52 protein-coding genes, 8 tRNA genes, 1 other RNA gene and 1 pseudogene (2 of these 62 cut by a window edge) are annotated in these 57,671 nt (G+C 40.7%); 28 read left to right on the top strand and 34 right to left on the bottom strand.

What is annotated here, in order from left to right; all coding sequences use genetic code 11:
* From H3U73_RS09800 to recA, 6 genes are all read right to left on the bottom strand, one after another.
* Positions 1-24 carry the 5' portion of a YkgJ family cysteine cluster protein gene (locus tag H3U73_RS09800; protein WP_198190480.1) on the bottom strand. 399 nt of this gene lie to the left of the window's left edge, so the window shows 24 of its 423 coding nt (coding positions 1-24); the start codon lies at positions 22-24; its stop codon lies beyond the left edge, outside the window.
* Positions 21-1,592: a cobalamin adenosyltransferase gene (locus tag H3U73_RS09795; protein ID WP_084551100.1), complete on the bottom strand. Its 1,572-nt coding sequence runs from the start codon at positions 1,590-1,592 to the stop codon at positions 21-23. Before H3U73_RS09795 ends, H3U73_RS09800 begins: the two co-directional genes overlap by 4 nt.
* 46 nt (positions 1,593-1,638) lie before the next feature.
* Complete coding sequence (locus tag H3U73_RS09790; RefSeq protein WP_084551097.1) at positions 1,639-2,727, bottom strand: chemotaxis protein; 1,089 nt, start codon at positions 2,725-2,727, stop codon at positions 1,639-1,641.
* Positions 2,728-2,789: 62 nt separating this feature from the next.
* A complete protein-coding gene (locus tag H3U73_RS09785) occupies positions 2,790-2,927 on the bottom strand; it encodes a hypothetical protein (protein ID WP_172397392.1) in 138 nt (45 codons plus the stop codon).
* 302 nt (positions 2,928-3,229) lie between these two features.
* Positions 3,230-3,553: a hypothetical protein gene (locus H3U73_RS09780; protein WP_084551095.1), complete on the bottom strand. Its 324-nt coding sequence runs from the start codon at positions 3,551-3,553 to the stop codon at positions 3,230-3,232.
* Positions 3,554-3,660: 107 nt separating this feature from the next.
* Positions 3,661-4,710, bottom strand: coding sequence for a recombinase RecA (recA, locus tag H3U73_RS09775; RefSeq protein WP_025329915.1), 1,050 nt, complete (start codon positions 4,708-4,710; stop codon positions 3,661-3,663).
* 430 nt (positions 4,711-5,140) lie between these two features.
* On the opposite strand from recA, the pseudogene H3U73_RS09770 reads away from it, so the two are divergent.
* The 3 genes and pseudogenes from H3U73_RS09770 to H3U73_RS09760 all read left to right on the top strand — a co-directional run.
* Positions 5,141-6,377, top strand: a pseudogene (locus H3U73_RS09770) (DEAD/DEAH box helicase); the annotation flags it as partial.
* A gap of 295 nt (positions 6,378-6,672) precedes the next feature.
* Positions 6,673-6,770, top strand: an RNA gene (gene ffs, locus H3U73_RS09765) — signal recognition particle sRNA small type.
* A 184-nt stretch (positions 6,771-6,954) separates the two neighbouring features.
* Entirely contained in the window at positions 6,955-7,617 is a 663-nt protein-coding gene (locus H3U73_RS09760; RefSeq protein ID WP_198190478.1) for an SIMPL domain-containing protein, read from the top strand.
* Between the two features lie 105 nt (positions 7,618-7,722).
* Here the strand turns inward: H3U73_RS09760 and H3U73_RS09755 are convergent.
* Both H3U73_RS09755 and H3U73_RS09750 read right to left on the bottom strand, forming a co-directional pair.
* A tRNA-Glu gene (locus tag H3U73_RS09755) sits at positions 7,723-7,797 on the bottom strand.
* A 7-nt stretch (positions 7,798-7,804) separates the two neighbouring features.
* A tRNA-Arg gene (locus tag H3U73_RS09750) sits at positions 7,805-7,881 on the bottom strand.
* A 237-nt stretch (positions 7,882-8,118) separates the two neighbouring features.
* Between H3U73_RS09750 and H3U73_RS09745 the strand changes: the two genes are divergently transcribed.
* Positions 8,119-9,537 carry a PolC-type DNA polymerase III gene (locus H3U73_RS09745; RefSeq protein WP_198190477.1) on the top strand — a complete coding sequence of 473 codons (1,419 nt, stop codon included), beginning with the start codon at positions 8,119-8,121 and terminating at the stop codon, positions 9,535-9,537.
* A 68-nt stretch (positions 9,538-9,605) separates the two neighbouring features.
* Here H3U73_RS09745 and H3U73_RS09740 read toward each other — a convergent pair whose 3' ends face one another.
* From H3U73_RS09740 to thiL, 3 genes are all read right to left on the bottom strand, one after another.
* Positions 9,606-10,157, bottom strand: coding sequence for a ZapG family protein (locus H3U73_RS09740; RefSeq protein WP_198190476.1), 552 nt, complete (start codon positions 10,155-10,157; stop codon positions 9,606-9,608).
* 131 nt (positions 10,158-10,288) lie between these two features.
* Complete coding sequence (locus tag H3U73_RS09735; protein ID WP_370570151.1) at positions 10,289-10,840, bottom strand: phosphatidylglycerophosphatase A; 552 nt, start codon at positions 10,838-10,840, stop codon at positions 10,289-10,291.
* Positions 10,824-11,786 (bottom strand): thiamine-phosphate kinase, encoded by a 963-nt coding sequence (thiL, locus tag H3U73_RS09730; protein ID WP_198190474.1) that lies wholly within the window; start codon positions 11,784-11,786, stop codon positions 10,824-10,826. Before thiL ends, H3U73_RS09735 begins: the two co-directional genes overlap by 17 nt.
* Before the next feature lie 198 nt (positions 11,787-11,984).
* Between thiL and H3U73_RS09725 the strand changes: the two genes are divergently transcribed.
* Entirely contained in the window at positions 11,985-13,400 is a 1,416-nt protein-coding gene (locus H3U73_RS09725; RefSeq protein ID WP_198190473.1) for a pyridoxal-dependent decarboxylase, read from the top strand.
* A gap of 241 nt (positions 13,401-13,641) precedes the next feature.
* Here the strand turns inward: H3U73_RS09725 and H3U73_RS09720 are convergent, their stop codons facing one another.
* On the bottom strand, positions 13,642-14,541 hold the full coding sequence (locus tag H3U73_RS09720; RefSeq protein ID WP_198190472.1) for a LysR family transcriptional regulator: 900 nt from the start codon (positions 14,539-14,541) through the stop codon (positions 13,642-13,644).
* A gap of 22 nt (positions 14,542-14,563) precedes the next feature.
* Positions 14,564-14,887 carry an iron donor protein CyaY gene (gene cyaY, locus H3U73_RS09715; protein ID WP_198190471.1) on the bottom strand — a complete coding sequence of 108 codons (324 nt, stop codon included), beginning with the start codon at positions 14,885-14,887 and terminating at the stop codon, positions 14,564-14,566.
* A 132-nt stretch (positions 14,888-15,019) separates the two neighbouring features.
* On the opposite strand from cyaY, the gene H3U73_RS09710 reads away from it, so the two are divergent.
* The 3 genes from H3U73_RS09710 (at position 15,020) to H3U73_RS09700 (ending at position 17,868) form a co-directional block, all read left to right on the top strand.
* Positions 15,020-15,190 (top strand): lipoprotein, encoded by a 171-nt coding sequence (locus H3U73_RS09710; RefSeq protein WP_078474526.1) that lies wholly within the window; start codon positions 15,020-15,022, stop codon positions 15,188-15,190.
* Positions 15,183-16,409, top strand: a complete 1,227-nt coding sequence (gene lysA / locus H3U73_RS09705) for a diaminopimelate decarboxylase (protein ID WP_198190470.1) — start codon at positions 15,183-15,185, stop codon at positions 16,407-16,409. Before H3U73_RS09710 ends, lysA begins: the two co-directional genes overlap by 8 nt.
* 262 nt (positions 16,410-16,671) lie before the next feature.
* Positions 16,672-17,868, top strand: a complete 1,197-nt coding sequence (locus tag H3U73_RS09700; protein ID WP_198190469.1) for a PLP-dependent aminotransferase family protein — start codon at positions 16,672-16,674, stop codon at positions 17,866-17,868.
* A 294-nt stretch (positions 17,869-18,162) separates the two neighbouring features.
* Here the strand turns inward: H3U73_RS09700 and rpsJ are convergent, their stop codons facing one another.
* The 10 genes from rpsJ to dprA form a co-directional block, all read right to left on the bottom strand.
* Positions 18,163-18,474 (bottom strand): 30S ribosomal protein S10, encoded by a 312-nt coding sequence (gene rpsJ / locus H3U73_RS09695; protein ID WP_025329903.1) that lies wholly within the window; start codon positions 18,472-18,474, stop codon positions 18,163-18,165.
* A gap of 17 nt (positions 18,475-18,491) precedes the next feature.
* Positions 18,492-19,682, bottom strand: coding sequence for an elongation factor Tu (tuf, locus tag H3U73_RS09690; protein ID WP_025329891.1), 1,191 nt, complete (start codon positions 19,680-19,682; stop codon positions 18,492-18,494).
* Positions 19,683-19,724: 42 nt separating this feature from the next.
* Positions 19,725-19,799 (bottom strand) — tRNA-Thr (locus H3U73_RS09685).
* Between the two features lie 22 nt (positions 19,800-19,821).
* Positions 19,822-19,895, bottom strand: a tRNA-Gly gene (locus H3U73_RS09680).
* Between the two features lie 37 nt (positions 19,896-19,932).
* Positions 19,933-20,016 (bottom strand) — tRNA-Tyr (locus H3U73_RS09675).
* Positions 20,017-20,129: 113 nt separating this feature from the next.
* A complete protein-coding gene (locus H3U73_RS09670; RefSeq protein ID WP_037392355.1) occupies positions 20,130-20,384 on the bottom strand; it encodes a YfhL family 4Fe-4S dicluster ferredoxin in 255 nt (84 codons plus the stop codon).
* Positions 20,385-20,475: 91 nt separating this feature from the next.
* A complete protein-coding gene (gene rsmD, locus H3U73_RS09665; RefSeq protein ID WP_025329889.1) occupies positions 20,476-21,048 on the bottom strand; it encodes a 16S rRNA (guanine(966)-N(2))-methyltransferase RsmD in 573 nt (190 codons plus the stop codon).
* Between the two features lie 78 nt (positions 21,049-21,126).
* On the bottom strand, positions 21,127-23,421 hold the full coding sequence (topA, locus tag H3U73_RS09660; RefSeq protein WP_084551068.1) for a type I DNA topoisomerase: 2,295 nt from the start codon (positions 23,419-23,421) through the stop codon (positions 21,127-21,129).
* A 141-nt stretch (positions 23,422-23,562) separates the two neighbouring features.
* Positions 23,563-24,021: a DUF494 family protein gene (locus H3U73_RS09655; RefSeq protein ID WP_025329887.1), complete on the bottom strand. Its 459-nt coding sequence runs from the start codon at positions 24,019-24,021 to the stop codon at positions 23,563-23,565.
* 11 nt (positions 24,022-24,032) lie between these two features.
* Positions 24,033-25,211 (bottom strand): DNA-processing protein DprA, encoded by a 1,179-nt coding sequence (gene dprA / locus H3U73_RS09650; protein WP_198190468.1) that lies wholly within the window; start codon positions 25,209-25,211, stop codon positions 24,033-24,035.
* A gap of 907 nt (positions 25,212-26,118) precedes the next feature.
* On the opposite strand from dprA, the gene H3U73_RS09645 reads away from it, so the two are divergent.
* From H3U73_RS09645 to H3U73_RS09615, 7 genes are all read left to right on the top strand, one after another.
* On the top strand, positions 26,119-26,418 hold the full coding sequence (locus H3U73_RS09645; RefSeq protein WP_084551064.1) for a DUF6694 family lipoprotein: 300 nt from the start codon (positions 26,119-26,121) through the stop codon (positions 26,416-26,418).
* Positions 26,419-27,063: 645 nt separating this feature from the next.
* Positions 27,064-28,077, top strand: a complete 1,014-nt coding sequence (locus tag H3U73_RS09640; protein ID WP_084551062.1) for a 3-oxoacyl-[acyl-carrier-protein] synthase III C-terminal domain-containing protein — start codon at positions 27,064-27,066, stop codon at positions 28,075-28,077.
* Positions 28,074-29,081, top strand: coding sequence for an NAD(P)-dependent oxidoreductase (locus H3U73_RS09635; protein ID WP_084551060.1), 1,008 nt, complete (start codon positions 28,074-28,076; stop codon positions 29,079-29,081). The genes H3U73_RS09640 and H3U73_RS09635 overlap by 4 nt, the downstream gene beginning before the upstream one ends.
* Entirely contained in the window at positions 29,082-29,888 is an 807-nt protein-coding gene (locus tag H3U73_RS09630; RefSeq protein WP_037476172.1) for an MBL fold metallo-hydrolase, read from the top strand. It abuts the gene before it with no gap.
* Complete coding sequence (locus H3U73_RS09625; protein WP_084551058.1) at positions 29,885-31,174, top strand: F390 synthetase-related protein; 1,290 nt, start codon at positions 29,885-29,887, stop codon at positions 31,172-31,174. The genes H3U73_RS09630 and H3U73_RS09625 overlap by 4 nt, the downstream gene beginning before the upstream one ends.
* Entirely contained in the window at positions 31,171-31,773 is a 603-nt protein-coding gene (locus H3U73_RS09620; protein WP_084551056.1) for a phosphatase PAP2 family protein, read from the top strand. The genes H3U73_RS09625 and H3U73_RS09620 overlap by 4 nt, the downstream gene beginning before the upstream one ends.
* A 459-nt stretch (positions 31,774-32,232) precedes the next feature.
* A complete protein-coding gene (locus tag H3U73_RS09615; RefSeq protein ID WP_084551545.1) occupies positions 32,233-33,036 on the top strand; it encodes a DUF2071 domain-containing protein in 804 nt (267 codons plus the stop codon).
* A gap of 82 nt (positions 33,037-33,118) precedes the next feature.
* Here H3U73_RS09615 and ruvC read toward each other — a convergent pair whose 3' ends face one another.
* The 4 genes from ruvC to H3U73_RS09595 all read right to left on the bottom strand — a co-directional run bounded on the left by ruvC (position 33,119) and on the right by H3U73_RS09595 (position 37,302).
* Positions 33,119-33,670, bottom strand: coding sequence for a crossover junction endodeoxyribonuclease RuvC (ruvC, locus tag H3U73_RS09610; protein ID WP_198190467.1), 552 nt, complete (start codon positions 33,668-33,670; stop codon positions 33,119-33,121).
* A gap of 130 nt (positions 33,671-33,800) precedes the next feature.
* The gene (gene murU / locus H3U73_RS09605) at positions 33,801-34,502 is read right to left on the bottom strand and encodes an N-acetylmuramate alpha-1-phosphate uridylyltransferase MurU (RefSeq protein WP_084584953.1); all 702 of its coding nucleotides are present in this window, start codon (positions 34,500-34,502) and stop codon (positions 33,801-33,803) included.
* A gap of 131 nt (positions 34,503-34,633) precedes the next feature.
* Entirely contained in the window at positions 34,634-35,863 is a 1,230-nt protein-coding gene (locus H3U73_RS09600) for a PilT/PilU family type 4a pilus ATPase (protein ID WP_084551547.1), read from the bottom strand.
* A gap of 395 nt (positions 35,864-36,258) precedes the next feature.
* Positions 36,259-37,302 carry a type IV pilus twitching motility protein PilT gene (locus H3U73_RS09595; protein ID WP_025329881.1) on the bottom strand — a complete coding sequence of 348 codons (1,044 nt, stop codon included), beginning with the start codon at positions 37,300-37,302 and terminating at the stop codon, positions 36,259-36,261.
* A gap of 159 nt (positions 37,303-37,461) precedes the next feature.
* Between H3U73_RS09595 and H3U73_RS09590 the strand changes: the two genes are divergently transcribed.
* Entirely contained in the window at positions 37,462-38,181 is a 720-nt protein-coding gene (locus H3U73_RS09590; RefSeq protein WP_084565110.1) for a YggS family pyridoxal phosphate-dependent enzyme, read from the top strand.
* 76 nt (positions 38,182-38,257) lie between these two features.
* Here H3U73_RS09590 and pdxY read toward each other — a convergent pair whose 3' ends face one another.
* Both pdxY and H3U73_RS09580 read right to left on the bottom strand, forming a co-directional pair.
* Positions 38,258-39,124: a pyridoxal kinase PdxY gene (gene pdxY / locus H3U73_RS09585; protein WP_100125689.1), complete on the bottom strand. Its 867-nt coding sequence runs from the start codon at positions 39,122-39,124 to the stop codon at positions 38,258-38,260.
* A 645-nt stretch (positions 39,125-39,769) separates the two neighbouring features.
* Complete coding sequence (locus H3U73_RS09580) at positions 39,770-41,524, bottom strand: VWA domain-containing protein (RefSeq protein WP_198190466.1); 1,755 nt, start codon at positions 41,522-41,524, stop codon at positions 39,770-39,772.
* Positions 41,525-41,834: 310 nt separating this feature from the next.
* Here H3U73_RS09580 and proC point away from each other — a divergent pair, with 310 nt between their 5' ends.
* From proC to dksA, 3 genes are all read left to right on the top strand, one after another.
* Positions 41,835-42,632, top strand: a complete 798-nt coding sequence (gene proC / locus H3U73_RS09575; protein ID WP_078475016.1) for a pyrroline-5-carboxylate reductase — start codon at positions 41,835-41,837, stop codon at positions 42,630-42,632.
* 761 nt (positions 42,633-43,393) lie between these two features.
* Positions 43,394-43,957, top strand: a complete 564-nt coding sequence (locus H3U73_RS09570) for a YggT family protein (protein WP_025329876.1) — start codon at positions 43,394-43,396, stop codon at positions 43,955-43,957.
* Between the two features lie 162 nt (positions 43,958-44,119).
* The gene (dksA, locus tag H3U73_RS09565) at positions 44,120-44,536 is read left to right on the top strand and encodes an RNA polymerase-binding protein DksA (RefSeq protein ID WP_025329875.1); all 417 of its coding nucleotides are present in this window, start codon (positions 44,120-44,122) and stop codon (positions 44,534-44,536) included.
* Between the two features lie 217 nt (positions 44,537-44,753).
* Here the strand turns inward: dksA and rnhB are convergent, their stop codons facing one another.
* From rnhB to H3U73_RS09540, 5 genes are all read right to left on the bottom strand, one after another.
* Positions 44,754-45,386 carry a ribonuclease HII gene (gene rnhB / locus H3U73_RS09560; protein ID WP_232336261.1) on the bottom strand — a complete coding sequence of 211 codons (633 nt, stop codon included), beginning with the start codon at positions 45,384-45,386 and terminating at the stop codon, positions 44,754-44,756.
* Positions 45,367-46,539, bottom strand: coding sequence for a lipid-A-disaccharide synthase (gene lpxB / locus H3U73_RS09555; protein ID WP_110413809.1), 1,173 nt, complete (start codon positions 46,537-46,539; stop codon positions 45,367-45,369). The genes rnhB and lpxB overlap by 20 nt, the downstream gene beginning before the upstream one ends.
* 131 nt (positions 46,540-46,670) lie before the next feature.
* Positions 46,671-46,746: transfer RNA gene (locus H3U73_RS09550), tRNA-His, on the bottom strand.
* A 19-nt stretch (positions 46,747-46,765) separates the two neighbouring features.
* Positions 46,766-46,842 (bottom strand) — tRNA-Arg (locus H3U73_RS09545).
* Between the two features lie 38 nt (positions 46,843-46,880).
* Positions 46,881-46,958 (bottom strand) — tRNA-Pro (locus H3U73_RS09540).
* 212 nt (positions 46,959-47,170) lie between these two features.
* On the opposite strand from H3U73_RS09540, the gene folD reads away from it, so the two are divergent.
* From folD to H3U73_RS09495, 9 genes are all read left to right on the top strand, one after another.
* On the top strand, positions 47,171-48,034 hold the full coding sequence (folD, locus tag H3U73_RS09535; protein ID WP_198190465.1) for a bifunctional methylenetetrahydrofolate dehydrogenase/methenyltetrahydrofolate cyclohydrolase FolD: 864 nt from the start codon (positions 47,171-47,173) through the stop codon (positions 48,032-48,034).
* Positions 48,035-48,223: 189 nt separating this feature from the next.
* Entirely contained in the window at positions 48,224-48,802 is a 579-nt protein-coding gene (locus H3U73_RS09530) for a hypothetical protein (protein WP_198190464.1), read from the top strand.
* A 123-nt stretch (positions 48,803-48,925) separates the two neighbouring features.
* The gene (gene gap / locus H3U73_RS09525; RefSeq protein WP_174829711.1) at positions 48,926-49,954 is read left to right on the top strand and encodes a type I glyceraldehyde-3-phosphate dehydrogenase; all 1,029 of its coding nucleotides are present in this window, start codon (positions 48,926-48,928) and stop codon (positions 49,952-49,954) included.
* Positions 49,955-50,157: 203 nt separating this feature from the next.
* Complete coding sequence (locus tag H3U73_RS09520) at positions 50,158-51,918, top strand: M61 family metallopeptidase (protein ID WP_198190463.1); 1,761 nt, start codon at positions 50,158-50,160, stop codon at positions 51,916-51,918.
* Positions 51,897-52,499, top strand: a complete 603-nt coding sequence (locus H3U73_RS09515) for a tyrosine-protein phosphatase (protein WP_084585188.1) — start codon at positions 51,897-51,899, stop codon at positions 52,497-52,499. Before H3U73_RS09520 ends, H3U73_RS09515 begins: the two co-directional genes overlap by 22 nt.
* Before the next feature lie 103 nt (positions 52,500-52,602).
* A complete protein-coding gene (locus H3U73_RS09510; RefSeq protein ID WP_198190462.1) occupies positions 52,603-53,577 on the top strand; it encodes a hypothetical protein in 975 nt (324 codons plus the stop codon).
* Positions 53,574-55,271, top strand: coding sequence for a single-stranded-DNA-specific exonuclease RecJ (gene recJ, locus H3U73_RS09505; RefSeq protein WP_198190461.1), 1,698 nt, complete (start codon positions 53,574-53,576; stop codon positions 55,269-55,271). Before H3U73_RS09510 ends, recJ begins: the two co-directional genes overlap by 4 nt.
* Before the next feature lie 201 nt (positions 55,272-55,472).
* Positions 55,473-57,152, top strand: coding sequence for a type IV-A pilus assembly ATPase PilB (pilB, locus tag H3U73_RS09500; RefSeq protein ID WP_198190460.1), 1,680 nt, complete (start codon positions 55,473-55,475; stop codon positions 57,150-57,152).
* A gap of 48 nt (positions 57,153-57,200) precedes the next feature.
* Positions 57,201-57,671, top strand: the 5' portion of a protein-coding gene (locus H3U73_RS09495; protein WP_096765322.1) for a type II secretion system F family protein. The gene runs 762 nt beyond the window's last position; 471 of the gene's 1,233 nt are visible here — the first part of the coding sequence; it begins with the start codon at positions 57,201-57,203; the stop codon falls past the right edge of the window.

Here is a 57,671-nt window from a genome sequence, read left to right as displayed (position 1 = left end):
AGGAAAAGGTGTTAAAAAACTCATAATGAATTTAACCACGATTTTACGGAATCAGGATTTCCCTTTTCATATGGTAATTTAATATTTCGTTCCTTAATTTCCTCTTCTAGTATAAAACTTCGTTCAAGTTCATTATTGACTGAAGATAAACGTAATGAAAAGAGCTCAAGTTGTTCGGTATCAATGTTAAATTCTAATTGGTAAAGTTCTAATAGGTAACAGTCTAATTTTTCATTAACTTCACGATAAAAATTAAGTCTTTTAGTGCTGTTATCAGAGAATTTATCTAAAAATGCCCAAATCTTCTGACAAATTTCGCCATTTTCAAGATAATAAGTTACCCCTAATGTGATAACACCCGTAACTAAGGTGCTACAAAAAGCGGCTATTTCTGCACCAAAAGGGAATACACAAACTTGAGATAACATTGAGTTAACCATTACACCACAAGAAACAGCTATTCCTGCACCAACAATTTTACCGACTTCTTTAATTAATTGACCTAAAGGTAATGATTGAGGGTTAAAGAATATTAATTTAATTGCTTGTACTAAATTCCCCCAAATCTCGCGAAGCATCTTTACGATCTGTTTTTGTGTTGTAAGAAAAATATTAATCACGGTAGTACTAACGCTTGATAACACTCCACCTATTGCCGAATCTTTAAAAGCCATAAAAAAAGTATGGAACTTCTTTTTAATTCTATGCCATATATTGTTAAATGTACTCATTAAATCATTTATAAAACCATTGATGGTAAAATATTGACGATTTCGCTCATATATAGTAGGAATTGATTCCTTTAGTTCAAACCACACTTCAGCCAAAATCAGCCCCAGCATTTGCCTTGTGCCCATTTTAAAACCTGAAATAGCAGCCTGTTTAGTGATATTTTTTGCAAATTTACTACTTATATAATATTCACGATTTATCTTTTGATTATAATTTGCCCTCGCTTTTTCATCGATTTCTTTCATCTTTGCTAGATTAGCACTATCTATATTTTCTAATTTTTTTAATTCTTTTTGCTCTTGTTCGGTTAAATGAGATTTATTTTTGAGTTCAGCTATTTCTTGTTGTATTTTAGTACGCTTATTCTGCAGTTCCAGAATAAACTGCTCCATCGACTTATCTTGTTTCTTTTTATTAATATTTTCATTGGTAAAACAAAGATTTGATTCATTATTTGCTAAATCTTCCCCTATGATATCTGCTAAAACTCTACCTGCATCATCATGGATCTCTTTTGCAGATATAATGTGATCTAGATTCTTTTTATCATTAACATGAAAAGAGTTACCAGTATATTCATCATATAACTCCCCTTGTTGATGAACCATTTTACCTTGCTTATTTGTTGCAATATAATCACGGTGTGAATGATATTTATGAGAATCATATTTCCCGCGATTATCATATTGCTCTTTTTCCTTTTCAGTCGCGTAAATCCCTTTTCTCACATTATGGATAGTATCGACATTACCACCATCTTTATCTTTAAATAATAAAAAATCTAATCCAAAAGAAGTCGCTAGTGATTTAACAACAGTTTCATGAAGCTCATGACTCCAGTCTATTTCAGCTTTATACATGGACGATCCTGATAAAAAAAGCCGGAAAATATCCGGCGATATATAATTATTTTGATAAAATTTCATTATGTTTTTTAGACTGTTCAGTTAAAACTGAATCTAAAATTGTTTCATTAAGTACGCTTCCTCCGTCCTCATCAGTATCGAATTGTACTTGTCCATCTTTAATAACCGCTTTTCCATCTTCATCAACTTGGGGTTTAAAAATCGGAGTAGTAATAATCTCAGTCATAATAGCTGCCAATGCATAACCGTTATCAATTTTTTGAAGACATTCTTTAGATTCATCAATTGAGATATCTTCGCCTTGATGACGTTTCATAATAGTTTGATTCATTGCTTTTAAAGCATCGAAATATTCAATAAAAGTATTATTAATGGAAGTCAGTGATAGATTAATTCGTTGTACATAATTAGTTATTTTGTTAAGTCGTACTTCGGCCAAGTTCATTTTTTCTAAGGCTTTATTAACTTCTTCGCTTTGTTTTTCAGCATTCTCTAATGCTTTTTCTGCATGTAATGCATAAGCCAAACCAGCAACAGCTAAAATAGGGGCTGCGGCGGCAGCACCTAATACCATCGCACCACCAGCCATTCCCCAACCTCCAGCAGCAAGCGATCCGCCGCCAATTGCAGCCATTGTTGCATTGTAGGCAGCCGCACCTGACAATGCTGCAATAGGGGTACCTGTTGATGCTGCAGCAAATGCCATCACTCCACTATAAACAGCAAAACTTGCAGCGGCACCGGTGGCACCTGCAGCAGCAGTTGTTGCTAAAAATTCAGTCGTAGAAATAGCAAGATCGTTAATTTTATCCAATTGGTTTGATGGAATATTCAATTTCTGGTTTTTATAACCACTTTTTTCCATTTTTACTAATAATTCATTAGCTAATATTTCAAATTCACCAATTGATTGACCAATACTCAGTTCCAAAAGACCAAGATTATTTAATTTTTCATCGGTATCATTTTGTATTTTATCAAGTTGTTCTTTCCTGTTATTATATTTTTTAATTGCATTCTCCTGAATTTCATTGGCCTCTTGCTTGGTTTTATGTCCATCATATGCTTTTTTTCCACCAAACGCTGTTGCCACAGCAGCAGCGCCAAGAATCAATAACGGTATTGGCATGCTATTTTCCTCATCTAAAATATAAATGTTAAGTTTTTTCACTACTATTTTATCTACTGTTATTACTCAATTAAACCAGAGAACAACGCTTTTTTTCCAAAACTTCTAACCCATGCCATAAGTTTGGGTTCACTACATGTGGTAATCGTTAATGCAATATCACCATTATCTAGCTCCTCTATTTTTGTTGTTCCGCCCATGTTCGCTCTTTTATATGGTTTGTACTGGCGCCAAAGACATATAAAGCATTATTCATTGCAATAAGTTTTTTAGGAATAAAATAATGATTTTTACCATTTGGATTATTATCGGATATATAATGAAGATGGCAAAAATAATGAGAGTTGATGCAAATTAATAAATTTTCGATGATCGAATCATGTGTTGAATAATCAATCTTTCCTTTACTAAAAAAACGATGGGTTTATTTGTATACGGAATTTTTTCAGAATCCTGCTCTAACAGCAGTGTCGATAATTTTAACATAGTTTGATCTAAACGCTTAAAAAATCTCTTGTGGAATAAAAGCTTTAGAAAGCTCCTGACATAAACTTAGATAGTTTAGCTCCTGATAATCGAGTCCTAACATATTGTGGTGTTTAGCTTGCAAGCGGTACCATCGACGCCCGTTATCAAGTCCTGTTAGAAAACAGCTAGGAATTGATTGTTCTATTTCATTTGCTAATCGCATAATTGTTTGTACAGAACAATTTAGTTGTTTACTTAATTCAGACTGATAGTGGCATTTATCTTCTGAAAATAATATTTGGTACATACGTAACAACTTTTGTCCAGGGCTACTATCTGGATCATGTTTTATTGCCATATTAAAAGTCCATATACTATCCAGAATTTTCCAGTCGATTTTTAACTCATATAAGCTAATAAAAAAGCTGCTTAGCGTAGCTAAGCAGCTTTTTAAAACAGACCCGTTTAGTCTTCGGCAGGCATTTCACCATCAGTATCATCCAACTGCCCTTCGGTATTCTGAGCAGTGATGCCTACTTTATTGCGAATTTTAAGATTAATTTCGTCGGCTATTTCCTGATTATCTTTCAACCATTGACGTACATTGTCTTTACCCTGACCTATTTTGCTGCCATTGTAGCTGTACCATGCGCCTGATTTTTCAACAATGCCTAGCTTAACGCCGATATCAATCAACTCACCTTCCCAGCTGATACCTTCTCCATACAAAATATCGAACTCAGCCTGTTTAAATGGCGGAGCTACTTTGTTTTTGATTACTTTAACGCGTGTTTCATTACCAATGACATCATCACCTTTTTTAATCTGGCCGATTTTACGGATATCCAGACGTACAGATGAGTAGAATTTCAGTGCATTACCACCAGTAGTGGTTTCAGGATTACCAAACATGACACCGATTTTCATACGAATCTGATTAATGAAAATAACCAGAGTATTGGTTTTTTTGATGTTACCAGTGAGTTTACGCAAAGCCTGACTCATCAGACGGGCCTGCAAGCCGACATGACTGTCACCCATTTCGCCCTCAATTTCAGCCTTGGGTACCAGAGCTGCAACCGAGTCAACAACAACCATGTCCACCCCGCCACTGCGAACCAGCATGTCACAAATTTCCAGAGCCTGTTCGCCGGTGTCAGGTTGTGATACCAGTAATTCTTCAACTTTTACCCCAAGTTTACGGGCGTAAATCGGGTCAAAGGCATTCTCGGCATCAATAAAAGCACATACACCACCATCTTTCTGACACTGTGCTATGGCTTCCAGACACAGCGTGGTTTTACCGGAAGATTCCGGTCCGTAGATTTCTACGATACGACCACGTGGTAAACCACCCACACCCAGAGCCAGATCCAGTCCGAGTGAACCGGTAGAGATTACTTCGAGATTTTCATCGGTATGGCTGCCATCCATTTTCATGATGGAACCTTTACCAAAATTCTTTTCTATCTGCGCCAGTGCCGCAGCCAAAGCCTTGCTTTTTTCATCTGACATATTGATATGCTCGCTTGTACTGTATGATTAACTTAATAAAGTCAATTATCGCATAAGCCTATGATTAGATGTTTAGCAAAAGCTTATTTATACTATCTATTTGAATTATACGATTTTGTTATCTGTTACTTAATAGCTGAATGCCCGTCTGCAAAAGGTTATACAAAGCTGTAATGACTTCATTCAAATGCTAATTTACGAATTTTTATTTAATTTTAGCCAGATAGCAGTCAAGTTTATAACGGGTTGATAAAGATGATACACTACTGGTTTACATTAGTGACTATTTTGTCACGATAACCATAACATCAATGATTACCATCTGCCGTTATGGTGCTTTTCTAAAAATAATGATATTTGAACAGTCATCTATTCTATCCAATTCGTAACAGTTGTATGTATTTGCAGACAACAACTGGAGGTTGTCAAAATGAATGCTTTTGCCAGCCTGGGTTTATCTCAGGAAATTGTTTCTGCGCTAACAGAACAGGGTTATCACGAACCTACACCTATACAGTATGCGGCTATTCCGAAAGCACTGGCAGGTATGGACTTACTTGCTGCCGCACAAACAGGCACAGGAAAAACTGCAGCCTTTATGCTGCCCAGTCTGGAAAGACTGAAACGCTATGCCAATACCAGTACATCTCCGGCAATGCATCCTGTGCGTATGCTGGTACTGACACCAACCCGTGAGCTGGCTGACCAGATTGATCAGAATGTACAGGGTTATCTGAAAAATCTTTCTTTACGCCAGACCGTGCTGTTTGGCGGGATGAATATGGAGATTCAGAAACAGGATTTACGTCAGGGCTGCGAGATTGTTATTGCTACAGTAGGACGTTTGCTTGACCACATACAACAAAAAAATATCCAGCTAAACAAAGTAGAAATTGTAGTTCTGGATGAAGCAGACCGAATGCTCGATATGGGCTTTATTGACGATATCCGCAAAATCATGCAAATGCTGCCATCACAGCGTCAGACTTTACTGTTTTCAGCAACTTTTGCACCGGCCATTCAGCGGCTCGCTCAGGATTTTATGCATAATCCGGAAAAAATTCAGGTAGCAGCACAAAATACCACTTCTGCCAATGTGGAACAGCATATTATTGCACTGGATAACGGACGCAAGCGTTCACTTCTGCAGCGGCTGATCTGTGATCTGAACATGAATCAGGTAATTGTATTCTGTAATACTAAGCAAAGTGTTGATCAGGTTAATCGCGAATTAAACCGCCGCGGGATAAGTGCACAAGCTATTCATGGCGATAAGTCCCAGCAAACACGTCTGGAAACACTGGCACAATTCAAGGAAGGCAGTTTGCGTGTTCTGGTGGCCACGGATGTAGCGGCACGCGGTCTGGATATTGCTGAACTTCCGTTTGTAATCAATTATGAGCTACCTTTGAATGCCGAAGATTATGTACATCGTATCGGGCGTACCGGCCGTGCCGGCGCTGAAGGGGTAGCTATTTCCCTGATGGATGAGCAGGAACAAAAGGTATTTAATGCAATAAAAGAATTAACTCAGAATAACCTGCAAATTGAACGCATTGAAGGCTTTGAACCGCGCTGGTGGGAACAGGCACCCGCTGAAAATAAAGCGTCACAGACTTCTTCGGTTAAAGTTGAGAGTGATAAACCGCGTCAACGCGAACGAGCAGCTAAAGCCAATCAGGCTAATGCAAATAATCAGACAGGCAGAACTCAGGATAGTAATGACGTAAGTGTCAGCTGTCAGCAAATTCCGGGACGTGCGCGCCGTTTCAGCCGTCATAATCATCCGCAATGCGCTCTGCTTCAACCGGATTATGGTGTACGTAAAACCAAAATCAGCCTTTAATTTTTGCGATTAATTATTTGAAATAGCTATTGTTTTAACAATAGCTATTTTTGTTTGTATTAAAATTAAGAAAATAGTTGGGAATTAGTCTAACTACCGGTATAATACCGCGCTGTGGCGGGTCTCCCCGCATGGTTATTTAGGACAACGGGTCAGGTGCGGAAGCAAGCAGCCCATCTTAAAGCGACCAGTGCCGGGGGTTTGGCTCGCCACCCTTATTTCTAAATTCTCTGTATATTCCTCATCTTTTCCCATTATTATCAAATAATTATTGTATTTAATCTGTCACCTTGCTAATCTGCTTTAATTATATTGTGACAAAGGTTTGTACAATGAACCGCCGCTTTATTTCATATATCTTCATAGTATTACTATCTGTATATTCAACAAGTAGCAGTTTGGCAGAAGAAATAAAATTAAATTATGGTGTAGTAGAGCTGAGTGCACAGGCGTCGCAAACCGTTACCCGGGATGAAATGGTGCTGGTATTGAAGATTCAGCAACAGGGAGCGGACAGACAACAGATCAGCAATAAAGTTACCAGTCAACTGAATCAGATTCTGGCTAATGCACACCGGCATGCTGATTTTAATACCACACAATTAACGCGTGCGGTTGAGCCAAGATTTGATTATCAAAAAGATAAACGCATCGATAATGGCTGGCAGGACAGTGCTCTGATACAGATTAAAAGTACAAATTTAGCGGCTTTAAATCAGTTCGCTGCTACAGTACAGCGCCTGGCAACCATTGAAGCTATAAATTATCAGGTTGCGGATACAACACTGAAAAACTATGAAACAAAATTAACCCGACAGGCCATTGCCCGTTTTCAGGAGCGTGCAACACAAATTACTCATGAACTAGGCGGTCATGGATACAAAATAGTGAATATAAATTTAGGCAATAGCCAAGCTACCCAGAATTATGCAGCCTATGTTCAACCTATGATGCTAAGCCGTACAGCCGGTTCTGCTCCGGTTCAGGATATTTCAGCCGGTGAAACTCGCCTCACATTAAACATTAATGGAAAAATTCAGATAACCGGACTACCTGAATAAAAAACCAGTCACTCTTTCTTAAATTAGTTTAATAAATTTATGAATTCTGAACAGAAATCTGGATAAAAGAAAAGCCAGCTTAAAAAGCTGGCTTTTCTTATTAACTGGCACGCCCACGGGGAATCGAACCCCGGTTACCGCCGTGAAAGGGCGATGTCCTAACCGCTAGACGATGGGCGCGGAAACTTGGTGCACCCGGAGCGATTCGAACGCCCGACCCTCTGGTTCGTAGCCAGATACTCTATCCAACTGAGCTACGGGTGCGAGAAAGATGTGCAGTATAGGTAACATCGGCATTACTGTCAAGACCAGTCATAATTAAAAAATAGCAATATTAAGCAATATACTGTTTTATCGACAGATAAATTCATATTTAAATTCTGAAGACCTGTATAGATAGTGTTTATATAAATTCATTAAACTTCTTAGTATAAAGGCATTATTCCATAACCTGCATTTTAGTATAGAATGACTATTTTTTAAGCGTTAGTTATTTGCGTCATGAGTATTGTTACCAACGATGACGCCGCTGCATTTGCCGAGCTGGCAGCGGTTTTTTGTACGCTGCCTCTGCCTGTTGCCATAGTCGATCTTGAAACCACCGGTGGCCATTTCGCTCAGGACCGGATTACTGAAATCGCTATTTTACGTTTTCATCAGGGTTGTATCAGCCGACATCAATGGCTGGTTAATCCGCAGCAGCCAATCAGTGATTTTATTACTAAATTAACAGGTATCAGCAATGAAATGGTGCAGGATGCACCGAGCTTTACCGACATTGCTGGTAAGCTTCTACCTTTACTGCGCGGGCACCTTCTGGTCGCACATAATAGTCGCTTTGATTACACTTTTTTGCGTCATGCTTTTGCACGCAATAATATTAATTTTGCAGCACCAACACTTGATACAGTCCCCTTTTCACGCAAATTATACCCGCAGCATTTTAAGCATAATCTGGATGCCATTATTGCGCGTTTCGAAATTGATCTGAACGCAGCCGACCGCCATCGTGCCATGGGTGACGTTCTTGCTTTAACTGAGTTTTTACAGCGCAGCTTGCGTGAGCATGATAATGCCCTTTGGCAGTCTCAGTGGCGGGCAATGATTAAACCGGGTTATTTCCCTGCATGGCTTAAACCTGAATTACGTCAGCAATTATATGCCCTGCCAGACAGCTCCGGGCTTCTGTTACAACATTCTCCGAATCAGCCTGAATCTTTAATGATAGTGGAACGGGCTTTTACCGATATATGTATACAGTTTCAGCGCCAAAATACACAAAGCTACTGGAAAAATACTACAGAAATTAATTTTATTCCCGCTGTCAGCTCTTTGCATGCATTATGGCTATATGGTTACTATCAGTTACACCCACAAACACAGACACATTTATCCAAATCTTCCTCACCTGCTAACTGGTATACGGTTTCTTTTGTAGCCAATCAGCGCGGACAATTACAGGCAAGAATTATTCGGCTGCAGGAAGGAATATTGCAACATCCGCCTTACGGATTATTTGCTCATCCGCGTGCAGCAAAACGTGCATTATCTGACTGGGCACGCCGCTATGATCTGTGCCCAGCGGTACTGGATATTCTGCCGCAAAGCATCAGCACTCATGAGCCTTGTCCGAAACAGGCTGCTCATTTATGTGATGGTCACTGCCGTAAAGAAACAGCTATGGCTGACCAAAATGACAAAGTTATCCAATATGCGCCATTGTTACCGGTTTGCGACTGGGGCAAATGGCATCAGATACGTGTTACTGAAACAGATGCCGTAACTGATACGAATGTGACAATTGAGGCTCAGGCAGGCTGTATCCGGCTGGATGACCAGCACTGGTATTTTCATCCTCTTTTACCTAAACTACTTAAACAGCGATTGAAAAAACCGGAAAATATCGAATTTATACGCTAATTAAAATAAAAATCAGGCTGTAGCAAAAATTTTGCTACAGCCTGATTTTTTAATGCATTAAACCCTAATCAGGATTTACTCTGTTGTAAATCAACTGATTTTTCTGTTGACCCACCGTCACGTGTAGTATTTTTGCTTTTAGGATGTGTCAGCTGCTCGTGGCTATGTATCACATTAGGACCGATACGATCAGGTACCTGATCCGGCATGCCGTTAATTGGGATAACGGCCGCTTGCATCACATCAGTATAAGGCAAGGTCGAATCCGCATCTGTTTGCGGATTTTTATTTTCTGAACTGGTCATAAATGCCAAAGTGACACTTTTATCAGCACGTTTCTGTAGCAGTTCCTGCAAAGTATTTTTTTCCATCAATTGCTTTGCATCAATATTGAGTTGTTGCAATACTTTTTCATAGCAGCGGTTTAACTCATCTACAGCACTGGCCGTATGAATAAAATGCTGGTCTACCTGCTGACGATAACTGTCAAAGCTGGCTTTAACTGACTGATATTGCTGATTCTGACTACTGCGCCGCAATAACAGCCACATCAGCCCCATACCAAGCACCAAACCGATTATGGCAGCAATTAATACATACAACCAAACCTGACCATTCATGCTGTTTTCCTTTTCCTGTTGAATATCATATCTGACATCAGCTCCATGCAGATTACTTTATCATTGTGGTTAGCATAGCATAACGCATTCCGGATTATTATTGATTAAAGATTTAACTGTTTTATGCAATTTTATCTGAATATATTCAAGATTGAATCATAAGATGATATACAGTATCCGGCCAGTAATAACACCAGTAAACTAAAAATTGCTGCAATCAAATCATCCAGCATAATACCGAAACCGCCGTGTACCCGGGCGTCAAACCAGCGAATAGGCCATGGTTTTACAGCATCGAAGAAACGGAAAATAACAAAAGCAGCCAGCCACCATATCCATCCTGCCGGAATACAAAATAAAATCAGCATCATAGCAGCAATTTCATCCCAAACTATGCCCCCATAATCCTGCCGGCACAATGCTTGTTCAGTATAATCACAAATAAATATACCAACCAGAAACAGCAACAAAGCAAAAATGATATTCAGCCATAGAGGTAATCCCAACATAAGCCATAATGCGGCCAATGGAATGGCTGGTAGCGTCCCGAATGTACCGGGTGCTTTTGGCGCTAATCCCGTACCAAAACCAAAACCCAGCCAGCATACCGGATGCCGGCACAACCAGCGCCAGGTAGGTGTTACCGGTACAGTAGTCAAATCTTGTTCAGCCAAAATGGTCAAATCCTTGTTTAGATAAGCTGATAATATTGCCCGCATTATCTTTTAACTGCAATAGTCCTGATGCAGTAATAGCACCAATCCGTGTTATCGGTGTAACAGTAGTCTGAGCTGCTGTTAAAATTGCTTCACGTTGTACAGGAGGTGCAGTAAACACCAGTTCATAATCATCACCTCCGGCCAGCATCCATTGCCTTAATTGCTGCTCATCATCAGATATCTGCCGTAAAGTCTGTAAGCCGGGAATAGCATCGACATTCAACTGTGCACCCACATTACTCGCAGCCAGAATATGTCCGATATCCTGAGCCAGACCATCAGAAATATCCTGCGCAGCATGCGCAAGGGAGAGTAGCTGTCTTCCTAGTGCAACCCGCGGTTCCGGACGCAGACGTTTCTGTTCACACGTCTTATATACATCTGCGGGTAATTTTACTTTTCCCCAGTGCATATCCAATGCAGCGGCAGCCAGCCCCAACTGGCCGGACACCCAGATATCATCACCGATTTTTGCGGCATCACGCCGCAAAGCCTGTCCACTAGGTGTTTCACCAATAATATTAACATTAAATATCCAGTTACCTTTAGTGGTATCACCACCAATCAGTGTTACCCCAAAACGCGCAGCAAGAGCAAACAAAGCATCACAAAACGCTGTTAACCATTCTTTATTTAGCTCAGGCAGCGCTACACTAAGCAATGCCCAGCGCGGACTGGCTCCCATAGCGGCCATATCCGACAAATTAACAGCCAGTATTTTATGCGCCAGATCCCCCGGGGCAACATCCGGAAAAAAATGTGTTCCGCCTATCAGCATATCAGTACTGAAATGCAGATCATAGCCACTACGAGGTCTTATAATAGCGGCATCATCCCCAATACCCAGAATAAGTTGCTTATCCTGCTGCTGACGATGTAAATATTGACGAATAAAATCAAATTCATTCACGATAGACAGACTTTAGAATACAAATCAGATTCAGATTTTAAGATGTCTGCCTGAATCTTTCCAGAAAAGTCTATTTCCATAACCAGGCAGAGTTTATTGTCTTATCTAAAGATATCATTGCTTAGATTTAAAATAAATTTCTCCAATAATTAAAAAGTTATACAATCAATTCTAGATAAATCCATACAATAAATATATATGAATAAAACATTAAAAAACGATTTAACTGCCATTCATGAGCTTTTAGAAAATACTTTTCATCAATCTATCGACTTTCTAAACAACCTCGACAGTATGCCAACATGTTGCCAATTAACTCAGCAACAGCAAAATAGTTTGCCGCAACTGAATCTACCAGAGCAAGGTTATGGTGGATTAGCGGCCTTAAATCAATTTAATACTCAGTTTAAAGAGTTTATTGTTGCTTCAGGCGGTCCCAGATATTGGGGGTATGTAACCGGAGGCAGTACACCGGCTGCAATAATAGGCGATATTCTGGCCACTATTTACGATCAGAATACTCAGGCTATCAGCGGCGAGGGAGATGTATCTGCACGTATTGAAATTCACACAACTGATTTATTACTGGATTTATTCAATCTGCCAAGGGAATTTACCGGCGGATTTGTCACCGGCACGACCATGGCAAATTTTTCTGCGCTGGCTGTGGCGAGACAATGGTATGGCACTCAGTTTAAACAGGATATTGCTGCTGATGGTTTAATAAATCTGTCACTGCCAGTTATATCGGCTACCCCTCATTCATCAGTATTAAAATCATTAGCTATGCTTGGTTTAGGCAGAAATAACTTAATTACCATTCCTACTCTTTCAAATCAGCGTGAAGCCATTAATGTAGCCGAATTAAAACTGTTTATTGAAGATCGTTTCAAACATCAGCCATTTATTCTGGTTTTAAATGCGGGTACAGCCAATACAGCTGATTTTGATGCTATTGCGGAAATTATGGAGTTGAAGCATAGCTATAACTGTTGGATACATATTGATGCCGCCTTTGGAGCATTTGCCGCCTGCTCTTCACACTATCCACATTTACTCAATGGTTGGGAAATGGCTGACAGCATTGCCATAGATTGCCATAAATGGTTAAACGTACCTTATGAAAATGCCTGCTTTTTTATACGAAAAGAGCATTTCAGCTTACAGTTTAACCAGTTTAAAAACAGCAGTGCTCCTTATCTGGAAAATCAACTGGAAAATTTTAACTTTATGAATATCTTGCCGGAAAATTCCAGAAGACTAAAAGCATTACCAGTATTGTTCAGCCTGTTAGCCTATGGCAGAGAAGGGTATCGGTATATTGTGGATAATTCTATTGAGCTGGCTCAAGAATTTGGTAACTATATACGTAAAAGCAGCCATTTTGAATTATTGGCTGAAGTACGTTTAAATATTGTCTGCTTTAAAGTTACTGCTGCATACGATACCGCTGAATTTCTGCAAAAATTAAATAAAACTGGTCTTGTATTTATGACACCAACCACTTTTAATCATGAAAAAGGCATTCGTGCAGCATTTGTAAACTGGCGTACTACTATTGAAGATATTAAGTTAGTATATTCATTAATTGAAAACATTATCAATAGTAAATAATCTATAAAGAGATAAATATTTTTCTTAGGATAAAAACCATACATAATGCGTTTTTAATCCCATTTAACCTATAAAAATATTTATCTCTTTTAGAAGTTATACATATTATTGATTTAGCGTTTCTCAGTCTTCTATTTTTGTTTAAATACTTACTTTGGATAAAAATTCACTTATTATTTATTGCTTTGTAATTTTTTCGGCTAGCTATCTAATTTAAAGGGATACTTCGTTCTTAACTGCTTTAAGGCAACAGACCGCTTAACTCTCCCAGAAACCAGTTTACCCGTGGATCAGGCGTAGGACGGGTAACAGCAAAATGATTTACTATATTAGTCGCCTGCTGTGCCAGTAATGGCACCAGTTCACCTGTACGAACGTAAGGCTCAGCCATATCTTGTGACAAAAAACCAAGATGGCTGCCTGCGAGAATAAACAACAATGTTGCCCGCTCTTTATCTGCAGTAGCCGTAGTTACTCCGGCAGAAAAGCCAGCATTAGCGGGAAAATCAGCATAGGTACGTTTTACCCAGTGATATTCTTCAGCAAGCCGATTTAACGTTAAATCCTTAACTTTTGCAGCCGGATGTTCTGCATGACAATAAACATGTTCACGCTGCTCGAAAACTATCTGATATTGCAAATTTTTCAGCAGGCTATAGTAATAGCCGATACCAAAATCCATCTGATTATTGGCAATAGCGGTTTCGATATCATGTGGCGCACAAATATCAATAGTCAGACGCAGCTCCGGATAATGCTGATAGGCACTGGCAATGACCTGATTAAAAATACGCTGAAAATCAGGTGGTAAATACTCAACTAAGCCAATTCGCAACTTACCGGAAAGCACAGAACGATGCCATTTAATATTCTGTACTTCCCGATGAAACTCAGATGTTGCCTGTAAAAGTAATGTACAAGCTTCATATAATTGATGTCCGGCTTTAGTCAGCCCGAAACCGGAACGACCGCGCCGGCATAATATCACCCCCAGACTTTCTTCCAGATGCGCCAAATGCATACTGATTGCCGATTGTGACATATTCAGCCGTTTCTGTGCAGCAGTCACACCCTGACATTCAACAATGGCCACAAATGCCTGTAAAGCCTTCAAATCATGTTTAATCAAGGTATGCAACATCACTATTTCCCCTTATCAGAAATCAGCTCAAAACCGGAATAGATATGTCATCGTCACAGGCGGCAGACAGTACCTGATTTAAGACCGCAAAAAATTCACTGCCATCCCGTGCTGAAAGCCATTGACCGTTCTTACAGGCAAAATGATAACCACCACTTTTTGCTGCTATCCATAATTCCTGAGTAGCAGCATGCCGGTTTACAATAATCTGCTCTCCGCTTTCTGCTTCAATTGTGAGTACATTTCCGCCAGCTTCACAATCGAGATCCCAACCGCCTTCATCTATTTTTTCCTCAATATAGCCAAACAAATCATCACTATATTGCAAAAATTCACTTTCGTTCATCTTACTTACCATACCCCTGCATTTTATTACATTCACACTGTTATCTTGCCATATAATATGTTTAAATCCTAGTTTTATCCGTTCTGGCAGTACAGCTGTTCACTGCCAGCTTAACTACAATAGGTCAGATTAATGTTTCGTTTCTTCTTTTTAACTGTAATTGCAACCAGTTGTTTAGCGGCCTGTGGTTATAAGGGTGATCTTTATTTGCCAAAAGAGGGAGATAAAGCCAAATACGGACCTGTACAAACCGGACTGACTATTGATCCGATTGATCAGAAAAATTTACCTAAACATGACTAATTCCCTGAAATGTGAACAAGTACCCTACTCTGTACTGGCTGCACAGTATGGTACACCATTATATGTTTATAGCCAGAAAGCAATAACAGATGCTTTTAATCTTTATCAACAGGCTTTTGCCGATTTAAAACCTTTAATATGTTACGCAGTCAAAGCCAATGGAAATTTATCTATTCTGCGCTATTTTGCCAGTCTGGGCTGCGGTTTTGATATCGTTTCAGGCGGAGAATTAGAGCGGGTATTACTGGCTGGCGGAGCTGCCGACAAGATCATCTTTTCTGGTGTAGGCAAAAGCAGTGCTGAAATTGAATTTGCCCTGAAAAACAATATTCGCTGTTTTAATGTTGAATCACTGGCTGAGCTGGAACGTATTAATAGTATTGCCCAGCGTCTGAATAAAATTGCTCCGGTATCATTGCGTATTAATCCTGATGTTGATGCTCATACCCATCCATATATTTCTACTGGGTTAAAAGCCAATAAATTCGGAATTGCCAGTCAGGATGCATTAGCAGCATATCAGCTTGCTGCTACGTTACCGCACTTAAAAATCACAGGAATTGACTGTCACATTGGCTCACAACTAACTGATTTATCACCTTTAATCGAAGCATTACAACGATTATTAGTACTAGTAGACAAACTAGACGAACTGGGAATCCGGATAGAGCATATTGATTTGGGTGGTGGCATAGGTATTGTTTATCAAAACGAAAATGTGCCTGATCTGAATGCTTATGCAGCAGCAGTCAGCAAATTGTTATCTGGGCGTAACCTGCCATTAATACTGGAACCCGGGCGCAGTCTGATTGGTAATACCGGCAGTTTGCTCACTACAGTTGAATACATTAAACAAGGTGAAGAAAAGAACTTTGTGATTGTAGATGCGGCCATGAATGATCTTATGCGACCTTCACTATATCAGGCCTATCACAATATTATTAACGCCAGTCCGACAACAGTAGATAAATTTGTTGCTGATGTCGTCGGACCAATTTGCGAAACCGGAGATTTTCTGGCCAAAGATCGAACTATTGCAGCTAAAGCAGGTGATTTACTGTTAATACAAAGTGCCGGGGCATATGCTTCCAGTATGGCAAGTAACTATAACACTCGCTGTCGTGCCGCTGAAGTATTGGTTAATGGTACAGAACATCATCTGATTCGTCAGCGAGAAACAATTGACAGTCTGTTGGCTACCGAAACAGCATGCTTATGAATAATTCATACTTATTGTAATAATGAAGCACAAGTATAGCGTCATCTGCCAGTATTTTTGCACAGACGCTATGCTAATTTTATGTTACTCGCTGAAAAAGCTTTTCAGATATTGAATATTCTCCAGCTGATATTACTACTTTATAAGTACGATAGAAAAATTCGTTGTATTATCCAAACTAAAATTAAAAAATAATTTTAAAATCAAATAAGATAAATATATTTTAACAATTAAGCAGATATCATCTAAAAAGGTCAGATTAATGTCCTGGAAATTTTCCCGACGTGCGCAAAATTTAAAAAGCTCAACCATCAGAGAAATCCTTAAAGTCACCGAACAGACAGATGTTATTTCATTTGCAGGCGGCTTACCGGCACCAGATACATTTCCATTATCAGAAATCAAACATGCAGCGAATGCCCTACTGGAGAACCAGGATATTTATGGTGCACTACAATATGGACCAAGTGAAGGCTATACACTTTTACGGCAATGGATAGCTAATTATTTATCAGAACGTGATCATGTATCTGTCAGTAGTGATGAAGTTCTGATAGTAACTGGTTCACAGCAGGCATTGGATTTAATCGGGAAAGCACTAATTGATACTAACGATACAGTATTGGTAGAAACTCCGACTTATCTTGGGGCATTACAATCCTTTAATCAATACAATCCCGAATATGTAGCTATTGCCAGTGATAATGAAGGCTTAATTCCTGAAACTATTGATAATGAACTGGCAAGCTCTGCAAAATTTCTATATAGTATTCCAAACTTTCAAAACCCTACCGGACGTCGGTTACCATTACACCGGCGACAGGCTTTAGTCGCAAAAGCAAAACAGAATAATTTATTGCTGATTGAAGATGATCCTTATGGCGATTTGGATTATCAGGGTCAGCGTTTGCCTGCTTTATATACGCTGGCACCAGAAAACACTGTTTATTTAGGTTCTTTTTCCAAAATTTTAGCGCCGGGACTCCGCTTAGGATATTTGGTTGCGAATAAGCAATTCATCAGTAAACTGCTTCCGCTAAAACAGGCTTCGGATTTACATACCCCTAGCCTGACTCAGTACATTGCTTATCAGGTTCTTAGTAAAAATAATTTTCTCAATCATCATATTCCGAAAATCCGCCAGCTCTATAATGCCCGCTGCCAGTATATGTTGCAATCATTAGCACAGTATATGCCCAAAGAAGTTAGCTGGAATCAACCTGAAGGAGGTATGTTTATCTGGGTTGAATTACCTGAATATATTAATGCTACTGAATTACTCAAAGAAACCATTGCTCAAAAAATAGTTTTTGCTCCCGGTGAAACTTTCTATGTACACGGTGAAAAAAATAATTGTTTAAGGCTGGCTTTTGTAACTGTTTCAGAAGAAAAAATCGATACAGGGATAAAAAAAATGGCAGATATAATTAAACATCACATTCAACAACAATTGCTGTGAAATATTAGCAAACTGCATTAATCTGTTTTTTCCACCACAGCCAATACCCAGTATGGTATTGGTTTTTTTATGGCTTAAACTATTAATTAAATACTCTGCACACCAATTGAAACTGGCTAATAAATTCTGCATTAATGGAAGAATCATTAACCGCAAAATATCCACCTCACCTGTCACAGCACAGATTTTTCCTAAAATTCTGGATTGGTTATTCTAACCTGTTCAATTACCCGAATTAAGAATAAATAAAAAACGGACTGGATAATATCCAGTCCGTTTTAGTAATTCAATTAATTATTGAACTTTAATTTCAACATCAACACCAGCTGGCAAGTCCAGTTTCATCAATGCATCAGTGGTTTTATCAGTCCAGTCGATAATGTCCATCAGACGCAGGTGAGTACGAATTTCCAACTGTTCACGTGAAGTTTTATTCACATGAGGAGAACGCAGCAGATTAAAACGTTCGATTTTGGTTGGCAGAGGAATCGGACCTTTTACCACAGCGCCAGTACGTTTGGCAGTGTCTACGATTTCCTGAGCAGAACGATCAATTAGAGCGTAGTCATAAGCTTTCAGACGAATACGGATTTTCTGGTTTTTCATATCTATATTCTTCCTGATTAAGCGATAACTTTAGCAACCACACCGGCACCAACTGTTCGGCCACCTTCACGAATCGCAAAGCGTAAGCCTTCTTCCATCGCAATCGGATGAATCAGTTCTACGTCTATCGTTACATTCTCTCCCGGCATTACCATTTCCACACCTTCCGCCAGGCTTACTGCGCCAGTTACGTCTGTTGTACGGAAATAGAACTGCGGACGGTAGTTCGCAAAGAACGGTGTATGACGACCACCTTCTTCTTTGCTCAGTACGTATACTTCTGCTTTGAATTTGGTGTGCGGAGTGATGCTGCCCGGTTTTGCCAGTACCTGACCACGTTCTACTTCTTCACGTTTGGTACCACGCAGCAATACACCTACGTTATCACCTGCCTGACCCTGATCCAGCAATTTGCGGAACATTTCAACGCCAGTACATGTGGTTTTCTGGGTGTCTTTCAAACCAACGATTTCAATTTCATCACCTACATTGATTACACCGCGTTCTACACGACCAGTAACCACGGTACCACGACCTGAAATTGAGAATACGTCTTCAATCGGCAACAGGAATGGTTTGTCTACTGCACGTTCCGGTGTAGGAATGTAGCTGTCCAGTGCATCTGCCAAAGCCATAATTGAAGCTTCACCGATGTCTGACTGGTCACCTTCCAGTGCTTTCAGAGCTGAACCTTTAATCAAAGGAACATCATCACCCGGGAATTCGTAGCTTGACAACAGGTCACGAATTTCCATTTCTACCAGTTCCAGCAATTCTTCATCGTCAACCATGTCACATTTGTTCATGTAAACGATAATGTAAGGTACACCTACCTGACGGGCTAACAGGATGTGCTCACGGGTTTGTGGCATCGGACCGTCGGCTGCAGAAACCACCAGAATCGCGCCGTCCATCTGGGCAGCACCGGTAATCATGTTTTTCACGTAGTCAGCGTGTCCCGGGCAGTCAACGTGTGCATAGTGACGTTCTGCGGTTTCGTATTCTACGTGTGATGTATTAATGGTAATACCACGGGCTTTTTCTTCCGGGGCATTGTCAATCTGATCATAAGCTTTGGCTGCACCACCAAATTTCTGGGACAGAATGGTACACATTGCAGCTGTCAAAGTGGTTTTACCATGGTCAACGTGACCAATGGTGCCAACGTTTACGTGCGGTTTGCTCCGCTCGAATTTTTCTTTAGCCATGGCTACTTCCTATCTAAAGATGATTAGGTTTATCAATTCTAATGGTGCCCATGGACAGAATTGAACTGTCGGCCTCTCCCTTACCAAGGGAGTGCTCTACCCCTGAGCTACATGGGCATACGGTAGGTATTTACTTATCTGGAGCGGGTGAAGGGAATCGAACCCTCACCGTAAGCTTGGAAGGCTTCTGCTCTACCATTGAGCTACACCCGCATACTCACTTAAAAAACTACAAGTAAGACTGGAATTTTGGTGGAGGGAGAAGGATTCGAACCTTCGAAGCTTTCGCAACAGATTTACAGTCTGCCCCCTTTGGCCGCTCGGGAATCCCTCCAAAAGAGAACGGCATGATAATGTTCATTTGCCACTTCGTCAAGTCTATTCAGCATTTTTTTTTGCTTAAAATAGTAATCAACTGTTTCAAATACATTTCATGCTTGGAAAAATTTACTCTTTTTCCGCCATTAGCTGCTGATATTTTGCTTCCAGCTCTTCTTCGCTTTCCGGATGTTCTTCATCAATAATGATACAGTCTACCGGGCAAACCTGCTGGCATTGCGGCTCATCATAATGGCCGACACACTGTGTACAGCGCTCAGGGGTGATTTCATAAATCTCATCACCCTGATAAATAGCGTTGTTCGGGCACTCAGGCTCACATACATCGCAGTTAATGCACTCATCTGTTATCAAGAGTGACATGTTTTTCCTTTATCGTTAAATTTAACTCTAAACCGTTGGGCGCGGATTATAGCACTATTTTGTTTTCTCTCCTGCAATCCGGTCTTTCTCCCTACTCAGTATCAATTTTATGATAAGTTAATAATTCAAAACGACTTATACCTGACTTTCCTTGTTTAAGTACCTCCCAGCCAGCTGGAAGTACAGGTAATGTGTTACTTTCCATGTATACGCGCGCATTCGGAAGCAAATGTAATGAAACAACCTCCAGCAGTTCATGCCATTGCTGCCAGACATACGGCGGATCGAGAAATACTATGTTAAATTGCTGGTGATTATTTATGAGAAAACTGTGTGCTTCTGTACAGATAAGCTCTATCTGCCCAAAATTCAATTGCTGCACATTACTTTTTATTGCTGCCGCAACCTGACGATTTTTTTCTATCATAGTAACTTTGGCAGCATTTCGTGAGGCAGCCTCCAGCCCCATTACCCCACTACCGGCAAAAAGGTCCAGAACTGCCATTCCGGTTAAATCCTGTCCCAGCCAGTTAAACAATCGTTCACGCACGCTATCTGCAGTCGGACGCAGTCCTTCGGCTGCCGGAAATGTTAATTTACGTCCGCGATGAGTACCGCCAATAATGCGTACCTGATTGCGATGCTGATACTGTACTTTTGCCACGTATACTCACTCCGATAAAAAAAGACTTTCAGGCATTCTGAAAGTCTTGATACATCTAATTTCTTAAAGCAGCCTGATTTATTCTTTTGGTGCAGGTGGTTCAATCTGCTCGGTATAACCGCACTCTTTTTGCGGACACACTTTTTCAGTTCCACGCCGCTTAGTTGTTTTGATGGTCATTATTGGCCAGCCACACTGCGGACAGCTTTCTTTAACCGGCGGATTCCAGACAGCATAATCACAGTCCGGATAAGTATTACAACTATAAAATAATTTACCATAACGGCTTTTACGCTCAATCAGACTGCCTTTATGACATTTAGGGCACTCAATACCAGTGTCTTTTGGCTTTTCAAGCGGTTCAATATATTTACATTTAGGGTAATTGGAACAACCGATAAATTTGCCGTAACGTCCGCGTTTATATACCAGTTGTCCTTCACACTTCGGACAAACCCGCCCTTCTACAACTGTCGGTTCTTCCGCTGCCTTTGCTGCTTCCTCGGCTGTTTCATTAACATTGCGGGTGTAGTCACATTCCGGATAACCGCTGCATGCAATAAAACGCCCGCGCTTACCAAATTTAATTTGTAATTGGTGGGTTCCGCATTTAGGACAGATTTCATCCAGATTTTCGGCAGTTAATTCTGCGCGGGGTATATCTTCCTTAGCTTTGATTTCTTTATCAAAGCCTTTCCAGAACTGCTGCATTACGGGTTTCCATTCCCGTTTACCGCCGGCAATGTCATCCAGCTGATTTTCCAGTCTGGCAGTAAAGTTATAATCCACATACTGACCAAAATGTTCGGTCAGAAATTTATTAACCACTTCACCGGTATCAGTGGGCATAAAACGCTTCTGTTCCAGAGTAACGTATTCCCGCTCTTTTAGTGTGGAAATAATACTGGCATAGGTTGATGGACGACCAATACCATACTCTTCCAGTGCTTTAACCAGACTGGCTTCAGAATAACGCGGTGGTGGCTGGGTAAAATGCTGCTCGCCAAAAATCCTGTCAACCGGCAAACTCTCACCCTCATGAAGTTCAGGCAATTTTTTGGCATTCTCATCTTCTTCGCTGTCGTCTACACCCTCTTCATAGACACTGAGGAAACCGGCAAAAGTTTGTACCTGACCGGTTACTCTGAAGATACCTTTACCCACAACAATATCAACACTGGTAGTATCAAAGCGTGCAGGCGCCATCTGACAGGCCACTGCCCGCTGCCATATCATCTGATACAGGCGAAACTGGTCGGCAGTCAGAAATGGTTTTACTGCTTCCGGCGTACGATACACTGAGGTAGGACGAATAGCCTCATGTGCTTCCTGTGCATTTTTAGATTTGGTTTTGTATATTTTGGGCGATGAAGGTAAAAATTCATTACCGATTTTGTTGTCAATATAATGACGTATTTCTGTTACAGCTTCATCTGAGAGACTAACCGAATCGGTACGCATATACGTAATCAGACCCACAGCTCCTTGTCCGACATCCACACCTTCATATAACTGCTGTGCGGTACGCATGGTACGATCAGTAGTCATACTCAGCTTACGTACTGCTTCCTGCTGCATAGTCGAGGTGGTAAATGGAGCAGCAGGATTACGGCTGCGCTTTTTCTTTTCTACGTTAGATACATGTGCTGGCTGACCGGCCAAAGCTGAAACGATACCTTGCTGACGTTCTTCATCAGGAATGTCAAATTGTTCCAGCTTCTGCCCCTGCCAATGGGTTAATTTAGCGGTAAATTTAGTACGTGCTTTATGGCTGTCAAGGTGTACAGTCCAGTATTCCTGTGCAGTAAACTCGCGGATTTCCTCTTCTCGTTCACAAATCATGCGTAATGCCGGGCTTTGTACTCTGCCAGCAGATAAACCACGACGAATTTTTTTCCACAATAAAGGTGACAGATTAAAACCCACCAGGTAGTCCAGTGCCCGTCTTGTCTGCTGTGCATCTACCAGCGTTTGTGACAATTCACGCGGATGGGCTACTGCATCCAGTACAGCTTTTTTGGTCACTTCATGAAACACTACCCGCTTTGGCTGCAGGTTTTTCAGACCGCGTTTGGATTTCAGTATTTCCTGCAAATGCCATGAGATGGCTTCACCTTCCCTATCCGGGTCGGTAGCCAGATACAATGCATCAGCCTCTTTAGCTGCAGCCACAATTGCATCGAGATGTTTGGCATTACGACTTACTAACTGGTATTTCATAGCAAAGTCATTTTCCGGATCCACTGCACCGCTTTTGGGAACCAGATCACGCACGTGACCGTAGGAAGCGAGAATTTCAAAATCGCTACCTAAATATTTCTTCAGCGTTTTCGCTTTAGATGGAGATTCAACAATCAACAGGTTTTTTGCCATTAGTTCAGGCTCACATTCGTAATTTAAATATTTGTGATATGTTGTTAGTCTGGATTATTCTAATAAATACATTTGAACAATGCAAAAAGCTTTCAGACACGCTGACTGAAAGCTTTCAAGCAACTGTATCGCTTCAGTAACTTACTGCATGACGGCTTCACCATTGAGCGCAGCCATTAATTCATCACCTATCAGCACCGGTAATTCTGAGCGGTGTGCCCATAACACCAGTAAAGCTAATACTTTAGCATGATCCACCGTAATATCTTCGTATGGTAAGTTCATCAGGGCATTGAGTACAAATTCACGCTGCTCCGGATTAAGAGCACCATTCTGCTCCAGAAAATGTACCAGTCCACGCACTTCAAGCGGAAGCGCATCGAGCTCTTCATTATTATAAATGCGTGATCCAGTGCTATTGCGTAACTTTTCTGCCGGAATTAATGGTTCAAAACGCAAATCGTCCAGACAGGATAAAGCGTCGCCGATTTCTTCATCATTAAAACCGACTTCTTCCAACAATACGCCTAAGTCTTTACGCGGTGGAAATGCATCAACGTCTTGAAAGTGCTCAATCAAAAACGCTATTACATCAATCATTTGCTTTCCTCTCAAGATTTAATGCGTTGATAACAACCGCCTGGCAGAGTGGTAATCCAGCCACCAAGCTCCAATGTCACGAGATGAGCATACACATCTGTAGCAGCCATGCCAAGTGCTGTAACTAACATATCCGGATGCATTATGCCGTAACCCAGTCCGTCCAGCACCTGCTGCTCCATCGGGTTAAGTATACAATCTGGTGAATGAACTGATAATGAATCTTCTGAACTATCAGTATTTGTAGATGATTTACTTATATCATCAGTTTGCAGATGAGGACGATTGCTATATGATTGCAAATCTTTTTTTTGCAAGAGGCGTGGACATTCCTGCAAAATATCTTCCAGATTTTCTACTAATTTGGCACCTTGTTTGATTAATGCGTGGCAGCCTTTACTTAAAGGGTTATCAATAGAACCCGGTATCGCCATAACTTCCCGCCCCATTTCTCCAGCCAGTCTTGCAGTAATCAATGAGCCCGATTCAGTTGCGGCTTCAACTACCAGCGTACCCTGACTAAGTGCAGCAATCAAGCGGTTACGTCGCGGAAAATTTCCGGGCGAAGGACGAGTAGCCAAGGGAAATTCAGAAATAATACAGCCATGAGCAGCAATTTGTGTGGCTAAATTTTTGTTACGTGCCGGATATACTCTGTCAATACCTGTACCCCAAACTGCCACTGTTGTACCCATTGCCTGCAAAGCACCCTGATGTGCTGCTGTATCTGCGCCACTAGCCATACCTGAAATAATTGTTACACCTTTGTGAGCCAGCGCAGCAGCAAAATCACGAGTAATGCGCATGGCTTGTGGTGTAGCATGCCGACTGCCAACAATTGATAAAGCGGGTTGATGCAAACACTGGCTATCACCACGAACAAACAATAATGGAGGCGGTGTTAAACCCTTGGTCAGCATTGCCGGAAAATCATTATCTGCCAGTAGTAATAAACGTGCATCAGTATGCGCTTGCTCCCATTCTATAGCTGCTTCAGTTGCCTGTTTTGCTACATCACTATGCCAATATTTACCGGCTTGCTGGTGAAAAAAAGGAGTTACTTCAGCAACAGATGCACTCAGAGCATTTTGTGCAGAACCAAAATATTTAATTATACGAAGAAAAGTTTCAGCACCAACAAACGGAGTCAATGCCAATTCAATCCAGGCAAGGCGTTCTTGTGTATCCATATTATAGTTTTAGCATTTATTACATTTAATTATGGCAAAAGAAATATAAATAAACAATTCCTATTAATTTTTATTATCAATTTACTTAATTATTTTCTATTTATTATTTTAATATCATTTAAAAGTGTATCGAATTATTTTGAATAATAATGAAAAATTATTAACTATGTGTGCATTTTAATCTATACATAGCCAGATACAGTAACGAAATATTATGAAACTCAAAATTGCAGCAGATTGAGTTGAAAGACATCAGAATGAAAAACTTATTTTATATAATGTCTGATTACTCCCAAGCAGTTATAAAAACATTGAATTCTTATGCTAAATAAATTTTTTAAATCTTGGCTGATAATATTGATCTACTTGTTGGAGTGTCTACCAGTATTTCGAAATCTTAACGATTTATACTTTATTCATGAATTTGTGAGTAAAATTAGAAATACATTAATTTTTCAATTAAGCTAACAGATATAAGAACTATAAAACACAATAATCCCTGTCAATTCAATTATATTTGTAAAACTTATCAAATAAAATACCTAATTGCTGCTTAAAAACAGAAAGATTATTTTTATCTGAATCCAGACATAAGCCACAAATTAATGATTAAATAGTCATTATATTGTTTATATCATAACTATTTAGTTCTTTACTTAATTTGCCGACATTAAAGTTTTTCTAAATAAAAATTATTAGAGAACATATTTTAAGCGTAAAATCAGACATAATTTCTAATAACGCTTTTATTTATTATAAAAAAATGTTGCACTATATTCACAATTTTGAAATACAAACTGACAAAGTCATAAATTATTTTCAATTAAATTGCATTTATTGCTTGAAAATTAACTCTTTTAGTATAAAAATATCAATTCTTTTAAAATATTTACTTTTAAGGAATGAAATGTTTAAAAAACTATTAGCTGTATCATTATTAAGTTTTGCATTAGTTGGTTGTGGTGGTGATGATGGTCCTAAAATTGATTTTACAACAGTAGAAACTTATACCAGTTCTGTACAAGCAGCTACTGAAAAATTAAGTGATACAGATAAAGCTGCTTTTGCTCGTGCACTTGTTAATGTAACAGCTAAAGCGGCAACTAATCCTGCCAATAATCGCAATGATGCTAAAATAGCTGAAGAACTTAAAAGCAAACTTAATGGTAAAACAGCTAAACAAATTATCAGTGAATATGATAAATAATTTTAACTGATTAGCTCTAAAGCCCGCATCAGCGGGTTTTTTTATAAATAAATTCAACCTCATTGCATAATTTATTTATAATACATATTATTATACACTCAATTAGCATTATTTTTAAGTTAAATTACTTTTCATTATGATAATTTAGTTTATTTATAATTTAGTTGATTACAGTTATTTTTTAATTTCCTGAACAAATTTTATATACTTACGGTAATAGAATAGTATATTGTGGTGTCTAGTGATTAAGTTAAAACTTAAAGAAGTAAAAAAGACTTATCAACTAAATAGGTTAAAGTTGCTTACTATATTATTGATAATATCCAAGCACTCAAGAATATGAGTATCCAAACTTTTTATTTCTGTATATTATCAGTAAATAAAATAGAGAAGAGAATAAAAATAGCACAAAGTTGAAATTATAAAACACTGACAGAAAATATAAACTACTATAAATACAGATATATTTATTACTGATTTATTTGCATAACTAAGCATATTTTATATTTAAATTATTGTTTTTTTATTTTAAAAAATAAATCAGCTAAAAATTTCAAACACTCCCAATTTAAATAATAACATTTATTTAACAAAATATTTGCATTACAATGCAATTCTTACAAAATAGTATGGAGTGTACATATTTTGTTTAAAGACAATGAACTACTAAATAAAAACTTAGTTCCCATTAAAATTATTTCCACCGGAACTGCTTTACCTCCGGATAGAATTGAAGCTGCAGATCTGGATAAAAAGCTGAACAAACCGGCAGGTTATACGCTGAAACGTTCCGGCATTCTTTATCGTTATCATGCTGACCATCATTTAAAGCAGGCTGATTTAGCAGCAGCAGCCATTAATGATGCGCTAACTCGTTGTAATATTTCAGCAGAATCTATTGATTTACTGATTTCAGCCTGTGCACTTCCTGTCCAGGCCTTACCGTATACAGCAGCACATATTTTAAAAGCCAGCACGTTATCCAAAACCATTGCTAACTTTGATGTTAATACCAGTTGTGTGAGTTTTATCAGTGCACTACAGGTAGCAGCAGGTCTGTTAAATACCGGAGCTTATAAGCGCATCGCTATTGTTTCGGCAGATTTAGCATCACGTGGTCTGAACTGGCAGGATGAAGAGTCGTCTTTAATCTTTGGAGACGGCGCTGCTTGTGCCATTGTCGAAAAAGGCGATGGTTATAGTGGTATTCTTGCCTGTTTATTAGAAACACATACTAATGGCATTGATTTTTGTGAAATCAGCGGTGGCGGTAGCCGTCGGAATATTAAAACCGGCATGGATGAAAATGATTGCCTTTTCCGTATGCAAGGTAAACCACTATTCAGACTGGCATCTGCTTTGATTGAACCATATTTAGCTCGTTTATTAAATCAGGCTAACTTAACTCTCTCTGATATAGCTACGGTTATTCCTCATCAAGCCAGCCATTTATCACTGGAACACATGCGTAAACGGCTTACTATTCCTAACGAATCGATAATTGATATTTATCGTTTTCGAGGTAATCAGGTAGCCGCATCAATTCCCAGTGCATTGCATGAAGCGGTAATCACCAATCGTTTTAACCCGGGGAAACCAGCTATGCTAATAGGTACTGCTGCAGGGCTAACCCTAGGCGGGATGATTCTGCTGCCATGAAATTTTTAGTGACTGGCGCAACCAGTGGTTTGGGGCGCAATGCAGTAGAATGGTTACTGACACAAGGCCATCAGGTTCATGCCACGGGTCGTAATCAAATAGCGGGAAAAGAGCTGACAACACTCGGTGCAAAATTTACTGTACTGGACTTAGTTACCGCAACTGATACGGATTATCTTCAACTTCTTTCTGATTGTGATATTGTCTGGCATTGTGCAGCTTTATCTTCCCCATGGGGAAGATATGAATGGTTTTATCAGGCCAATACCGTTGTTACTGCACGTTTAGCTCAGTTTGCCGGAAAATCTGGTATTAAACGTTTTATTCATATATCAACACCTTCAATTTATTTTGATTTTCAATCTCATCAGAATATTACTGAAGATTATCTTGCTGAACATTTTGCAAATCATTATGCAAATACCAAATATGAAGCAGAAAAACGCATTCAGGAATGCGTAAAGCTTTATCCGGATACTGTTTATTTAATCTTAAGACCACGAGGCATTTTCGGTCCTCATGACAGAGTGATTATTCCCCGTATACTGGCATTATTAAACCGTACCGGAGGTATTTTATATTTGCCTGGTGGCGGTCAGGCTTTTGTAGACCTTACCTTTGTTCTTAACGTCGTTCATGCCTTGTACCTGGCCTCTGATAAGCAGAATATTCAGTCTGGTAATGCTTTTAATATTACCAATCAGCAACCCTGCAAACTTGATGACCTAATTCATTTATTATTAAAAGATCAGTTAAATCTTCACTACAAAACCCGGTCACTACCCTACAGATTATTATATGGCACAGCTGCTTTGCTTGAGGGTATCGCATCATTAACAAACAAAGAACCGGCACTAACCCGTTACAGTGTCGGTACGCTCTATTTTGACATGACTTTAAGTCAGAAAATGGCGATTGAACGTTTAGATTATCAGCCTCTATATAATATGAATGAAAGTATACATCTGACAGCACAATGGTTACAGCAAAGCGGGCATGTATAAATGGCCAGAATTACCCCGTTCAAAGCCGGATATTGTACTCATATTGCTTGCATGGCCATGCGCGGAGCAGGTTTTAACGTGTGTCAGTTCCCAGCACGCGCCTGGCTTATTGAAGTTGATGGATACCGCTGGCTATGGGACACTGGCTATGCTGACTATTTTAAGCAATATACACAAACAGGTATCTTTAAACTTTATCAGAAAACCACACCTGTCTATCTCAATAAAGGGGAATCTCTTAAAGAGCAATTTATTACCTTGGGTATTGATCTTGCAAGTATCCAAAATGTCATTATTTCACATTTTCATGGCGATCATATCGCCGGACTGAAAGATTTCACTCACAGCCATTTCATCTGCTCACAACAGGGCTGGAAAACACTCAAACCTTTACGCGGTTTTTTTGCTCTTAAACAAGGATTTGTACCTGATCTTATTCCGTCTGATTTTGAACAGCGGGTGAGTTTTGTAGAACATTTTGAAATTTGTCAGCTTGCTCCTGAACTTGCTCCTTTTACTCAGGGCTACATCTTGCCAAACAGTAAAGAACAAGTGATTTTAGTTCCTTTACCAGGCCATGCTGTCGGCCATATTGGTGCATTTATTTTAACTGATAAGGGCTGGACGCTGTTAGCCAGTGATGCTGCATGGGTCAAAGAAAATTATCAAGATTTAAGAAAGCCATCTCGCTTTGCCCAATTGATTATGGCTGATTCCAGAGCCTTTGAAAACACTCTTAATCAGCTCCATCAACTCTCTTATCATCCTGACGTGACCATTTATTTAAGCCATGAAGGTGAGGAATGAGGCTACTAAAAATACTTTGGTACTACTGGCGCACAAAACACTTAATATTTAAACAGCGCGCTGATCTTGAAGCATATCAAATTAAACAGCTAAAAAAATTTAAACAGCGTGTGTTAACCAAAAGCCCTTATTTCAGCCAATTCATTAATCAGCCGTTTGAATCATGGCCTTTAATGAATAAGCAGCTGATGATGGCACATTTTGATCAAATGAATATAGAGAATCTTACTTGTGATTCATTATTAGCCTTGGCTCAGCACAGCGAACAACAGCGTGATTTTAGTGCCAGAATGGGTAAATTCAGTGTGGGGTTATCCTCGGGAACATCAGGGCAACGTGGCCTATTTGTTGTGAGTCCGAGAGAGCAACAAATCTGGGCAGGCGGAATACTGGCAAAAATGTTACCTCGCGGATTACTGACTAAAGAACGGCTTGCATTATTTTTAAGAGCCGACAATCATCTCTATCACAGTACTAACAGCCATTGGTTAACTTTTCGTTTTTATGGTCTGTTTGATAATTTTCAACAACAGATCCAATCGCTTAATGAATATCAACCTACCATCATCGTGGCACCGGCACAAGTATTGCGTGCACTGGCAACAGAGAAGCTTAATGGCAGGCTGACAGTAAATCCGGTTCTGGTGATATCTGCTGCTGAAGTTCTTGAAGAGCAGGATAAACAAATTATCAAACAGGTCTTTAATCAGTTGGCTGAAGTTTATCAGGCTACCGAAGGCTTTCTTGCAGCTACCTGCCCGCTTGGTACGCTTCACTTGAATGAAGAGTTCATCTATATCGAACCGTGCTGGTTAGACGAAAATCGTTTTATACCGATTATTACTGATTTTACTCGTGAAACCCAACCCATTGTACGTTATCAGTTAGATGATATTTTAGTCCGGCGCCAAACTCCCTGCCTTTGTGGCCGGCAAGGGATGGCAATTTCACATATTGAAGGGCGATGCGATGATCAGCTATTACTCCCCGATCAGCAAGGAAATCCGTTAACTATTTTTGCTGACTATTGCAGTCGCGTGATTGCCAATAATTTACCATTAACCAGTGATTATCGTCTGATTCAGCATCAGGATAACAGTATTGAGCTGATTGCCTGCTGTTCACTCGCACACTTAAGCCAATGCCAACAGGCATTAACTGCACATTTTATTCAGCAAGGTGCCAATGTTACTCAGCTAAAGTGGAAACTCTTGTCTGTTACCACGATACCTGCCGAATTTTCGCAAAAAAGGCGGCGAATTATTCGCGAGCGAGGGGTTCAATGAAACACTTCTGGATGCGATGCGTTTATTTATTTACCAGTTGGGGGGTGGTCGGAATGGCTTATCATGGTTCAGCCAGTTTGCAACATGAACCGAGTTTACTTTCACCATCAATAATCGATAAATGGATTGAATTTACACCTCATGCTATCTGGGCTTATCTCTCATTTTTTTTAATTATTCCAATTTGCTTTTTTATTGCCCCTTATAAACGCCTAGGCTGGATGTCTGGCTGTTTTGTACTTAGCGGGATTCTGGCTGCTCTGTGTTACCTTATTTTTCCAACCACGATGATATATCCGGTCGATAACGGTAGTTCTGTCAGTTCATGGTTACTGGCAAAACTGATTGAAATTGATGATTCAGTAAACTGTTTTCCCTCATTGCATGTTACCTTAACATCTCTTGCTATCTGGGGTGCATTAAACAAGTTTCACCCTCTGCGCAATATAATTTTACTACTATGGGGAATGACTATAGTCTTATCGATCATCCAGCTTCGGCGACATCTCTTTATTGATTTTATTGGTGGCATTGTACTGGCGCTGATAGCGGGTTGGAGTGTGCGTTATGGATTTAAACGTTTGATTAAACGACCCTAGCCTTATAGGAACATGATAAAGTTTACTTTCATCTACATTTGCCGTTAGTGCAGTTAGGCTGAGCCACAACGATTTAATATTCGCAAAGATGTTTTGTCATTTATATATTGGTGTTAAAGCCAATTCTATCATTGCATAATGCTCTTTTTAATTTATTCACATAATATTTAAATTAAATAATTTTACAATTATGACAAATATATTAAATGAATATTCCCCCGTTTACAATAAGCTAATTAGCTTTTAAAAATATAATTCTTATCTAATATTCTTTATATATAAAACTATTAATTTATGATATAGGATTATCATTTATTTATAATGTAAATCTTTAGATTAAATTTATAATATATATTAATTTATGTTTATTTTTGTAAATTTAATATATATACTTAGTTTAGGAAATTTTATGATTCCTGATACTGATTAGATTTTCAGATAAGAATTAAAGGTATTGATATGCTAACGCCTCTTAAATTTAAAGATTTTCTGCATCCGCGTCCTGCTCCATCAGGCATAGATGTAGACTGTAAATTAAAACATTTTGCTATTATTACTTACGCGATTGATGCAGAGAGATTTGCAGGATTATTTCCATCACGTTTTCAGCTGGATAGTGTCATAATTAATGGTGAGCAAAAAGGCTTGTTATCAGTAGTACCTTTTATAGATGTTGATTTCACTTCAGCCGTTTATCCGTTCCCTGTTTTTACCATGGGGCAAACCAACTATAGAATTTATATTATAGATACCACTACTGGTGAACGCTGTGTCTGGTTTTTGGGCACAACTCTGGATTCCTGGACGATTATGGTACCCCGGAATGTATGGAAATTACCCTGGCATCGGGGCAAAATAAGTTTTAATTGTCACTTTGACCCACTTTCCAAATGTTACCAGCATTATGAAATGCATACACAGTCTGACTGGGCACCTGCACAGGTACAATTAAGCCAGCAGCCAGACCAACAATTTCATTTTCAGGGGTTTCCTGATAATGAAACTGCACTGGTATATCTGACTCATCCACTGGCCGGCTTCTACTACCGGCGTAATGGCAAATTGGGAACTTACCGTGTTAGGCATGATCGACTAGACGTAAAGCCGGCAAAACTTGAGTCAGCACAATTTGGCCTGTTAAGTAGAATGAATTTAGTTAATGAGGATGAACAGCAGCATCCCTACAGCGTTTTACTTCAGCCTATCAACGAATTTACCATTTACCACCTACAGCGTTATAGATTTTATCAACAAAAATTATAATTTACTAATTGTATTGTTCTGCACATAGAAAATAGAAATAAGTACTTTGACAAATAGCAGAATATCGTCTGGCAGACAGAATTCAACGAAAACGACCAGATTTAATGGTTAGCCCCTGTTGAATTTTTGAAGCCAGACTATAATTTCGTAAAGCATGAGTTAATGCTACCGCTAAAGCATCCGCAGCATCAGCCTGAGGCGTACCCGAGAGTGACAGCATTTGCACCACCATATGCTGCACCTGCTCTTTAGCAGCTTTCCCCTTACCTACTACAGCCTGTTTGACCTGTAATGCAGTATATTCAAATACAGGCAGTTCTCCCAGGGTTAATGCTGCCAATACGGCTCCACGAGCCTGTCCCAGTACCAGTGTTGCAGCAGGATTAACATTGACAAAAACCTGTTCTACAGCAGTTTGCGTTGGCTGATAGGTTGTAATCACCTCACGTAAATTTTGAACGATTATACGGATACGCTCAGCTAATGGGGCACCTAAAGTCGTTTTAATACAACCGGAAGCCACATAAATATGCTGGCTACCGATGACATCAATAACTCCAAAGCCGGTAACTCGGCTGCCAGGATCAACGCCCAGAATTCGAATATGAGTTTGCTCTGTCGGCTGTTTTTGCATGTTTTACTACTTAATCGCTGAAAAACAAGGATTTATGCTGACCGGTTGTGACACTATCTTATAAAACGGATATTCGCTCTGCCAGCTGAGTAAATTATGTTACCGTATATTAATCATATCTGTTAGTGATTCATGATATTTTTTCAGCAAACCATTGATTTGCTTGTTGCAATCGCTCTACTGTACCTACATCCAGCCAATAGCCATCATAATACTCACCGCTCACCAGCCCGGTTTGCATAGCTGTACGCAACAAAGGTGCCAGTTTAGCCCGGGTATATCTTGGTATCTCATTAAAAAGAGCTGGATGATAAACACCTACACCACTGAAAGTAAATGTCAGGTTTTCTGGCTGTCGATCAATAATATCTCCTTGGTCCGTCAGGCTAAAATCACCTTCTGGATGATGTCCCGAATTATTAACCAGCCATAAATGTGCCAGCTTACCTGTTTGCTGTAACTTTTTACTAATCTTGAAAGCCTGTGCAAAATCAATATCGGTTAAGACATCTCCGTTTATAACCAGAAAAGGGGCATGACCCAATAAAGGTAAGGCTGTAGCAATCCCTCCGGCCGTTTCCAACCCACCCTCGGCTTCTGCTGAATAACGGATATCCACGCCATAAGCATGCCCTGAGCCTAAAGTATCTTCAATTTGTTGTCCAAGCCAGGCATGATTAATAACAATATCATTAAATCCGGCTGCCTTTAACCGCCGTAAATGATGAGCAATTAAAGGTATACCACCAACATTCAGCAATGGTTTCGGACAAGTATCTGTCAGTGGACGCATACGCTCACCGCGTCCGGCAGCAAGAATCATGGCTTTCATGGTGATTGATTATTCCGTAGTAAATACAGTTAAAATTACAGGCTGATAGATCAAGCCGATAATATAACAGGCAAAGCATATAGCTTTGCCTGAATATTCGAAATCATAGCTGATTAATACATTTAATTAATTTAAATCAGATTCAAATCTGCCCCAGTATCAAAGATTGCCGCACCCTTTTCACCCTGTTCATACAGATTAATACGTAAACGTAAGTCATTGGGTGAATCAGACTGACGCAAGGCTTCGTCAAAATCAATAATACCATCGGCATATAACTGGAACAGACACTGATCAAAAGTTTGCATGCCATCATTGCCTGCTTTAGCCATCAGTTCTTTTATCTGCATTAATTCACCTTTGTAGATATAGTCCTGAACAGTAGCGGTATTAATAAGCAAGTCAACCACAGCACGACGGCCTTTACCATCTTTTTTCGAAGCCAGGCGCTGACCAATAATACATACCAGATTCAGTGCCAAATCCATCAATACTTGTTTATGCTGCTCTTCCGGATAAAAATTCAGAATACGTTCAATAGCCTGATTTGCACTGCTGGCATGCAGAGTAAAAAAGCATAAGTGGCCAGTTTGAGCCAGCTTTAATGCATACTCCATGCTTTCATCACTGCGCACCTCCCCCACACAGACTACATCAGGAGCCTCACGCAGTGCACTTTGCATAGCATTATCCCAGTTCAGTGTATCTACGCCTACCTCGCGATGAGTAATAATGCTTTTCTTAGGTTTATGAACATATTCAATCGGATCTTCAATAGTCAGAATATGACCGGCAGAATTAGCATTGCGATAATCCAGCATAGCAGCCATAGTAGTGGATTTACCGCTACCGGTAGGACCGGCAAGAATAATCAGCCCGCGTTTTTTCATTACCAGCTCGTCCAGCACCGGTGGGAGAAAAAGGCTTTCAGTAGTTGGAATATCGGTGGTAATCCGGCGCAGAACCATACCTACCCGACCTTGTTCATGATAGGCATTTACCCTGAAGCGCACGCCGTTTTTAGCAATAATGGAATAATTCAGATCCAGTTCTTGGATAAACCGCTGACGTTGCGCCATGGTCATGGTTGACATAGCAATTTTGGCAGTTTCATCTGCAGTTAAAGGCTTAGTAGGCGCCGGTGTGATCTTACCATCTATTTTCCATGATGGCGGGAATCCGGGACTGATAAAGATATCAGCAGCATTTAAACGCACAGCTTCCACAGCCATTTTTTCCAGTACCGGATGGAGGTGGATGGTTTCCCGTTCGAGAGTAAGGGAAGCAGGAGAACTGGCAGAGGCAGCTGCACTGATATCTGGTGTATGTGAATCTGTCATTGTGCTTGTAGGTTTTGTCATTGTATTGATTTCAGAAGTAACAGAAGTCTTTGCAGGAATACGTTCTGCAACCGGTACAGATACAGCTTTTTCAGTTTGTGATACCGCTGTAACAGCAGATTTTGTCATATTTCTTGCAGTTGCTGTTGTGGCTGTTGTATTCGGTGCTGGTATTTGGTTTGCTGTCGTTACCGTAACCTCTTTTGCAACAACATTAGACTGCGGTTGTTCTGTTGTCACTGTGGATGTATTGGCAGCTGTACCGGAAGCAGAATTATCGGCAGCCCCGGTTGCTGCAGGATGTTGATAATGTTTAACCATATCTGCAAGTAAATCAGTCAAAGCGGACGACTCCTCAGCAGAACCTTTCAACGTACCCATATCAATACACTTTCCTATATAAAAACAACAAACAATTAGCCTACCAGCTGATCCGGACTTACTGCTTTGGCACGTGCAACATCTATACTAATACGGTTTTCACGCACTAATTGCTGTAAACACTGATCGAGTGTCTGCATTCCGAATTTCTGACCAGTTTGTAAAGTAGAGTTGATCTGAGCAATTTTGTTTTCTCGAATCAGGTTACGTACTGCCGGATTACTGATCATAATTTCATGTGCTGCCACACGGCCGTTACCATCTTTGGTTTTAAGCAGAGTCTGAGAAATCACTGCCTGCAAACTTTCTGATAGCATGGAGCGAACCATTTCTTTTTCACCTGCCGGGAATACATCCACAATACGGTCGACAGTTTTAGCAGCACCTGTGGTATGTAAAGTGCCGAATACCAAGTGACCTGTTTCGGCAGCAGTTAAGGCCAGACCAATCGTTTCAGGGTCACGCATTTCGCCTACCAGAATCACATCCGGATCTTCACGCAGTGCCGAACGCAGGGCATTGGCGAAACTATGAGTATGCTGATGCAGTTCACGCTGATTTACCAACGATTTTTTACTTTGATGGACAAACTCAATCGGGTCTTCAATTGTTAGAATATGACCGGCATCATTATTATTGATATAGTCGATCATTGCTGCCAGTGTAGTTGATTTACCGGAACCAGTAGGGCCGGTTACCAGTACCAGCCCGCGTGGCAGTTCTGCAATTTTCTGAAAAATTGCCGGAGCCCTCAGTTCTTCAAGTGTAAGAACTTTACTCGGAATGGTACGCATAACGGCTGCAGGACCGCGTTCAGTATTAAAGGCATTAACACGGAACCGCGATACATTGGGCAATTCGAACGAAAAGTCAGTTTCCAGGTTTTGCTGATATTCCTTGCGCTGATAATCGTTCATGATAGAAGCAATCATTTTGCCTACTTCTTCTGCACTCAGTTCAGGCAGATTGATACGACGGATATCACCATTAACGCGTATCATGGGAGGCAGACCAGCACTCAGATGCAAGTCGGAAGCTTTATTTTTAACGCCGAAGGCCAATAAATCGGTTATCTGCATATTTACTCCATTATGCTTGCCTGCATAATACAGGCACAAAATATGGTTCTTATTCTAATCAAGTTGTCGTATCTTTAAAATGAAAATATTTGTCACTATGCCAAAATTTTTACAAATATACTTAGATCTAATCAGAAAAATTGAAAAATACCATTAATTATGAAAAATACAGTCATCTTAATTCAACACTGGCAACAGGTACTGGCAAACATAAATGATGTCTGCCGGCAAACTGCGGCCCCACAGCCGGTACAGCTAATTGCTGTCAGTAAAACCTTTCCTATCAATGATATCGTTACTTTATATGAGGCTGGCCAACGCGATTTTGGTGAAAACTATATTCAGGAATTCAGCGAAAAAACCAGTCAGCTTGCTGAACTGGATATTGTTTGGCACATGATAGGGTATATTCAGTCAAATAAAAGCCGAATTGTGGCAGAACGGGCACACTGGGTACACACTATTGATCGTGAAAAAATTGCCCGGAGGCTGCATGAGCAGCGTCCTGAATGTTTACCACCACTCAATGTCTGCATTGAGGTGAATATTTCAGCAGAAAGCAATAAACATGGTATTAGTCCGGATAAAAGCGAATTACTGGCACTGGCTAATATCATCAGCGCATTACCTCGTCTTAAACTGCGCGGACTTATGTGTGTAGCCAAGGCCGGCAGCACAGACTCTGAATTACAGCAACAGTTTCAACAGATGCAAAACCTGTTACAGTACTTGCACCAGGTCGGCTTTGCAGTTGATGTATTATCAATGGGTATGAGCGCGGATTTAAGTATTGCTATAGCTTGCGGAGCTACTCATGTACGGGTAGGCAGTGCAATTTTCGGGCAGCGCAACTACACTCAGACAGAAAATAATTCTTAGAAATAAAATTATGCCGGTAAGGATTTCTTACCGGCAGCACAAAAATTATCATCATTATGATAAATATATAAATCAATCAGGCTATTTTCTCAGCCTGAAAGCGATGTGCAGGATGAGCAATTTCTTCTTGAGCAGCGACCACCTGCAACTCATACTGCCGGCGTTTCAGAGTTTCCAGCATAACGCCGTATACTGCAGCAGTAGTATGCTCAAATGACTCCAGCAAGGTCTTACCGGACAGATAATCAGCCAGAAAAATACCACTGGTCATATCTCCTACACCTACCGGCTGCCGTTCACCAAAATCCACCAGTGGCCGGTGTATATGCCATGCTTCCTCAGCAGTGACCAGCAGCATTTCAAAACGGTCTGTCTGATAGCCGGCACGGCTCAAATGTTTCACCAGAACCACCCGCGGACCTTTATTGCATAAAGCACGGCAGGCTGCAACTGCTTCCTCAACATTATGAATACGTTGTTTGTTGTTCAATTCTTCCAGCTCAAACAGATTCGGCGCAATCATATCACTCAGCGGCAAAGCCACATCACACAAAAATTCTGCTACGCCACCTGCCACAATACAGCCTTTTTCCGGATGTCCCATTACCGGATCACAAAAATAAATGGCTTGCGGGTTAGCCTGTTTCACTTTTCTGACAATATCAGTAATCGCATTGCCTTGCTCAGCTGAACCCATATAACCACTTAGTACAGCATCACAATTTTTTAATTCATCAATTGCGGCAATACCATCTGCAATATCCAGTAAATGCGCAGCCGGCATTACCATACCTTTCCATTGCTTGTACTGAGTATGGTTAGAAAACTGTACTGTATTTAATGGCCAGACATTGACACCTAACCGACGGATAGGAAAAACAGTAGCACTGTTACCTGCATGACCAAATACCACGTGAGACTGAATTGAAAGTATATTTTTCATAATAATGCCATTTACAATCCGATGAGTGTTTACCCGGCGGATTTCATAAAAACCTGATAATCAGCTAAACATGCTAAACGAAACTGATTATACTCAGATTATATTGGTTCGGATAAATCATTACTTATATCAACACCTCAGCCCGGAATCTTGCTTTTCATACCTGTATACACACTAATTACGACATAATTTGTCCGGATTTATCTCTAGCATTGCAAAAATAATACGATATAAAATTTATTTACAAAATACTCAGATATTCATCTAACAGTCAAACCTTGTATTTTATTTTTTCTCAATAATTATTATTAGTTTTATACATTTAGATTACATACTGCATATCATGACTTGAACAATACAGATTCAGATTGCAGAACATAAACCAATAGTTAAATTGAATTAAACTAAAAACAATTATTTTTTATCACTGAAATTAATTATAACCTTTAAATTACTTCAAAAGCATAAATGTTCGTACCTACCAAATCTGATAATTGTAGTGAGCAAACAAGACTGATTCATAAGCAATAAAAACGAAAAAGCCAGCTTTAAAAAACTGGCTTTTTTAGTTATTAAACTATCCGGTTCAATAACTCTGTTTATTTTCTATTAGAAATAGAATTTAATATGCTACTGAATCATACCTTAGTTGTTTTTATCTTCCAGAGCAGCTGCCTTTCTGACTAATTTTACAAATTCAGCACGGTAGCCCTGCTTATCCTCACCTTTGGCATTATTTGCCCAGCTTGCTATCTGCTGATAAGATGTTTTAGACAGTTCAGGATTATTACGCAATTTTTGTCCGTATGCTGCTACTGCGGCCATAAACCGTGTTTCTACTCCGGCTTTAGCAAAAGAACTGGCCAGAGCTTTCTTTTCTATAGGCAGGGAAGCCAGTTCACTTTTTTGACCACGTGGTGCTTTCCAGCGTAATTTAAGAAAAGCAATTTCATTATTGTTTGCATTTGTAGCTGTTGCAGATTTTTTGCTCTGATAACGTAAAGGATCAATACTTGGTTTACCACCGGCCAGCGTCAGTTCATATAAAACCGTCAGCTTTTTCCCTGCACCAATATCACCTGCATCAACTTTATCATTATTAAAATCTTCCTGCTTTAACTGCCGTTTTTCATAACCAATCTGGCGATACTCGAGTACCTGAGCCGGGTTAAATTCGATCTGAGCTTTGACATCTTTAGCTACCGTAACCAAAGTGGCACTCATCTCCTCCTGCAATACCTTTTGCGCTTCTTCGAGACTATCGATATAGCTGTAATTACCATTACCTGCATCGGCAATCTGAACCATCATTGCATCATTGAAATTATTAGTACCAAAACCAAGTGTAGATAATGTTATACCCTTTTCTTTTTCTCTGCTGACAAATGCTTTCAGCTCTTCTGTGCTATTAATACCAACATTAAAATCACCATCAGTAGCCAGCAATATCCGATTGATTCCACCTTTTACTTTGCCCCGTTCAGCCATCTTGTAAGCCAGCTGCAGCCCTTCTCCGCCAGCGGTACTGCCCCTAGCTTCAAGTTTATTAATGGCAGCCATAATTTTGGCTTTATTACTACCAGAGGTAGATTCCAGCGCCACTCCGGCACTTCCGGCATAAGTAACAATAGAAACCTTATCTTGCGGACGCAGTTCATTTACCAGTAACTTTAATGACTGTTTAAGCAAATCCAGCCTGTCTTCACCATCCATCGAACCGGACGTATCTATCAGAAAAACAAGATTCGACGGCGGTAATTGATTAAAATTGACATCATTTGCTTTAATATTAACTCTTAACAGAACCTTATCTGTATTCCATGGGCTGGGTGCGAGCTCATAACCGGCAGAAAAAGGAGAACCCGTTATTGACGTTAATTTCTCATTCGAAGCACTTGGAAAATAATTAATGAACTCTTCTACTCTCACTGCATCAGGATGCGGCATCCGGCCATGTGCAATAAACCGTCGGCTATTTGCATAACTGGCTGTATCCATATCCAGACTGAATGTACTAACAGGTTCAGTAACTACCTGTTTTACCGGGTTATCAGAATAATTTTTATATTGCGCAGTATCCGGCTGCTGAGTTTCAAATACAGCCCTTAAGCCTGGACTCTGATAGTCTGCCCCCCTGAATCCTATTCTGGAATCATACCCCTCGATGGATGAAGATATACTCCCTGCCCCACGTACCTTATAGGCAGCAGCAGACAAGCCCAGAAATTCCGATGACTTTTTTTCATGGCGATAATCTGATTGATTGCTGGTGCTATCCGTACTACTAACCCTATCCCTACTACTGGTGCCAGCCGTATTACAAGCACTCAGTATGCTGGTTAATAACACCAAGACTAAACCATAAGAAGCCTTACGACCTATTGATTTTATTTTTAACATAAATATTCTTTATTTATCAGATAAAAATACATTATTAACATAATAGTCAAATTAACACCAGTAATTTTATTTGGTTCTTTTCAGCTTTAAAATCAATAAAATCAGTAGAATAAGATATTAATTAGTTAATATTCAGCTGCTGAATCTGAAGCTGCAATCCATATTGACTTTATCCATTACACATTGAACCTATAATTAAGCTAATATTGAATATAAAAGTCTTTACAAACCAATATTGTTTAAATTTATTCAATTAAGACAATATTACCGGTTAAGTTAATTATTTTTAATAAAAACTGAGGAAAATCTTATGAACGTATATTTTCTTGGCGGTGGTAATATGGCAACAGCTATCGTAGCCGGTATGACTCAGCAAGGCGGTTATGAAATTGAAGTAATTGACCGTAATCAGAATAAACGACAATATCTAAGCGAACGATATCAGGTACGTACCAGTGCTAAATTAACAGAACTGGCAACCACAGATATTCTGGTACTGGCAGTTAAACCGCAAGATATGCAGCAGGCTACAACCGGTATCCGGCTTAACGGTGCACTAGTATTAAGCATAGCAGCAGGCTTAACAATAAGTACTTTAAGTCAGTTTCTGGGTAATTATCAGCGTATTATCCGTATTATGCCCAACACCCCCTGCCAAATTGGTCAGGGAATCTCCGGTATGTATGCACCGGCAGGCATAAGTAAAGCAGACAAAACCATAGCAGAAAATATCATGCGCACAACAGGCGAAGTAGTATGGCTGGAAGAAGAAAGTGGCATTAATCGTATCGCTGGTATCAGTGGCAGTGGTCCGGCCTATGTCTTCTATTTTCTTAATGCCCTGCAACAGGCTGCCATACAGCAGGGTTTCAGCCCTGAAGAAGCTCACCGTCTGACACTTGGAACATTCAAAGGTGCTGTAAATCTGGCAGAACAGTCTGGCACCGAATTTGCTCAACTACAAAAAAATGTAACATCTAAAGGTGGCACCACATTTGCTGCGACTTCAGTTTTTGACCAGCATCAGCTGACACAGGTTGTAATTGACGGTGTGGCTGCCAGTGTTGCGCGAGCAGAAGAAATGCAGCAACAACTTGCACCTTTTTAAAAGATATTATTTTGATATAGAGTCACGTTTTATTAAAAACTTCAGGCGTTTTTATGAAGTACATTAAAGAGTATATTTTTAACATATTCACTTATAATGTACTTCATTTATTGATATTTTATCTTGTTTATATTAAGTTTTAAAAATACTTCAATGTTAATCGACGAATCCAAATCTATATTTCTGGCTTTTACTTAACAATAATTTATTTTACATATTTAATTAATTGGTTTTGATTAATTAGTAAAATTAAAATACTTTCTCTCTATGCAATTATTGGCACTGTATTAATCATCGATAAAAATTCATCAAATATATTAATTAGCAAAACAAATGTACTCTTGTGAAGGGTACAAAATGAATAAAATAACAATACATGATTTGATTATTAAATATAGTTAAAGTAAACCAATATTTGCTCGGTGTGCAGAGGAAAAATTTTATAGCTGCTATAGAAACGTACTTTATCAGTCAAAGCAAAATTCAAAACCAAGAAAAGCTGCGCATATCATAGCACTGCAATTCAGATCAGATTTTTAGACTATGAGTTCTGCCCACTATGGATTGTATTATTACAGCGGTAAACCCGACTTTAAATAAAAAAAATTATATTTATCAAATATCATTATTTATCTCTTATATTGTATACAATATAATCTTAAGTCAGAATTTGTTTGTTCAAATTTTTCCATAATATAATCCGCCCGAATCTTTTTCTATAAAAAGAAAGTTCAATATCCGTCGGACATTAAAGGCAATATGTGATTAGTAAAACATTATTTTTATTAGCCAGTGCACTGAGTATTATATGCTGGGCCCGGCTTCTGTTACAGTGGGCTAAATTACCTTTTCTGCATCCTCTGGCTCAGTTTTGTGTACGCAGTACCAACTGGCTGGTACGTCCTCTGCGTAAAATTATACCGCCATTGTACCAATGGGATATTGCCTGCATTCTGGCTACTGTCATTATTTATTACCTGGCATGTACGCTAAATCTGTTTATCAGCCTTAGATGGGTATTACCGGATATTCGCACTATTGCAGCCAGTCTGGCTCTTTGCATTCTGTTTTCCCTGAAAGCACTGTGCTATGTATTATTCATCGGGTTGGTAATAAGAATGTTTTTAAGTCTGAGCAAACCTTATTCAATACTGCTATTTACCTTGCAACGTATCTATGCTCCGTTAACCCGTCCGTTTGCCTTTATGCGTATTGGTAAATATGATTTTTCTGCGACAATTATTCTGCTTGTGCTCTGGCTTTGTCTCGAATGGTGGCTGCCGCAGGCAAGCAGTAAGATTTCATACTGGCTGATATTCGGATAATGTTGTCGAATGCAAAATTATTAATAAATTATAAAAACATGCTATTATGCCCGAACTTTTTTAACAGCCTGAAATCCAGTATCTGTTATTTTCAAATCCAGATTAAGCTGTCAGTTCCTGAGCTAATTGCTTAATCGAGCTATGCAAAAGAAAGACTGTACAATGGCCAAACTCACAGAACAAGACATCCAGGCCTGGAATGGCCCTGAAGAAGAATACATGAATGAAGAACACCAAGCTTTCTTCCGTGATTTGCTGTTAAAACTCCAGGATGAGCTGATTCATAATGCCAACAATACGGCCGGACATTTACAGGAGCAGGCTACTACGCCTGATCCTGCAGACCGCGCAACACTGGAAGAAGAATATGCATTAGAACTGCGCACCCGTGACCGTGAACGTAAGTTATTAAGTAAAATTCAGGCTTCATTGCGCCAACTAGACGAAGGCGATTATGGCTTTTGTCAGGATACCGGCGAACCTATCGGTCTGAAACGGCTACTCGCTCGCCCTACTGCAACTTTGTCGGTAGAAGCGCAGGAACGACGTGAACGAATTAAAAAACAGTTTGTAGATTAATTTATCTGTTATGGACTAAAAACGCTTTCCTGCCGGGAAGCGTTTTTGCATTATTGCTACATATCATCATTGCGATAATGCATGTCTCACCGCTGATTTACTTAATTATTAACTGCTGCTAATTATTTGATATTAATTCAATAGAAATCATAAAATGTTGATATAACAGCGATGTACAGGTTAAACATAAAAAGTACAATCCCGCGGTTGAATAGCCTCAGAAACAGTATTTTCCCTGCGCCAGCAAGGCTTTCACAGGTGCAAAATCCTGCCGGTGCTGTGGCAGTACGCCAAACTGCTGCAATGCAGCAAGATGTGCGGCTGTACCATAGCCTTTATGACGGGCAAAACCATACTGCGGATAACATTTATCCAGCTCATACATTTCTGCATCACGTGCCGTTTTGGCCAGAATAGAGGCGGCAGAAATAGCGGCTATTTTGAGATCGCCCTTAACTACTGCTTCTGCCGGCAAAGTTATATCAGCAGGTATGCGATTGCCATCTATCCACACTTTGTCCGGCTGAATATGCAAACCGGCTACAGCACGAGCCATGGCACGCATAGTAGCAAACAGAATATTATACTGGTGTATTTCTGCCACATCTGCTGCAGCTACAGACCATGCAGTTGCCTGCTGCTTAATTAATATTGCCAGCTCATCACGCTTTTTCTCAGATAATTTTTTTGAATCAGTAAGACCGGGTAAATCATAATCTGCCGGTAAAATAACAGCTGCTGCATATACACTGCCAACTAACGGACCACGACCGGCTTCGTCTACACCGGCATGGCTGGGTAATACCATCATAATACCATCAGCTCTGTATTCATATTTGCCCCGTTGCATGCTGCAATACCGCCTGTGCAGACAGTTCATCAGTATTCAAACGCAGCTGCTGATGTAGTGCTGAAAAGTCTGCCTGCAAATCCTGTACTTCCTGTGGCGATTCGTACCAGTGAATCACAGCCTCTGCCAGTTTTTGTGGTGTTGCATTACTTTGCAGTAATTCAGGTACCACACCTCTGTCTAACAGAATATTAGGCAAACCAACATACGGCACTTTAATTTTATGTTTGACATATACATAGGTTAAAGGTGAAATTTTATAGCTGATTACCATCGGGCACTGGCATAAAGCCACTTCCAGCGTGGCCGTACCGCTGGTAACCAGTGCAACATCGGCTGCCTGACAGGCCATTTCTGCATGTGCAGACATTAAACGTATCGGCAATTTTTGCCACACCGGCTGAGCCAGAATATCCTGCATACGCTGCCGTGTTGCCGCCGTAGCCAGTGGTAGTAAAAACTGAGCCTGAGGATAACGCTGGTGAATAATTTCAGCAGCCTGTAAAAAAATCGGTGCCATGAAATCAATTTCACTGACCCGGCTACCCGGCATTAAAACAAACACTGGTGCCTGTTCAGAAAGTTTCAGCTGCTGCCTTTTCGCCTTTCTGTCAATAACCAGTGGCAAAGTCTGAGCAAGAGGATGCCCGACAAAACGTGCCCGTCCGCCTGCCTGCCGGTATAGTTCCGGTTCCATCGGAAACAGGCATAATACCTCGTCCACCTGTTTAACAATCTTTTTTACCCGTTTACGCCGCCATGCCCAGACAGACGGACTGACATAATGTACGGTAGCAATACCGGCCTGTTTTAAACTTTCGGCAACACCCAGATTGAAATCCGGTGCATCAATACCGACAAATACCTGTGGTCTGATTTGTTTCAGTGAACGAATCAGGCCGCGACGAATGGCCAGAATTTCCGGTAGTTTTTTGACAACTTCAACAAAACCGCGTACTGCCAGTTTTTCCTGATCATAGAGACTTTGTATTCCGGCTGCCAGCATCCGCGGTCCGCCAATACCAACAAACTGTACCCGCGGATAACGTGCACGGATCGCATTCATCAAATGGGCACCCAGTAAATCACCAGATGCTTCGCCGGCACACAAGGCTATGGTTAAAATGGGAAGTTCAGTTGCAGCTTTATTCATAGCAGGATAGCAGTTTTATAAGCAACTATTATAGTAAGACGTAATAGATAGCAAGTTTAGCAGGCGATAGTGTATTCCCGAAGGGTATCATAAAAATTAAAAGCCCAAGCAAACGGCTTGGGCTTTTATATTGGGGTGGCTGATGGGGCTCGAACCCACGACAACTGGAATCACAATCCAGGGCTCTACCAACTGAGCTACAGCCACCATAAAACTTTTCAAACTTTGGTGCGCCCGACAGGAATCGAACCTGTAACCCCCGGCTTAGAAGGCCGGTGCTCTATCCGGTTGAGCTACGGGCGCGTACTCTCAAATCTATCCGGACAAGGATTCGGTCGATATGGTCGGGGTGGTGGGATTCGAACTCACGACCCTCTGCTCCCAAAGCAGATGCGCTAACCAGACTGCGCTACACCCCGACGAGAGAGGCGAACTATACAGCCATGAAAAACTATCGTCAAGAGGTAAAGTAAATTTTTTTGCCATATTTTTGAAATATGGCTGATTTATATGAATGGCTATATATAAAAGCAGATGAAACCGCTTAAAAAAAATGCGACAATGCTATTCTTGTAAATATTAGCTGATAGTTATCTGCCATCGGCATAATCTTTTTCTCTGGAATTTTCTCATGACCGCTCAACTCATTGATGGTAAAAAAATTTCTCAACAAATCCTGCAAGAATTAACCATTCGTGTACAGCAGCGTCTGGATAATCAGCTACGCCGCCCCTGTCTGGCTGTGGTTCTGGTTGGTGAAGATCCGGCCAGTACAGTATATGTTCGCAATAAAAAGCGTGCCTGTGAAACCATTGGCTTTGAATCCCGCAGTTACGAGCTGCCTGTACACACCACTGAAGCCGAATTACTGGCCTTGATTGACGAAATGAATGCAGATAATGGTATAGACGGAATTCTGGTGCAATTACCACTGCCTGCACATATTGACAGTCAGCAGGTACTGGAACGGATTGTGCCTCATAAAGATGTAGATGGTTTTCATCCGTATAATGTTGGCCGGCTGGCGGTAAAAATGCCATTAATGCGTCCGTGTACACCTAAAGGGGTAATGACATTACTGGATGCCTGTCAGGTACCAATCACCGGTAAAAAAGCTGTTGTAGTAGGCGCTTCAAATATTGTCGGCCGGCCGCAAGCATTAGAATTACTTCTGGCACGTGCGACTGTCACAATCTGTCATAGTGCCACCCGGAATCTGGCACAGGAAGTTGCTGCGGCTGATATTGTGGTTGTAGGCGTCGGCATTCCGAACTTTGTTAAAGGTGAATGGATTAAACCCGGGGCTGTAGTAATAGATGTGGGAATTAACCGTCTGGAAAACGGACAGTTATGTGGGGATGTAGAGTTTGATGCAGCCAGAGAACGTGCATCTATGATTACACCGGTACCGGGCGGAGTAGGCCCTATGACCATAGCTACCTTAATGGAAAACACATTGAAAGCAGCAGAAATTCACGATACAAAACAATCGTGATGCTATCGGTAAAGCTATATTGTGTATTGATTACACAATAATATCAGCCATCATACAAAACAACAAACATGTTTGCTTGGTAAAATAGACATACCAGTCTTCTGACATGTACTTGATTATGATGCCGTAGAATGGCTGCCGGTTAAAACAGCTATCCTTATTTATAACCCTAATTGTGGTATTGACCTGATGTATCAATTTTTTCTGGACGCCTGTGCTGCTCTGCGCCTGCGCTTTTATCCCAAAACACATTATCGTTACAATCCATTAATCTTCGTTACCGTTTTACTTGCGCTTGGTCTGATGAATATGGCCAATATGTCACAGATTCTGGGACGGCAAACCGGCATAACCATCTTTGTCATTGTATTAACGGTGGTGCGCTGGGGTGTTCTGAGCATGGCAATGGAGATCATTCTAGGCTATTACAATAAGCAGCCAGGACACTGGTATGGTTATGTACTGGCCACTGAAGTGCTGATCCTGCCTACACTGGCCACACTATACTGGCCACAGGTATTAGCCACTCCTGGGTCTTTATGGCTGCTATGGACATTGGTAGTACAGATCTTTGGCTTTGTTCGCATCAGTCAGCAAAATATATTTAAAGTATTTTTGGGATATATTATCTATTTCTTAATTACCTGTCTGGCCGGAGGCATACTGCTGTTGTTATTCAGCACCATGGGCTGGGTGGATATTAACAGCATGTCAGATGCATTCCGGCAAATGCTGGAAGCACAGTCAGCTGGAACAGGTATGCGCTGATACAGATGTGGAAACAGGCTGATTCAGCTATAATACATGATGTTTTTGGTACGGTTTAAACCATTTCGCCCTGTACATCCCAAATTTGCCTGATTGGTTTTGTTGATCTAAAAAGGAATAAGCATGACGTTAAAAGTTGCCATTAATGGTTATGGCCGTATTGGCCGCCAGATATTGCGTGCAATCTATGACTATAACTTGAGCAACCAGTTGGAAATTGTTGCGGTAAATGCCAGTGGTTCACTGGAAACCAGTGCACACCTGACAAAATTTGATACGGTTCATGGCCGTTTTGCCGCAGATGTTTCATCTGATAATGATGCTTTAATTATTAATGGCGACCGCATCCGTTTTTTTTCTACCCGTAACCCGGCAGAATTACCCTGGGGTGAACTGGGTATCGATCTGGTGCTGGAATGTACCGGTGCTTTTACTACCAAAGAAAAAGCCAGCATTCATTTACAAAGTGGTGCCAAAAAAGTTCTGATTTCCGCACCCGGCGGTGCCGATGTGGATGCCACCGTGGTATACGGAGTTAATCATCAGGTGTTAACACCGGAAATGACAGTAATATCCAATGGTTCTTGCACAACCAACTGTCTGGCACCGGTGGCAAAAGCCATTAACGACGAACTGGGAATGGTAAAAGGCTTAATGACAACCATTCATTCATTTACCAATGATCAGGTACTGACTGATGTTCGCCATAAAGATTTACGCCGTGCCCGCAGTGCTGTTGAAAATCTGATTCCGACCAAAACCGGAGCAGCTAAGGCTATCGGACTGGTATTACCGGAATTACAGGGTAAGTTTGATGGTTTTGCAGTACGTGTTCCCACAATTAATGTTTCACTGGTTGATTTAACGTTTGAAGCCGCCCGTAACACCAGTGTCGAAGAAGTTAATGCCATAGTTAAAGCAGCCAGTGAAGGCAGTATGAAACATATTCTGGGCTACAATACTCTACCATTGGTTTCCACCGATTTTAATCATACAACTCAGGCTTCGATATTTGACAGTACATTAACTAAAGTTACCAATGGTAATATGGTAAAAGTACTGGCCTGGTACGACAATGAATGGGGTTTTAGCTGCCAGATGCTGAATACCGCACGTGCTATGTTTGGCATGGAAGTTACACCACTCGCTTAAATCGTTTTACCAGCAGAAGTACAGGCTGTCTGAATTCGCTTTTACAGGCTTCAGACAGCCTGAGCCTATTGTGGCAAACAGAATCAGTACCTGTTTGCCATACAAACACCAGAACAAATTCAACCAAATTAATATTAATCTAGGCAATTTTTCTCTGACAGACAGCGCTGATATTTCTTTTCCGCTTCATTGAGGCACAAATTATGCTTAACTATCATTTGCAACCCCATTCTCTGACTCAGCATCTGTGGCAAGTACGCCTTAGTTTTACACAACTGGATAATCAGAATTTCAGTCTGAGTTTACCCAGCTGGGTACCCGGTAGTTATATGATTCGTGATTTTGCCCGTCATATTGTCACTTTATCGGCCAGTTGCAACAATACACCGGCATCAGCTGAACAGATAAATAAAAATACCTGGGCTTGCAACGGACAGGCAGGTAACTGGGAGATCACTTATCTGGTATATGCTTTCGATACTTCAGTGCGCGGCTCTTTTTTAAATACTGAACGAGGTTTCTTTGATGGTGCCTGTCTGTTTTTACGTCATAATCAGCGTGAACAGGAGAATTGCCAGTTAATCATTACCGGTCTGCCTGAAAACTGGGATATTGCCACTACCATGCCGCAAACATCACAGCCCCATGTTTATCAGGTGAATAATTACCGCTCTTTAATTGATTATCCAGTGGAAATGGGCTATTTGCTGCGTCTGTCATTTAGTGCAGGCGGCATTGAACATGAAATTGTTATCAGCGGCCATTTCTCGTCTTTCGATCAGCAGCGTCTGGTAGATGATGTAAGCAAAATATGTGCCAGTGAAATTGCTATGTTTGCCGCACCGGCACCGTTTGAACGCTACAGCTTTTTACTTTTTGTCGGAAATGGCATTTATGGCGGGCTGGAACATAAATCTTCCTCTGCCCTCATGGCCGACCGGCATGATCTGCCGCAAAAAGACGGAAAAAATACCGACGCTTATATCACATTACTGGGTTTGTTCAGCCATGAATATTTTCATGCATGGAACGTAAAATCTATTATTCCTTCTGCATTTTTAAACAGCAAACTGGATGATGAAGCTTATACACAGCTGTTATGGGCTTTTGAAGGTATCACTTCCTATTATGATGACTGGTTTCTGGTACGCAGCGGTGTGATTACACCAGAACAGTATCTGCAATTACTGGCCAAAACCATTACCCGTGTGCAACAGGGTACCGGCCGTTTAAAGCAAAGCCTGGCAGATTCCAGCCTTACTGCATGGACAAAATATTACAAACAGAATGAAAACAGTGCCAACAGTATTGTCAGCTATTACCAGAAAGGCGCACTGGCAGCCCTGTGTCTCGATCACTATATCCGCCGGCATACCGGCCAGCAAAAAAATCTGGATGATATTATGCGTGCCCTGTATCAGGACTGGCGTCAGCGGAGTATGGGGCTGGCTGAAAATGAATGGCTGAAAATAGCCCAGCAAGCTACCGGAATAGACTTAACTCAAGTTTATCAGCAATATATTATGACCACGGCAGACTTGCCTCTGGCAGAACAACTACAGCAGGCTGGTGTACAGCTTCACTGGGCTGCCCTGCCTCGCCAGCATGGTGGTGCATATATTGAGCATTACTCCGTTGCCGAACAGCCCGGTGCAGATCTGAGTGCCCGCGTTCAGCCAGCCTCATTCGGCGTCAGCCTGCAACAAGTATTTAATCAAGGCAGCGCCGAGAATGCCGGTATGTGTGCCGGTGACCAGCTGATTGCTATTAATGATGAAATTATTACCGATTTTAATAAGCAGTGGGCACGTATTCATGTTGGTGAAACAGTACAGATACACTTCATCCGTGATGGTTTGCTGCGACAGACTACCTTACAGGCGCAGGCAGCATTAACAGATACTGCGCTGCTAAGTATTGATGATGTATTGCTGTTACAGCAATGGTTACAACCACAATCTTAAATTCAACCGCATATTTTTACCGTTATCTTTACAATGGTTTTAGAATGACAAAAATAGCGAACATTTTTTTATGGTGCTGCTTATGTTTAATCATTAGCAGCTGTCGATCCAATGATAATTCTAACCAGTTACCCGACAACTTTTATAAAGTATCTGACGATATATACCGGTCTGAACAACCTTCTTTAAAAGAGATTGAACAGCTTAATACGATAGGGATTAAAACGATAATTAATTTGCGTTTATGGCATAGTGATCGGGATAAACTGACCAATACCGGAATTGCTGAGGTTCGGATTAATATGCGGGCAGGTAAGGTTACTGATGAAAAAATAATTCAAATCCTTAAAGCCATCAAAAATTCGCCTAAACCGATATTAATTCATTGCTGGCATGGCAGTGACCGCACCGGAGTAGTTATCGCGATGTATCGGTTAATCTTTCAAAATTGGACTAAAAAACAGGTTATTGATGAATTAATGAAGCCTGAACTGGAACATCATTACAATGTTTACCCTAACATACAAAGGTATATTGAAGATGTTGATGTTGAAAAAATTCGTCAGGCTGTATTCGAATAATTCCGTGATGAAATAAATTAAAAGTATAGCATCAAATTAACAATCTGATTTGATAAAAAAATTCAAAGTGATATTGACTTTTATACTGGGAAATTGTGTATTCATGTCAGCCGATTTAAGTATAACTCTCGTTCTGCCGGGTTTATTATGGCCGCATCAAGAAGCTGCGTTACCTGACTTACAGCTACCGGCACTGAATACCTTGCGGCAATGGAGCAAGCATACATTACAAACCATAAACAGAAGTCAGTTATACCGGCAATATCTGTGGGAAGGTTCATGGGTACAACAGGCTCAGCAGCAATTAAACCTAAACCGGGAATATTGCGGCCTTATTGTCACACCTATAAACCAGACCGCCGGCATGCATCAGCTTCAGTATCTTGACGGAAATGCTCTTGGTTTGAATCCAGAAGAGGCAAAAGCTTTCTGTGAAGTATTAAGCACATGGTTACAGCCAGATGGCTGGCGGTTTTCTCCGGTCAGACCGGATTTATGGCTAGTTACCACGCCACGGGTATTTGATTTTACCCTGTCATCTTTACTTGATTTGTCAGGTTGCATAGATGGTACCGCCAAACCTTCGGGTAAAGATGCAACCCTGATTCTGCAACAGCAAACTGAGCTGCAAATGTTGCTGCATCAGCATCCACTGAATCAGGAACGCAGCACACGCGGTCTGCCCACGATTAATGGTTTATGGTTTGAAAAAGACCTTATTGGCACAGCAAAGCACGACACACTACTTTATACCAATAGTTCGTGGGCATTGCATGCGCATGAATTACCGGCAAATTACGCAGCATTAATAGATACTCTGTCTGATTCAGGCCAGCAGGAAATTGTATTGTTTAATGATAGTTTATGCTTACCAGTAAATCAGGGTGATGTTTATACCTATGCACAAATACTGCATCAATGGGAACAAGACTGGTGGCAACCTTTGCTGTCAGGATTAAAAAACAGACATATCAGCCAGCTGAATATCCGCTGTGAAGCCGGATTGCTTCAGATTCGCAAGCCCAGATTTCGTTTGTTCCGGCCTAAAACCCAACCTTTTACCGGATTAAATTTATGAAGCCGGCACATATTATTACCCGTTCAGTAGATACTGATGCTCTGCAAACTCTGCTTGCTCAGGGTGTTGATCCTCTGCTAGCCAAACTGTATGCAACACGGGCAGTTAAAAACAAAAGTGAAACTGAATACAATTTGTCTGCGCTGTTACCGTTTCAGAATTTGAAAAATATTCAGGCCGCCAGTGAGCGACTGGCTCAGGCAATTGAACGGCAGGAAAAAATTCTGATTGTTGCCGATTATGATGCAGACGGAGCCACAGCATGTGCCTTAGGGATACGCGGATTACAGGCAATGGGAGCGCAAACCGATTTTTTCGTCCCCAACCGCTTTGAACATGGTTATGGCTTAACTGAACAGATTGCTGAGCTTGCAGCTCAGGCAGGTACGAACCTGCTGCTTACCGTGGATAATGGTATCGCCAGTGTAGCCGGCGTACAACGCGCACAACAGCTAGGAATGGACGTCCTGATTACTGACCACCATCTGCCGGGTGAACAACTGCCTGAATGTATTATTGTTAATCCTAATCAGCCAGGTGATCAATTTCCCAGTAAAGCATTGGCTGGTGTGGGTGTGATGTTCTACGTACTAATGGCTTTGCGTTACCATCTGCGCCAGCAAAACTGGTTTAGTAAACATCCGGAACCCAATCTTGCTCAATGGCTTGATTTGGTGGCACTGGGCACCATCGCCGATGTGGTACCTCTCGATCAGAATAATCGCCTGCTGGTAGCTCAAGGGCTCAGACGAATTAAAGCTGATAAAATGCAAGCAGGAATTCGTGCCTTGTTTGCAGTGGCCAAACGCAATCCGCAACAGGCACATGCATTTGATCTGGGTTTTGCTATCGGACCCCGTCTGAATGCTGCCGGCAGACTGGATGATATGAGTCTGGGTATAGCCTGTCTGTTGAGCGATGATATGGAAAGTGCAACCGATCTGGCCGAACAACTGAATGATCTGAACCATGAACGTCGTCAGATTCAGCGCAGCATGCAGGATGAAGCTAATCTACAACTGGCCGGCTTCAATACAGAAAACAGCTATAGCATCGTTGCTTATCATGATAACTGGCATCAGGGAGTAACCGGAATTTTAGCAGGCCGGTTACGCGAAACCTTTCATCGACCCAGTATTGTTTTTGCTCAGGCAGAAAATGGTACATTACGCGGCTCCGGCCGGTCTATTACCGGTTTACATCTGCGTGATGCACTGGATATGGTCAGTAAACGCCGGCCGGATATTATCCAGAAGTTTGGCGGACATGCTATGGCTGCAGGCTTAAGTATTTCCGAAATACATCTGGCAGCTTTCCAAAATGAATTTGAGGCAGTCTGCCGGCAACTCATCCGGCCGGCAGATTTAAACTATACGTACCAGACTGATGGTTCATTAGACAATCAATATCTGAACTTAGCCACAGCACAGCAATTGGCGGCTCTGGTATGGGGCCAGAATTTTCCTGAACCCCGTTTTTGCGATGAATTTAAAGTAATCAGACAACAAATAGTGGGTACCGGCCATATTAAAGCAGTGTTACACAAGAACAACTGTGAATATGAAGTTATGTTTTTCCGCTGTACAGCCACCTTACCGGAACATATTCGCGTGGTTTACCGGCTAATTGCCAACCAGTGGCACCAGCAAATGGAATTACAGTTATATGCAGATTACTGGGAAATTTGTAATTAAACCGATATATAGGCTGTTTAAATACACAAATTCACTTATAATTAGCACAATTAAACATTAACATGAATTTACTCTGGTCTTTTATCTGATACAGGTTAGAAAAAAGTGTGCTGTATGCAGTAATATTTCAGTCAAACCTGAACAGGTACAGTATTTACCAGAATGTAAACTCAGAAGTTATGGAGACGGGAATTAATTTGTATGAGTCTTGGACTGATCAGGGTTTTATATAAGCACCAGATTATTGACGCAGAAAAAGCAGAAAAACTGCGTCAGGAACTGGAACAGAAACGTCCGGTTATACCGGCATTACTACAATCTGGAGCCATCAATGCTGATAAACTGGCCAGCTTTCTGTCCGGTGTATTTGGTATTCCTTACCTGAATCTGGAGCCATATAACCAAAGTCTGGTACCGCTGGATTTAATTAATCTGAAAATAATGCAGCAATACATTTGCGTGCCGCTATTCAAGCGCGGTAATCGACTGTTTTTGGCTGTATCTGATCCTACATCAATTCAGCATTACCAGAAAATTGCCACAGATGCCGGCTGCGTACTGAATCTGGTTATAGTCCGCGATAGTCAGTTACGCCAATTACTGGAAAATCTTGGTCAGGAATCCACCAACCTTCTGGAAGATATGGATTCAATTGGTGACTCCAGTGCTGTAGAAAATAACGCCATGTCTGCAGATGACGAAGATGGCGAAAATGGACCAATTGCAAAATTTGTTTTTAAAATACTAGGTGATGCATTAAATAGCGGCGCATCAGATATACATTTTGAATTTTATGAAGAAATGGCACGAGTACGCTTTCGCGTTGACGGACAGTTGCGTGAAGTGGTACGTATGCCACTGAATATTCGCAGCCAGATCGCTTCACGTATTAAAGTGATGGCCAAACTGGATATTTCAGAAAAACGTATTCCTCAGGACGGACGTATTCAGATTCAGTTCCGTAAAGGTGCCAAGCCAATTGATTTCCGTGTCAGCACACTGCCCACTCTGTTTGGGGAAAAAATCGTAATGCGTATCCTGAATTCGGATGCGGCTAGTCTGAATATTGAACAACTTGGTTTTGAGCCATTTCAGAAAGAATTACTGCTTGAGGCCATCCACCGTCCATACGGTATGGTGCTGGTTACCGGCCCTACCGGTTCCGGTAAAACCGTATCACTATATACCTGCCTTAATATTCTTAATACCGATAGTGTTAACATTTCCACTGCTGAAGACCCTGCGGAAATTAACCTGCCCGGTATTAATCAGGTAAATGTTAATGATAAACAGGGACTGACATTCGCTGCAGCGTTAAAATCATTTCTGCGCCAGGATCCGGATATCATTATGGTGGGGGAAATCCGTGATTTGGAAACCGCAGATATTGCCATTAAAGCTGCACAAACCGGCCATATGGTATTTTCAACTCTGCATACCAATAATGCCCCTGCTACATTATCTCGTATGCTGAATATGGGCGTTGCTCCGTTTAATATTGCCAGCTCAGTAAATCTGATTATGGCACAGCGTCTGGTGCGGCGTTTATGTACCTGCAAGGCACCGGCAGAGCGTCCGCCTGAATTTGCACTGAAAAAAGCAGGTTTTTCAGATGAAGATCTCGCCAAAGAATGGACATTTTATCGGCCGGTCGGCTGTGAAAGGTGTAAGGGTAAAGGCTATAAAGGACGTGCCGGCGTATATGAAGTTATGCCGGTCAGTGATGAAATGCAACGTATTATCATGAATAATGGTAATGAAGTAGATATCAGCACTCAGGCGCTCAAGGAAGGTCTGGTCGATTTACGCCATGCCGGTTTACTGAAAGTGATGGAAGGCATTACGTCTCTGGACGAGATTCTTGCAAGCACTAATGATTAAAACTGATTGTTCGCCTATACAATTAAGTCAATACTGTGAGAGAACACTATGAATAAACCCGTAGCAGTATCCAAAACCAAATCTTCCGGTACCAGTTTCAGTTTTGAAGGCAAAAACCTTAAAACTGAACAGATTGTACGCGGAGAAGTTGTCGCAAAAGACGAGGCTGATGCACGCGCCAAGCTAACCCGGCGTCAAATTCGTGTAATACAGATTGCCAAGGTCAAAAAACAGCGCCAAAAGAAAATCAGTCAGGCAGATATTACCGTCTTTACCCGGCAATTATCCACCATGATGAAATCCGGTCTGCCTATGATGCAGGCTTTCGATATTGCAGCCAAAGGCCATTCTAACCCGGCAATGACCCAGCTACTGTTGCAAATCCGCTCTGATGTTGAGCAAGGTACATCTCTGGCAGAGTCTTTTGCCAAACATCCGAAATATTTCGATCATTTTTACTGTAATCTGGTGCATGCGGGTGAAGCCGGTGGTGTACTAGAGGCTATTCTTGACAAGCTG

The organism is Snodgrassella sp. W8124 (assembly GCF_016100875.1).
GTDB lineage: Bacteria > Pseudomonadota > Gammaproteobacteria > Burkholderiales > Neisseriaceae > Snodgrassella > Snodgrassella alvi.
Note: the sequence above shows the minus strand (reverse complement) of the source record. Positions and strands in the feature narration are given on the sequence as shown.

Excerpts from the sequence above, each read along its gene's own strand:
- rpsJ (WP_025329903.1), bottom strand. The coding sequence starts at position 18,474 with ATGAAAAACCAGAAAATCCGTATTCGTCTGAAAGCTTATGACTACGCT.
- dprA (WP_198190468.1), bottom strand. The coding sequence starts at position 25,211 with ATGGATACACAAGAACGCCTTGCCTGGATTGAATTGGCATTGACTCCG.
- H3U73_RS09590 (WP_084565110.1), top strand. The coding sequence starts at position 37,462 with ATGAAAAATACAGTCATCTTAATTCAACACTGGCAACAGGTACTGGCA.
- H3U73_RS09630 (WP_037476172.1), top strand. The coding sequence starts at position 29,082 with ATGGCCAGAATTACCCCGTTCAAAGCCGGATATTGTACTCATATTGCT.
- dksA (WP_025329875.1), top strand. The coding sequence starts at position 44,120 with ATGGCCAAACTCACAGAACAAGACATCCAGGCCTGGAATGGCCCTGAA.
- H3U73_RS09725 (WP_198190473.1), top strand. The coding sequence starts at position 11,985 with ATGAATAAAACATTAAAAAACGATTTAACTGCCATTCATGAGCTTTTA.
- ruvC (WP_198190467.1), bottom strand. The coding sequence starts at position 33,670 with ATGCAAAAACAGCCGACAGAGCAAACTCATATTCGAATTCTGGGCGTT.
- H3U73_RS09645 (WP_084551064.1), top strand. The coding sequence starts at position 26,119 with ATGTTTAAAAAACTATTAGCTGTATCATTATTAAGTTTTGCATTAGTT.
- gap (WP_174829711.1), top strand. The coding sequence starts at position 48,926 with ATGACGTTAAAAGTTGCCATTAATGGTTATGGCCGTATTGGCCGCCAG.
- topA (WP_084551068.1), bottom strand. The coding sequence starts at position 23,421 with ATGGCAAAAAACCTGTTGATTGTTGAATCTCCATCTAAAGCGAAAACG.
- H3U73_RS09615 (WP_084551545.1), top strand. The coding sequence starts at position 32,233 with ATGCTAACGCCTCTTAAATTTAAAGATTTTCTGCATCCGCGTCCTGCT.
- H3U73_RS09620 (WP_084551056.1), top strand. The coding sequence starts at position 31,171 with ATGAAACACTTCTGGATGCGATGCGTTTATTTATTTACCAGTTGGGGG.
- H3U73_RS09790 (WP_084551097.1), bottom strand. The coding sequence starts at position 2,727 with ATGCCAATACCGTTATTGATTCTTGGCGCTGCTGCTGTGGCAACAGCG.
- proC (WP_078475016.1), top strand. The coding sequence starts at position 41,835 with ATGAACGTATATTTTCTTGGCGGTGGTAATATGGCAACAGCTATCGTA.
- lpxB (WP_110413809.1), bottom strand. The coding sequence starts at position 46,539 with ATGAATAAAGCTGCAACTGAACTTCCCATTTTAACCATAGCCTTGTGT.
- tuf (WP_025329891.1), bottom strand. The coding sequence starts at position 19,682 with ATGGCTAAAGAAAAATTCGAGCGGAGCAAACCGCACGTAAACGTTGGC.
- H3U73_RS09700 (WP_198190469.1), top strand. The coding sequence starts at position 16,672 with ATGTCCTGGAAATTTTCCCGACGTGCGCAAAATTTAAAAAGCTCAACC.
- lysA (WP_198190470.1), top strand. The coding sequence starts at position 15,183 with ATGACTAATTCCCTGAAATGTGAACAAGTACCCTACTCTGTACTGGCT.
- H3U73_RS09600 (WP_084551547.1), bottom strand. The coding sequence starts at position 35,863 with ATGACAAAACCTACAAGCACAATGACAGATTCACATACACCAGATATC.
- recJ (WP_198190461.1), top strand. The coding sequence starts at position 53,574 with ATGAAGCCGGCACATATTATTACCCGTTCAGTAGATACTGATGCTCTG.
- H3U73_RS09785 (WP_172397392.1), bottom strand. The coding sequence starts at position 2,927 with ATGGGCGGAACAACAAAAATAGAGGAGCTAGATAATGGTGATATTGCA.
- H3U73_RS09740 (WP_198190476.1), bottom strand. The coding sequence starts at position 10,157 with ATGAATGGTCAGGTTTGGTTGTATGTATTAATTGCTGCCATAATCGGT.
- H3U73_RS09530 (WP_198190464.1), top strand. The coding sequence starts at position 48,224 with ATGTATCAATTTTTTCTGGACGCCTGTGCTGCTCTGCGCCTGCGCTTT.
- H3U73_RS09710 (WP_078474526.1), top strand. The coding sequence starts at position 15,020 with ATGTTTCGTTTCTTCTTTTTAACTGTAATTGCAACCAGTTGTTTAGCG.
- H3U73_RS09510 (WP_198190462.1), top strand. The coding sequence starts at position 52,603 with ATGTCAGCCGATTTAAGTATAACTCTCGTTCTGCCGGGTTTATTATGG.
- H3U73_RS09720 (WP_198190472.1), bottom strand. The coding sequence starts at position 14,541 with ATGTTGCATACCTTGATTAAACATGATTTGAAGGCTTTACAGGCATTT.
- recA (WP_025329915.1), bottom strand. The coding sequence starts at position 4,710 with ATGTCAGATGAAAAAAGCAAGGCTTTGGCTGCGGCACTGGCGCAGATA.
- murU (WP_084584953.1), bottom strand. The coding sequence starts at position 34,502 with ATGAAAGCCATGATTCTTGCTGCCGGACGCGGTGAGCGTATGCGTCCA.
- H3U73_RS09745 (WP_198190477.1), top strand. The coding sequence starts at position 8,119 with ATGAGTATTGTTACCAACGATGACGCCGCTGCATTTGCCGAGCTGGCA.
- H3U73_RS09670 (WP_037392355.1), bottom strand. The coding sequence starts at position 20,384 with ATGTCACTCTTGATAACAGATGAGTGCATTAACTGCGATGTATGTGAG.
- H3U73_RS09635 (WP_084551060.1), top strand. The coding sequence starts at position 28,074 with ATGAAATTTTTAGTGACTGGCGCAACCAGTGGTTTGGGGCGCAATGCA.
- rnhB (WP_232336261.1), bottom strand. The coding sequence starts at position 45,386 with ATGCAACGGGGCAAATATGAATACAGAGCTGATGGTATTATGATGGTA.
- H3U73_RS09625 (WP_084551058.1), top strand. The coding sequence starts at position 29,885 with ATGAGGCTACTAAAAATACTTTGGTACTACTGGCGCACAAAACACTTA.
- H3U73_RS09655 (WP_025329887.1), bottom strand. The coding sequence starts at position 24,021 with ATGATTGATGTAATAGCGTTTTTGATTGAGCACTTTCAAGACGTTGAT.
- H3U73_RS09780 (WP_084551095.1), bottom strand. The coding sequence starts at position 3,553 with ATGGCAATAAAACATGATCCAGATAGTAGCCCTGGACAAAAGTTGTTA.
- cyaY (WP_198190471.1), bottom strand. The coding sequence starts at position 14,887 with ATGAACGAAAGTGAATTTTTGCAATATAGTGATGATTTGTTTGGCTAT.
- folD (WP_198190465.1), top strand. The coding sequence starts at position 47,171 with ATGACCGCTCAACTCATTGATGGTAAAAAAATTTCTCAACAAATCCTG.
- H3U73_RS09795 (WP_084551100.1), bottom strand. The coding sequence starts at position 1,592 with ATGTATAAAGCTGAAATAGACTGGAGTCATGAGCTTCATGAAACTGTT.
- pdxY (WP_100125689.1), bottom strand. The coding sequence starts at position 39,124 with ATGAAAAATATACTTTCAATTCAGTCTCACGTGGTATTTGGTCATGCA.
- H3U73_RS09595 (WP_025329881.1), bottom strand. The coding sequence starts at position 37,302 with ATGCAGATAACCGATTTATTGGCCTTCGGCGTTAAAAATAAAGCTTCC.
- pilB (WP_198190460.1), top strand. The coding sequence starts at position 55,473 with ATGAGTCTTGGACTGATCAGGGTTTTATATAAGCACCAGATTATTGAC.
- H3U73_RS09580 (WP_198190466.1), bottom strand. The coding sequence starts at position 41,524 with ATGTTAAAAATAAAATCAATAGGTCGTAAGGCTTCTTATGGTTTAGTC.
- H3U73_RS09515 (WP_084585188.1), top strand. The coding sequence starts at position 51,897 with ATGGTTACAACCACAATCTTAAATTCAACCGCATATTTTTACCGTTAT.
- H3U73_RS09520 (WP_198190463.1), top strand. The coding sequence starts at position 50,158 with ATGCTTAACTATCATTTGCAACCCCATTCTCTGACTCAGCATCTGTGG.